45 protein-coding genes are annotated in these 45,448 nt (G+C 66.9%); 24 read left to right on the top strand and 21 right to left on the bottom strand.

Annotated features, from left to right (window positions below; all coding sequences use genetic code 11):
• Positions 1–240: 240 nt before the first annotated feature.
• Positions 241–1,494 (top strand): SGNH/GDSL hydrolase family protein, encoded by a 1,254-nt coding sequence (locus Aple_RS44885; protein WP_155350905.1) that lies wholly within the window; start codon positions 241–243, stop codon positions 1,492–1,494.
• Positions 1,495–1,514: 20 nt separating this feature from the next.
• Here Aple_RS44885 and Aple_RS44880 read toward each other — a convergent pair whose 3' ends face one another.
• Genes Aple_RS44880 through metX form a run of 3 tightly spaced genes read right to left on the bottom strand, consistent with a single transcriptional unit; the run spans position 1,515 to position 4,563 of the window.
• A complete protein-coding gene (locus tag Aple_RS44880; RefSeq protein ID WP_155350904.1) occupies positions 1,515–1,997 on the bottom strand; it encodes a CoA-binding protein in 483 nt (160 codons plus the stop codon).
• Positions 1,994–3,319, bottom strand: coding sequence for an O-acetylhomoserine aminocarboxypropyltransferase/cysteine synthase family protein (locus Aple_RS44875; RefSeq protein ID WP_155350903.1), 1,326 nt, complete (start codon positions 3,317–3,319; stop codon positions 1,994–1,996). The genes Aple_RS44880 and Aple_RS44875 overlap by 4 nt, the downstream gene beginning before the upstream one ends.
• A 32-nt stretch (positions 3,320–3,351) precedes the next feature.
• Positions 3,352–4,563 carry a homoserine O-acetyltransferase MetX gene (gene metX / locus Aple_RS44870; RefSeq protein ID WP_218038833.1) on the bottom strand — a complete coding sequence of 404 codons (1,212 nt, stop codon included), beginning with the start codon at positions 4,561–4,563 and terminating at the stop codon, positions 3,352–3,354.
• A 150-nt stretch (positions 4,564–4,713) separates the two neighbouring features.
• On the opposite strand from metX, the gene Aple_RS44865 reads away from it, so the two are divergent.
• The gene (locus Aple_RS44865; protein ID WP_155350901.1) at positions 4,714–5,262 is read left to right on the top strand and encodes an OsmC family protein; all 549 of its coding nucleotides are present in this window, start codon (positions 4,714–4,716) and stop codon (positions 5,260–5,262) included.
• A gap of 10 nt (positions 5,263–5,272) precedes the next feature.
• Positions 5,273–6,511, top strand: a complete 1,239-nt coding sequence (locus Aple_RS44860) for an NAD(P)-binding domain-containing protein (protein WP_155350900.1) — start codon at positions 5,273–5,275, stop codon at positions 6,509–6,511.
• Here Aple_RS44860 and Aple_RS44855 read toward each other — a convergent pair.
• From Aple_RS44855 to Aple_RS44820, 8 genes are all read right to left on the bottom strand, one after another.
• Positions 6,483–7,448: an alpha/beta hydrolase gene (locus Aple_RS44855; RefSeq protein WP_155350899.1), complete on the bottom strand. Its 966-nt coding sequence runs from the start codon at positions 7,446–7,448 to the stop codon at positions 6,483–6,485. The genes Aple_RS44860 and Aple_RS44855 overlap by 29 nt on opposite strands.
• An 18-nt stretch (positions 7,449–7,466) precedes the next feature.
• The gene (locus tag Aple_RS44850; RefSeq protein ID WP_170321981.1) at positions 7,467–8,702 is read right to left on the bottom strand and encodes an MFS transporter; all 1,236 of its coding nucleotides are present in this window, start codon (positions 8,700–8,702) and stop codon (positions 7,467–7,469) included.
• Positions 8,699–10,246: a sulfatase family protein gene (locus Aple_RS44845; protein ID WP_155350897.1), complete on the bottom strand. Its 1,548-nt coding sequence runs from the start codon at positions 10,244–10,246 to the stop codon at positions 8,699–8,701. Before Aple_RS44845 ends, Aple_RS44850 begins: the two co-directional genes overlap by 4 nt.
• 1 nt (position 10,247) lies before the next feature.
• Entirely contained in the window at positions 10,248–10,808 is a 561-nt protein-coding gene (locus Aple_RS44840) for a PadR family transcriptional regulator (protein WP_281361700.1), read from the bottom strand.
• Positions 10,809–10,859: 51 nt separating this feature from the next.
• Complete coding sequence (locus Aple_RS44835; protein ID WP_155350895.1) at positions 10,860–12,212, bottom strand: sulfatase family protein; 1,353 nt, start codon at positions 12,210–12,212, stop codon at positions 10,860–10,862.
• Positions 12,209–13,099 (bottom strand): formylglycine-generating enzyme family protein, encoded by an 891-nt coding sequence (locus tag Aple_RS44830; protein WP_246265284.1) that lies wholly within the window; start codon positions 13,097–13,099, stop codon positions 12,209–12,211. Before Aple_RS44830 ends, Aple_RS44835 begins: the two co-directional genes overlap by 4 nt.
• Positions 13,100–13,152: 53 nt before the next feature.
• Positions 13,153–14,346: a family 1 glycosylhydrolase gene (locus Aple_RS44825; RefSeq protein ID WP_155350893.1), complete on the bottom strand. Its 1,194-nt coding sequence runs from the start codon at positions 14,344–14,346 to the stop codon at positions 13,153–13,155.
• A 292-nt stretch (positions 14,347–14,638) separates the two neighbouring features.
• On the bottom strand, positions 14,639–16,303 hold the full coding sequence (locus Aple_RS44820) for a T3SS effector HopA1 family protein (RefSeq protein WP_155350892.1): 1,665 nt from the start codon (positions 16,301–16,303) through the stop codon (positions 14,639–14,641).
• A 179-nt stretch (positions 16,304–16,482) separates the two neighbouring features.
• On the opposite strand from Aple_RS44820, the gene Aple_RS44815 reads away from it, so the two are divergent.
• The 6 genes from Aple_RS44815 (at position 16,483) to Aple_RS44790 (ending at position 21,239) form a co-directional block, all read left to right on the top strand.
• A complete protein-coding gene (locus Aple_RS44815; RefSeq protein WP_155350891.1) occupies positions 16,483–17,685 on the top strand; it encodes a low temperature requirement protein A in 1,203 nt (400 codons plus the stop codon).
• Positions 17,686–17,721: 36 nt separating this feature from the next.
• A complete protein-coding gene (locus Aple_RS44810) occupies positions 17,722–18,117 on the top strand; it encodes an ArsR/SmtB family transcription factor (protein ID WP_155350890.1) in 396 nt (131 codons plus the stop codon).
• Positions 18,050–18,532 (top strand): SRPBCC family protein, encoded by a 483-nt coding sequence (locus Aple_RS44805; RefSeq protein ID WP_155350889.1) that lies wholly within the window; start codon positions 18,050–18,052, stop codon positions 18,530–18,532. The genes Aple_RS44810 and Aple_RS44805 overlap by 68 nt, the downstream gene beginning before the upstream one ends.
• Entirely contained in the window at positions 18,519–19,103 is a 585-nt protein-coding gene (locus Aple_RS44800; protein ID WP_155350888.1) for a TIGR03086 family metal-binding protein, read from the top strand. Before Aple_RS44805 ends, Aple_RS44800 begins: the two co-directional genes overlap by 14 nt.
• A gap of 142 nt (positions 19,104–19,245) precedes the next feature.
• Positions 19,246–19,695: a hypothetical protein gene (locus Aple_RS44795; protein WP_155350887.1), complete on the top strand. Its 450-nt coding sequence runs from the start codon at positions 19,246–19,248 to the stop codon at positions 19,693–19,695.
• On the top strand, positions 19,692–21,239 hold the full coding sequence (locus Aple_RS44790; protein WP_155350886.1) for a multicopper oxidase family protein: 1,548 nt from the start codon (positions 19,692–19,694) through the stop codon (positions 21,237–21,239). Before Aple_RS44795 ends, Aple_RS44790 begins: the two co-directional genes overlap by 4 nt.
• Here Aple_RS44790 and Aple_RS44785 read toward each other — a convergent pair.
• Together Aple_RS44785 and Aple_RS44780 are read right to left on the bottom strand one after the other, a co-directional pair.
• On the bottom strand, positions 21,228–21,866 hold the full coding sequence (locus Aple_RS44785; protein WP_155350885.1) for a TetR/AcrR family transcriptional regulator: 639 nt from the start codon (positions 21,864–21,866) through the stop codon (positions 21,228–21,230). The two genes, Aple_RS44790 and Aple_RS44785, sit on opposite strands and share 12 nt — an antisense overlap.
• A 341-nt stretch (positions 21,867–22,207) precedes the next feature.
• Positions 22,208–22,636 carry a hypothetical protein gene (locus Aple_RS44780; RefSeq protein ID WP_155350884.1) on the bottom strand — a complete coding sequence of 143 codons (429 nt, stop codon included), beginning with the start codon at positions 22,634–22,636 and terminating at the stop codon, positions 22,208–22,210.
• A 443-nt stretch (positions 22,637–23,079) separates the two neighbouring features.
• Here Aple_RS44780 and Aple_RS44775 point away from each other — a divergent pair, with 443 nt between their 5' ends.
• The 3 genes from Aple_RS44775 (at position 23,080) to Aple_RS44765 (ending at position 24,902) form a co-directional block, all read left to right on the top strand.
• Positions 23,080–23,508, top strand: coding sequence for a hypothetical protein (locus Aple_RS44775; protein WP_155350883.1), 429 nt, complete (start codon positions 23,080–23,082; stop codon positions 23,506–23,508).
• Positions 23,505–23,891, top strand: coding sequence for a hypothetical protein (locus tag Aple_RS44770; RefSeq protein WP_155350882.1), 387 nt, complete (start codon positions 23,505–23,507; stop codon positions 23,889–23,891). The genes Aple_RS44775 and Aple_RS44770 overlap by 4 nt, the downstream gene beginning before the upstream one ends.
• Positions 23,892–24,314: 423 nt before the next feature.
• Entirely contained in the window at positions 24,315–24,902 is a 588-nt protein-coding gene (locus Aple_RS44765) for a dihydrofolate reductase family protein (RefSeq protein ID WP_155350881.1), read from the top strand.
• A gap of 205 nt (positions 24,903–25,107) precedes the next feature.
• On the opposite strand, the gene Aple_RS44760 is transcribed toward Aple_RS44765, so the two are convergent.
• A complete protein-coding gene (locus Aple_RS44760) occupies positions 25,108–26,028 on the bottom strand; it encodes a hypothetical protein (RefSeq protein ID WP_155350880.1) in 921 nt (306 codons plus the stop codon).
• Positions 26,029–26,282: 254 nt separating this feature from the next.
• On the opposite strand from Aple_RS44760, the gene Aple_RS44755 reads away from it, so the two are divergent.
• The 8 genes from Aple_RS44755 (at position 26,283) to Aple_RS56550 (ending at position 32,287) form a co-directional block, all read left to right on the top strand.
• The gene (locus Aple_RS44755; RefSeq protein ID WP_155350879.1) at positions 26,283–26,954 is read left to right on the top strand and encodes a hypothetical protein; all 672 of its coding nucleotides are present in this window, start codon (positions 26,283–26,285) and stop codon (positions 26,952–26,954) included.
• A 157-nt stretch (positions 26,955–27,111) separates the two neighbouring features.
• Entirely contained in the window at positions 27,112–27,834 is a 723-nt protein-coding gene (locus Aple_RS44750) for a VOC family protein (RefSeq protein ID WP_155350878.1), read from the top strand.
• A 299-nt stretch (positions 27,835–28,133) separates the two neighbouring features.
• Positions 28,134–29,507, top strand: a complete 1,374-nt coding sequence (locus Aple_RS44745) for a hypothetical protein (protein WP_155350877.1) — start codon at positions 28,134–28,136, stop codon at positions 29,505–29,507.
• Positions 29,504–30,625 carry an ARPP-2 domain-containing protein gene (locus tag Aple_RS44740; RefSeq protein WP_155350876.1) on the top strand — a complete coding sequence of 374 codons (1,122 nt, stop codon included), beginning with the start codon at positions 29,504–29,506 and terminating at the stop codon, positions 30,623–30,625. The genes Aple_RS44745 and Aple_RS44740 overlap by 4 nt, the downstream gene beginning before the upstream one ends.
• Positions 30,626–30,649: 24 nt before the next feature.
• Entirely contained in the window at positions 30,650–30,835 is a 186-nt protein-coding gene (locus Aple_RS44735) for a hypothetical protein (protein ID WP_155350875.1), read from the top strand.
• A 99-nt stretch (positions 30,836–30,934) separates the two neighbouring features.
• Entirely contained in the window at positions 30,935–31,363 is a 429-nt protein-coding gene (locus tag Aple_RS44730) for a hypothetical protein (protein WP_218038832.1), read from the top strand.
• Positions 31,364–31,422: 59 nt separating this feature from the next.
• Complete coding sequence (locus tag Aple_RS44725) at positions 31,423–31,725, top strand: hypothetical protein (RefSeq protein WP_155350873.1); 303 nt, start codon at positions 31,423–31,425, stop codon at positions 31,723–31,725.
• A gap of 364 nt (positions 31,726–32,089) precedes the next feature.
• A complete protein-coding gene (locus Aple_RS56550) occupies positions 32,090–32,287 on the top strand; it encodes a DUF2637 domain-containing protein (protein ID WP_155350872.1) in 198 nt (65 codons plus the stop codon).
• A 48-nt stretch (positions 32,288–32,335) separates the two neighbouring features.
• Here Aple_RS56550 and Aple_RS44715 read toward each other — a convergent pair whose 3' ends face one another.
• Positions 32,336–32,737, bottom strand: coding sequence for a hypothetical protein (locus tag Aple_RS44715; protein WP_155350871.1), 402 nt, complete (start codon positions 32,735–32,737; stop codon positions 32,336–32,338).
• 617 nt (positions 32,738–33,354) lie between these two features.
• Here Aple_RS44715 and Aple_RS53900 point away from each other — a divergent pair.
• The 3 genes from Aple_RS53900 (at position 33,355) to Aple_RS53890 (ending at position 34,137) form a co-directional block, all read left to right on the top strand.
• The gene (locus Aple_RS53900) at positions 33,355–33,561 is read left to right on the top strand and encodes a hypothetical protein (protein ID WP_218038831.1); all 207 of its coding nucleotides are present in this window, start codon (positions 33,355–33,357) and stop codon (positions 33,559–33,561) included.
• 25 nt (positions 33,562–33,586) lie between these two features.
• Positions 33,587–33,760 carry a hypothetical protein gene (locus Aple_RS53895; protein ID WP_218038830.1) on the top strand — a complete coding sequence of 58 codons (174 nt, stop codon included), beginning with the start codon at positions 33,587–33,589 and terminating at the stop codon, positions 33,758–33,760.
• A gap of 194 nt (positions 33,761–33,954) precedes the next feature.
• Positions 33,955–34,137 (top strand): hypothetical protein, encoded by a 183-nt coding sequence (locus Aple_RS53890; RefSeq protein ID WP_218038829.1) that lies wholly within the window; start codon positions 33,955–33,957, stop codon positions 34,135–34,137.
• 139 nt (positions 34,138–34,276) lie between these two features.
• Here the strand turns inward: Aple_RS53890 and Aple_RS44705 are convergent, their stop codons facing one another.
• The 6 genes from Aple_RS44705 to Aple_RS44680 form a co-directional block, all read right to left on the bottom strand.
• The gene (locus tag Aple_RS44705; RefSeq protein WP_155350870.1) at positions 34,277–38,041 is read right to left on the bottom strand and encodes a hypothetical protein; all 3,765 of its coding nucleotides are present in this window, start codon (positions 38,039–38,041) and stop codon (positions 34,277–34,279) included.
• A 35-nt stretch (positions 38,042–38,076) separates the two neighbouring features.
• Positions 38,077–39,105, bottom strand: coding sequence for a protein kinase domain-containing protein (locus Aple_RS44700; protein WP_155350869.1), 1,029 nt, complete (start codon positions 39,103–39,105; stop codon positions 38,077–38,079).
• A complete protein-coding gene (locus Aple_RS44695; protein WP_155350868.1) occupies positions 39,102–40,127 on the bottom strand; it encodes a hypothetical protein in 1,026 nt (341 codons plus the stop codon). Before Aple_RS44695 ends, Aple_RS44700 begins: the two co-directional genes overlap by 4 nt.
• The gene (locus tag Aple_RS44690) at positions 40,124–41,566 is read right to left on the bottom strand and encodes a VWA domain-containing protein (RefSeq protein WP_155350867.1); all 1,443 of its coding nucleotides are present in this window, start codon (positions 41,564–41,566) and stop codon (positions 40,124–40,126) included. Before Aple_RS44690 ends, Aple_RS44695 begins: the two co-directional genes overlap by 4 nt.
• On the bottom strand, positions 41,563–43,236 hold the full coding sequence (locus Aple_RS44685) for a PP2C family protein-serine/threonine phosphatase (RefSeq protein ID WP_155350866.1): 1,674 nt from the start codon (positions 43,234–43,236) through the stop codon (positions 41,563–41,565). The genes Aple_RS44690 and Aple_RS44685 overlap by 4 nt, the downstream gene beginning before the upstream one ends.
• 65 nt (positions 43,237–43,301) lie before the next feature.
• A complete protein-coding gene (locus tag Aple_RS44680; protein WP_155350865.1) occupies positions 43,302–43,862 on the bottom strand; it encodes a hypothetical protein in 561 nt (186 codons plus the stop codon).
• A 410-nt stretch (positions 43,863–44,272) separates the two neighbouring features.
• On the opposite strand from Aple_RS44680, the gene Aple_RS44675 reads away from it, so the two are divergent.
• Positions 44,273–45,448: FHA domain-containing protein (locus Aple_RS44675; protein WP_155350864.1), on the top strand; the 1,176-nt coding region annotated here is incomplete at its 3' end.

Here is a 45,448-nt window from a genome sequence, read left to right as displayed (position 1 = left end):
GCAGGCGTGATCGAGTGTCCGCATGCGCTGGGCCAGGGGTCGCAGGGGGCCTGTCATGTTGGTGCGCCGGTCGCCGAACGTTTGGTCCTTAGCAAACAAACGCATGCTTGACGATCAGGCCGATACGCGATCTCTTAGGTGGAGCGGCTGGGCCTTGTGGCGATCTTGACGCCATCGGCGCGGCATGTTGTGATCCAGGCATTCGTTATTTCATACTTGTTTAGTAGGAAATGGGGAGTTGTGAGGGTTCTCCGCCGTGCGGCCGCGATGGTCGCGCTCATGCTGGGCGCGGTCGGCATGCAAGTCGTCCAGGGCGGAGCGGCGCAGGCGGCCCTGCCCACCGCCGCCGTCGTGCTCGGCGACAGCTTCGTCAGCGGCGAGGGGGCGGGGGACTACCAGCCCGTCGTCGACGCCTCCGGGACGGCGCAGGCCTTCCCGGGCTGGTCGGCGGCCAACAGCAACGCCTACTTCTGCCACCGGTCGGCGAATGCCTCGCTGTTCAAGGCTTCACTCCCCGGCATCCAGGACCGTTTCAACCTCGCGTGCTCCGGCGGCCAGCCAGCTGACATCGCCAATCCCTCCAGCGCCCGCGCCAAGGGCCGCTCCGTCGCCTCGCAACTCGACCAGTTACGCGCCGTCGCCCAGACCCACGACATCGACGTCGTCCTCATCGGCCTCGGCTCCAACAACACCCAGTTCACCTTCGGCGACGTGGCCGAGCTGTGCGCCAACCGTTTCATCGCCGACGCCTGGACGGGCTGGTGGGAGTTCTGGGCCTACCTGAACGGCGACGTGCCGCAGGAGCCCTGCACCGTCTCGGACCTGGCCACCGACCCCGAGGTCGTCACCGCCACCACCGAGACCACCGCCGCTCTGCGCCAGGTCCTCGACACCCTCGCCCAAATCGATGCCGACGGCGTTCACCAAGTAGTCCTGCAGACCTACACCAACCCGCTGCCGCTCGACGTCGCCACGCAGTACCGGGATGAGGACAGCCGTACCGACACCCGCGACAAGTTCCGCGCCCTCGGCGCCGAGCGGTACGCCGCCGGCTGCCCGATCCACCGCGCGAGCCTCGCCCCCGGGCACATGTTCTCCCAGAACCTCGGCACCCTGGTCAAGAACGCCTACACCACGCTGGCGGCCGAGCGTCCGGCGGCCGACCTGCGCGTGCTGGACGTCCAGAAGGCCTTCGACGGGGCCCGGCTCTGCGAGAACCCCGGCAGCCCGACAGGCGTACTCGCCACACCGGTACGGGTGCAGGACGGGCCGTCCGGCACGCCCATCACCAGCCTGTCCGGCTGGGACAAGATCGGCATCCAGCGGCTGGCGAACACCTGCGTCACCTACTTCCAGACCTGCCAGGAGTCGTGGCACCCCAACGCCGCGGGCCACACCGTCCTCGGCCAGTGCCTGACCGGCGCTCTCACCGCCGCGCCCCGCACGATCGTCACGTGCGCCCGCAACGCGAACGGCACGCTCACCATCTCCTGACGAGCAGAAGGCAGGCCGAGCTACTGGAGGCCGGCGCGGACGGACGTGATGCGCTGGGTGTTGAAGCCGAGCCAGTGCATCCGGCCCACGTAGCGCGCGTGCTCGACCTTGAGGCAGCGGTCCATGATCACTGTCACGCCGCCGTCCGCCGCGATCCGCGCGCCTTCCTCGTTGATTACGCCGAACTGGCACCAGAGCGCACTGGCGTTGATCGCCACAGTCTCCCGCGCGATCCCCGGCAGCGCGTCGGGCGCGCGGAAGACGTTCACGACGTCCACTGGCACGGGTACCTCCAGCAGGCTCGCGTAGCACGTCTCTCCGAGGATCTGCGTCTCGCGCGGATTCACCGGGATCACGCGGTAGCCGTGCCGCTTGAGGTAGTAGCCAACGAAATAGCTGGCTCGCAACTCGTTGTTCGACAGACCCACGATCGCGATGGTCCTAGCGCTGTGGAGCACGCGTTGGATCGTCAACGGGTCCTGGTAGTGCCCGAGATCGGTCATGCCCCCGCTACCCCTTTCCCGACGTGCGCGAAACTCTGCTCCAGGTCCCAGATCAGATCCTCGACGGACTCGGTGCCGACCGACAGCCGCACCGTCCCGGGTGCGATGCCGGCTGCCCGGAGCTCGTCGTCGCCCAGTTGGCGGTGCGTCGTGCTGGCAGGGTGGATGATCAGGCTCTTCGCGTCGCCGACGTTCGCCAGGTGGGACCAGAGCGTCACACCGCGGATGAGGTCCTGCCCGCCGGCTCGGCCACCGGCGCAGTCGAACGAGAACACCGCGCCGGCACCACGCGGCAGGTACTTCTCCACGAGCGGCCGGTACTTGCTCGCCGGCAGCCCGGGATAGGTGACATTCGCCGCCAACTCGTGCGACTCGAGGAACGCCGCTACCGCCCGCGCGTTCTCGACGTGGCGTTCCATCCGCAGCGACAGCGTCTCGAGCCCTTGCAGGAACAAGAACGCGTTGAACGGCGCGAGTGCCCCGCCGAGATCGCGCAGAGTCTCGGCCCGCAGCTTCATCAGATAGCCGTACGTCCCGAACGTCTCGTGGAACTGCAGGCCGTGGTAGGCCGGCGACGGATCCGCGACCACGGGGAACCGCCCGTTGGACCAGTCGAACGTGCCCGCCTCGACGACGACGCCGCCGATGCTCGTGCCGTGCCCGCCGATGAACTTGGTCGCCGAGTGGATCACAATGTCGGCGCCCCATTCGATCGGGCGGCACAGGTACGGCGTCGCGAACGTGTTGTCCACGATCAGCGGCAGCCCGTGCTCGTGCGCGATGGCTGCCACGATCTCGATGTCCAGCACGTTCCCGGCAGGATTGCCGATCGTCTCGCCGAAGAAAGCCTTCGTGTTCGCGCGGACCGCCTGCCGCCACGCGTCCGGATCGTCGGGATCGACCCACGTCAGCTCGACGCTCATCTTGCCCAGCAGGTGCTTGAGCTGGTTCACCGTCCCGCCGTACAGCGCCGAGGACGAGACGACGTGGTCGCCCGGCTGCAGCAGCGTGAAGAGCGCCGCCGCCTGCGCGGCGATCCCGCTGGCGAACGCCACCGCGCCGCAACCGCCCTCGAGGTTCGCCACTCGCTCCTCGAACACCGCGACGGTCGGGTTCATGATGCGCGAGTACGTGTTCCCGTACTCCTGCAGGTTGAAGTACGCCGCCGCCGACTCCGGGTCTTCGAACACGTAGCTGGTCGTCTGGAAGATCGGCACCGCACGCGCGCCCGTGTTCGGGTCGGGCCGCTGCCCGGCATGCAGCTGCCGTGTCTCGAATCCGAACGCGCGGGCTTCCTCGGCGCGGGGGAACTGATCGGTCACCAAAGCCTCTTCCTCGACGTCATCCGCCGACCCTACCTTTCGGCCAGGAAGCGGCGGATTATGGGCGTCTGACGCGCTTCCTCGAGCAGGAAGCAGTCGTGGCCGTACGGCGCGTCGATCACCTGGAACTCGACCGGCTTGCCGAGAGCGCGAAGCGCGTCTTCGATCTCCCTCGACGCGGACGGCGGGTACAGCCAGTCGGAGCTGAACGCGATCAGCAGCGTCCGCGCCGAGACGGGTTCGAGTGCCCGCGCGAGCGATCCGCCGCCGTGCTGCCGCGCGAGGTCGAAATAGGTCAGCGCCCGTGAGGTGAAGAGATAGGTGTTGGCGTCGAAGCGCTTGACGAACGAGTCGGCCTGGTGGCGCAGGTAACTTTCGACCTCGAACTCCGGTTCGGTGATCGTGTGGCGGATGTCGTCGGCGAACTGCAGCCGCCGGCCGAACCTGTCGTTCAGCGCCGGCGCGGACAGGTACGTGACGTGCCCGACCATCCGCGCCACGCCCATGCCGGCGTGGGGCGCACGGTCGGTGCCGTAGTAGTGGCCGCCCTGCCAGGCGGGGTCGCCCATGATGGCGTTACGCGCGATCGCGTTCCAGGCCACGCCCTGCGGGTGCAGGGCGTGCGTACTGGCGATCGCCACGATGGCATCGACCTGGTCAGGGAACAGGATCGCCCACTGCAACGCCTGCATCCCGCCGAGCGAGCCACCGGCCACCGCCGCGAGCCGCTCGACACCCAGGACGTCCAGGAATGCCCGCTCGGTGCGCACCATGTCCGCGACCGTGATGACGGGGAAGTCGGATCCGTACGGCCTGCCTGTCGCCGGGTCGATCGACGACGGCCCCGTCGTCCCGCTACAGCCGCCGAGCAGGTTCGTGGCGACGACGAAGTAGCGGTCGGTGTCGAACGCCTTGCCGGGGCCGATCATCCCGTCCCACCAGCCGAGCCCGCTACCGGCCGCACCGTCGCGGTCCGCGGCCCCGAACCCGTCACGCGTGCTGGTCTGGGCCGGAGTCTTCGCGAATCCTGCCGCGTGGGCGTCGCCGCTGAGCGCATGGCACACCAGGATGACGTTGTCACGCGCGGGGGAGAGGGTGCCGTAGGTCTCGTACGCCACGCGGACCGGGTGCAGCGCCTGCCCGCAGTCCAGCCGCACTGGTTCCGGCAGGTCGAGGTACTGCGTTTCGACGCTACCGACCGAGCCGGCGGGGAACGTCGACGCCGACACCATGGGCGGAATCATACCTAGCCATACTCCTCATGGCCAAGATATTGTCAAATATCCCGATGGGAAATGCAGGGAAATCCGGTGGAACGGGATGGAACGCCTTACTAGCTGAGGCCAATCTTCGACGGGAAACCACCCCGCATGACGGAAAGGACGCTACGCGACATGACCACGATCGACAACGGAGTCAACGTCAAGGCACTGCTCGACGCCCGCGAGGTGTTGAAGGGCGCACCTGAGGCAGCTCAGTTCACCTGGCGGGCCTCCGCCAAGTGGGAGAACGGCGTCCACAGCACCACGACGATCAAGAACTTCTTCGGCCTCGGGCAGGAGCAGAGCCACAAGAGCGAAACGGTGTTCACCGCCGACCACCCCGAGGTCTTCGCGGCGGAGGACAACGGCATCACGCCGATCGAGTACCTCCTCGTCGGCCTGGCGAGCTGCCTGACGGCAGGCGTGGCGTCCGTCGCCCAGAACCGCGGCATCCAGTTGCGCTCGGTCGAGTCGACGGTCGAAGGCAACCACGACATTCGCGGGATCCTCGGTGCCGACAGCGACGTGCGCAACGGCTTCAACGACGTCAAGGTGACGTTCACGATCGACGCGGACGCCTCGAAGGAGGACATCGAAGCGCTGGTGGCCCAGTCCCAGAAGCGCTCCGCCGTGTTCGACGCGCTCACGAACCCCACGAACGTCACCGTCGAAGTCGCCTGAGGGAGGAGCCATCGAACGCACCACCGCGGTCGTCATCGGTGCGGGGCACGCGGGCCTCGCCGCGAGCCACTTCCTCCGTTGCCGGTCGGTCGACCACGTCGTGCTCGAGCGCGGCGAGGTGGCGAACTCCTGGCGACGCGAACGCTGGGACTCCCTGCGGCTGCTTACTCCCAACTGGCAGAGCCGCCTGCCGGGCCATAGCTACGAAGGCCCGGACCCTGACGGCTACATGACGATGGGCGAAGTGGTCGAGTTCATCGAGCGCTTCGCCGCCGTCTCGCACGCTCCCGTCCGTACTGGTACGAACGTCACATCGGTGCGACGCACCGACGACGGATACCAGGTGACGACGAGCCGCGGCGAAATCAGCTGCCGGGCAGTGGTCATCGCGAGCGGCGCCTGCAACCAGCCGGCGGTGCCGCAGTTCGCCGACGCGGTCCCGGCGTCCGTCGTGCAACTGACGCCGTTCGACTACCGCGGCCCCAGCCGGCTCCCCGACGGCGGCGTACTCGTCGTGGGAGCGTCGGCGACCGGCGTACAACTGGCAGCCGAGCTGCGGCGGTCGGGGCGACCGGTGATCCTCTCGGTAGGGGAGCACGTGCGGTTGCCGCGCCTGTACCGCGGCCGCGATGTGCTGTGGTGGATGGATGCGTCGGGCGTCTGGGACCAGCGCCACGACGAGGTCGACGATCTGACGCGGGCCCGGCGGCTACCCTCGCCGCAGCTGGTCGGGACGCCCGAACGCAGGACGCTCGACCTCAACGCGCTCGCCACGATGGATGTCGAGCTGGTGGGCCGCTGGGCGGCCGTGCGTGACGGCCGTGCGCTGTTCTCCGGCGGCCTGCGAAACGTGTTCTCGCTCGCGGACCTCAAAATGCGGCGCCTGCTCGACACCTTCGACGAGTGGGCCCGAACTCACGGCCGCGACGCCGAGGTCGCCCCGCCCGAGCGCTTCGCGCCGACCCACGTGCCCGAGTCGGCCCGCTGGCAACTCGACCTGCGAAGCGGCGAGATCCGCACGATCGTGTGGGCAACGGGATATCGCCCCGACTACGGCTGGCTCAACGTGCCCGTGGTCGACCAGAAGGGCCACCTCCGCCACGAGGGCGGCGCGGTCGACAGCCCAGGACTGTACGCACTGGGCCTGCCCGTACTGCGCCGCCGCAAGTCCACATTCATCCACGGAATCGAGGACGACGCGCGTGAGGTGATCGACCACCTCACACGGCACCTGGCCGTACGTCGGTGAGGGACAGAGCGGAGAGGGCGCGGGCCGCCTCCGCGCGGAAGCGTCGTCCGACCGGCAGGATCCTGGTGAAGGCCTGCATTCCGTGTGCGAGTCCCGGGTAGACGGTCAGCGTGACCGGTACGGCCGCCTCCCGGAGCCGGTCCGCGTAGCGGACGGCGTGGTCGACCACCACGTCCAGCTCGTTGGCGAGGATGACGGTGGGAGGGAGGCCGTGCAGGCTCTCGGCCAGAAGCGGCGATACGAGAGGGTCCTCCGGTCGTGCTCCCGAGCCGGCGTACCGGTCGAAGGTTTGCCGCGCCTGGTCGATCATGACGTGATACCAGGGTGGTGCGTCCGCCGGCGCTTGTGGTGATGCGGTGATGTCCAGGACGGGGATCTCCAGCAGCTGCAGCGCGATCGCCGGGCCGTCCTCGTCTCGGGCGCGCAGGGCCACGGCGGCGGCGAGGTTGGCGCCTGAGCTGGTGCCGCCGACGGCGATCAGGGACGGATCGACGCCGAGGTCGCCGGCGTGCTCCGCCGCCCACCTGAATGCGGTGTAGCAGTCGCGCAGGTTGGCGGGGAACGGGTGCTCGGGGATCAGGCGGTAGGCCACGCTGATGACGACGGCGTCGGCGAGCTTGGCCAGGTGGGCGCAGTGCGAGTGGGATGTCTCGAGCGAACCTTGCCACCAGCCTCCGCCGTGGAAGTACACGAGCGCCGCCCGCGCCTTGTCCGGACCGGCGGGCCGGTACACGCGCGCTTCGATATTGCCGCCTTCGTCGGTGCGGGGAATGCGGAGGCTGGTGACGGCGACGTCGACCGGTGGTTTCTGAACCAGGCGTCCGTATGCGGCTTCCGCGGACTTGGCCGGTCGGTCGGTGGCCGACGGGTGCGACATTCTGGACAGGCGTCTGGTGACGGCCGGGATGAGAAGGCGGAGGACTGGGTGAAGTCTCATCGTTGACACGTCCTTGCGTTAGTCGATGGTCTTCATGGCCTGTACGGCTATGGCCGAGAGAACGGCGGCGACGGATGCCGCGACGAAGATGCCGGCGTAGCCGGTGGCGGTGACGATGAGCCCCGCGATGCCAGGGGCCAGAACATGCGGAAGGCTGTTGGCGACATTGAGCACGGCCAGATCCCTGGCGGTGTTGGCGCGTTCGGGAAGGATATCGGCCATCAGCGCCTGGTCGACGGCGAGGTAGGTGCCGAACGCTATGCCGGCGAGACCGAAGAACGCATAGAACGAGGGCAGCTGGTCGCTGAACGCGGGCGGCAGGACGGCGGCGGCGAGCAGGACGGACGAGCCGACGACGAGGGGTTTGCGGCGGCCCATGCGGTCCGACCAGCCACCGGAAAGCGCCACGCATACGGCGGCTCCCACGGCGAAGACCAGGGTGAGCGACGCGAAGACGCCTCCGGTGTGTTCGGTCGCGACGTGGAAGTAATCGGTGAGCACGTACAGGTGGTACGAAATGATCAGGTAGAAGGCGAGCAGGAAGAGGAACCGACCGGCGAAGGCACGCCAGAAGTCGGCGTCTTTCGGCAATTTGAAGGCCGCCCTGATCGAGGGAGCCCGAGCGGGCTGAACGCCGGGACGGCTGGCGGGCAGTTTGCTGACGGTGAGGACGGCGACGAGCGCGGTGAGCCACGGCAGGACGACCAGTCCCTGGGCGGGCAAGGTGAGGAACGACGCGGCGGCGAAGCCTCCGAGTGTCTGCCCGAGCAGCAGTCCGAGGCCGGCCAGACCTGAGGCGCGACCGTAGCGGGCCCGGTCCACAAGGTCGGGTACGAGGGCGAACAGTGCCCCGTGCATGGCGCTTTGCCCGAGGTGATAGAGGGCGTACAGCGCCAGGATGGCCGGCGTGTAGGTGACGAGACCGACCGCGCTCAGCGACGCGGCGGCGAGCAGCCCGCCACCGAGGATCCAGGGCTTGCGTTGGCCGAACCTGCTGTGGGTGCGGTCGGACAGGGTGCCGGAGACGATCATGCCGAGGCTCGCGCACGCGGCGCCGACAGTGGACAGCAGGCCGTAGAAGGCGATCTTCCGTGCGGGGTCGATGTCGGCGACCAGCGCCTGCAGCAGGGTCGCCCCGGCCACCGAGGGCACGGCCCAGCCGAGGTTCGCGATCAGGAGGAGGGCCCCGACGTTGCCCGCCGATGAGGCCGGTGCGGTGGCGACCCTGTCGTCAGGGTCTTCGACGCGTCTCACCGGCTGCGGTCCATGACGTGCCGCAGGACGAGTTCCTCGGTCCGCGGGGCGATCTGAGCGTGCCAGGAGACGGGGACCGTCGAGGCGGGCCTCCGCAGTCGCTGCTCGAGATGGTCGGCCAGATGGGCGCGGCCGGTGTCGCGCAGGTGGGCGATGTACCGCGTGGGGTCGTTGTAGTGCGTGGGCCCGACCTGCAAGGTCGTTTGCATGGGGTCTGGCAGGCTGCCGGGAGCGCCCGCGTAGGTATGCCACCATTCCTGCAGGTGGTTGCGCATCGCGGCGGCGAGGTCCGGCTCGTCGGCCAGGACGTCCTGGGTGAGATGCGGGTCCTTGGCGACATGGAAGAGCTGTTCCGGCTCAGCGCGGAAACATCCGGGGTGGTATGTGCGGATGTAGAGGTGGTCTCGCGTGCGGACCGCGCGCTGATAGGTGTGCGCGCCATGGCCGAGGACGAGGTAGGGGCGGGAGGGGTGTTCCGCACCGCGTATCGCGTCCGCGAAGGACGCGCCCTGCCAGCCGTCGGGCGTCGGGAGTGAGAGCAGTTCGCAGAGCGTCGGGGCCAGGTCGATGTTGTACAGCAGGGCATCGCAGCGGCGGCGCTCTTCCGGGAGGTCGTCGGTCACCCCGGGCCAGTAGATCACCAGCGGCAGGCGCTGGGTCGGCTCGTTGGCCAGTCCGTGCTCGGCGTAGGAGCCGTTCTCGCCGAGCGATTCTCCGTGATCGGCGCTGACGATGACGGCCGTCTCCTCGGCGATGCCGAGCTCGTCGAGCAGCGCCAGCAGCTGGCCGAAGTGATGGTCCCAATACATGATCGAGCCGTCGAAGCCGTTGACGAGGTGCTCGAAGTCGGCTCGGTCGCGGATCGCCTCCGGCATGTTGGCATTGGGACTGCCTTGCGGGAAGACGCTGTAGTGCAGGTCGAGGGCACTGCGCGGGCCGTAGATCTCGGCGTGGCCGGCGATGGTCTCCGCGTCGGGCCAGTGCGGGGCAGGACCGGAATCGGCGGCCTTCTGGGTCCATGCCGCTGGTTGCAGGTAGGGGGTGTGCGGCTCCCAGTACGTCACGTGCAGGTACCAGTTGTCCTCGTGCGCGTGGCGCCGGATCCAGTCCATGGTGGTGGCGTTGACGTCGTGCGCCTGCTCGTCGTTGAGCTCTCCGGTGGCCCGGATGGACTCACGGAAGTTGCCCAGGAAGTGATATGCGCGGTGCCGCTCCGCGAACATGGAGACGGCCGCCGTGTACACACCATGCCGCTGCAGGTGCTGCCCCAGCAGCGGACGGTCGGGCTCGGCGCCGTGGCCCGGATCGAGCCGGAAGCGGGCGGCCTCTCCGAAGTGGCCGATGACTCCGTTGGTGATGCCGAACTGGCCCGAGGTGAGCGCGGTACGTGAGGGCAGGCACGGCGAGTCGGAGCAGTAATACCGGTCGAAGACGACGCCGCGTTCGGCCAGCTGCTGCAGGTGCGGGGTGGTGGGCCGGTGATATCCGTAGGGTTGAGTGTGATCGGCACGTAGAGTGTCGACATCCACGTAGATGATTCGCATTTCAGCGGGGTCCTCGCGTTGGGGTGGTGCCGTCAGCGATCTCGAGGCGCGCCAGCGTGAGCTCGAGCCAGGCGATGTAGGCGGCCGTGGAGGCGTAGCCGCGCTCGTGCGCGGTCCAGTGCAGTTCCCGGACCCATGCCTCGTCCACCTCGGACACGGGCTCGAATGGGGTATGGGCGAAGTCCAGCCAGTTCTGGTTGGACGCCTGCGTTCGGCGGTAGTCGAGTTCGGTTCGCAGCAGTGCGATGGCGATGTCGCGGCCCAGGGCCCCGCCGATGACGAACCGCACCATGAAGTCGGGATCCATGGGCCGGGGCGACGGCTCGTACGGAGAACGCGCCCAGGCCACGAGCTCCTGCCGGCCGGTATCGGTCAGTCGATAGAGCTTGGCATCCGGCTTCCCCTCGCGGGAATCGACCTGGAACTCGATCCAGCCGCGGTCGACGAGTTTCGCGAGGGTCCGGTAGATCTGCGGCAGTTGGACGCCGTACCCCACGTACTGGCCTTTGCCTTCCATCCATTTCCGCATGTCGTAGCCGGAGAATGGACGGAGTCCGAGCAAACCGAGAATGACGTATTCGAGCAACTTTGCTGTCCCTTGCAGTACTGGAGGCTAGGTCGTGCGTCGTTCAGCCGCGAAGCGAGCGAAGGCGTCGGCGAGTGGATCGCCGTGGGACTGAAGATCCGCCAGGAGCAACGACCGTAGCTCGTCTCGTTCCTTGCGGTGACGCCCGGTGCCGGCCGTGTTGTCGAGAGCGTGGGGGTCGCCGGTGAGGTCGTAGAACTCCTCTGGGCAGCGGGTTCGGTAGAACTCGTTCCGGCGCGCCATTTCGGAATTCTCGGTGCCTTCCTTCAGCATGGCCGGCCAGGTGTGGCCGAACATGTTCTCCGCACGGTAAGAGCGGTCACCGTCGCTCCAGGCGTTCCAGACATAGAGCTGCTCGGCGGTCTGGATCGCGCGCATTTCGAAGCGTTCCCTGGCGGCGGTCTCATGGAAGACGGTGACCATGTGTTCCCGCCCTGCTTGCCGACCGCCGGTGAACAGTGAGGTGAGGCAGCGGCCGTCGAGGTCAGGCCCGGCGTCGACGCCCGCGGCCGTGCACAAGGTGGGAAACAGGTCGAGTGAGCTGACGAAGTGCGAGCCTTCCGTGCGACCTGCGGCGATGTGCCCGGGCCACCTGATGACCAGGGGCGTCCGCGTGCTCTGCACGTAGCAGTTGGCCTTGGCGAACGGGAACGGCATACCGTGGTCGGACAGGAAGATCACGAGCGTGTTGCCGGCTTGTCCGCTGGCATCGAGGACGTCCAGCACGGCGCCGACGACATCGTCGCAGCGGCGGGCCGAGCTGAGATACTCGGCGAACTCCTTCCGCACCAGCGCCAGGTCGGGGAGGAACCCTGGGGGATCGGCCTCTTCCGGGTCGAAGACCTTGGACGGCGGCGGCACGTCCGTCCTGGTCTCCTCGGGCCACCACGCGTGTTCGGTCTCGCTGTCGTGGAATGGGCGGTGCGGGTCGTGGGCATTGGCCAGCAGGAACCAGGGCCGCGCCGCGTCGGCGATGAATTCGGCGGCGGCCCGCGCGTACGCCTGTGGATCTCGTCCCGTGCCCAGCTGCTCCTCGGTGCGAACGGTGTCCCAGCCGAATCGTTCCTGCGGAGCGAGGTGACTGACTTTGCCGAGGATGCCGAAGCGGTAGCCGACCGGCCGGAGCAGATCCGGCAGGACGGGCACCTCGTCGAGGACCGGTTCGAAGCCCTGCGCGCCGTTGCGATGCGGGCGCCGGCCCGTCATCAGAGCCGAGCGGCTCGGCTGGCACACGGCGACGGGCACGTGGGCGCGCAGGAATCGCATACCCTCGGCGGCCAGGCGGTCAAGACGCGGTGTGGTGTTCGCGGTGCCGCCGAAGCATCCCGGAACGGTGGCGTCGAGATCGTCGGCGGTGATGAGCAGGATGTTCGGGGTCATCGTTGGTCCTTGCCTCGTGTCCGCACGACACGGAACCCGCAGTTGCCCGTGGAGGATTCGGGAGTGTTCCGTGAGCGCGCCGCCACCCGATACCGGTGGCAGTACGAGCGGTGACACAGGTAGGAGCCACCTCTGGTGACCCGCGCGCTGCCGGAGAGCGGGCCACGGGGATCATGGAGTGGAGAGCGCTGGTAATAGGAGGCGGAGAACCAGTCCGCGCACCACTCCCAGACGTTGCCGGTCATTTCGTACAGGCCGAAGTCGTTGGGGGGAAACGACCGGACCGGCGCGGTGGTGAGAAATCCATCGCTCAAGGTGTTGTGGGTGGGGAACTCGCCGTGCCAGATGTTGCAGAGGTCCGTTCCCCCGGGCGCGAGTTCCTGCCCCCACGGGAACCGGCGTCCCTGATGGCCGCCGCGCGCCGCGTATTCCCACTCGGCCTCCGTGGGCAGGCGCGCGCCGGCCCACTCGCAGTAGGCCACCGCGTCCCGCCAGGAGACGTGCACGACCGGGTGGTCGGGCACGTCGGTCCAGTGCGAGTTCCGGCCGGCGGGGTGCCGCCAGTCGGCGCGCCGTACGTTGAGCCACCAGGCGGCGCCCGCGGCCGCGCCCAGGACGTCGCGTGCCGGCGCGCGAAGCGCGGAGTGGAAGACGGCGGACGAGCCGTACCGCTCGGCTTCGGTTCGGTACCCGGTCGCCCCGGCGAAGACGGCGAACTCCTGGTTGCTCACCGTGGTCGAGCTGATCGTGAAGCCGCTGACCGTGACGCGGTGCACCGGCCGCTCCCCGTCGGACGGGTAGCCTTCCGCGAAGGCGTCGCCCATGGCGAAGTCGCCGCCCGGTAGATCGACGTAACCGGCCCTCGACCCGCTGTGACGCTCGGACAACGTACGCGGTGCCGGCGGTGTTTCGCCTTCCCGTTCTGGATTGCAGCAGCCGCTCATCGTTCTTCCAGGGATGGGATGAGCCCCGATGTGCCGACCCTGCCCAGCCACGCCAACGACGGTTTCGGTGACCTCACGAAGGTGCCGCGGTCGACAGAGACGAGGCCGAACGTCGGACCCCAGCTACCCCACTCGTAGTTGTCGAGCAGGCTCCAGTGGAAGTAGCCCCGAACGTCGATCCCGTCATCCAGCGCCGCCGCCAGCGCGGTCAACGCTCCGTGGGTATAAGCGATGCGTTGATCGTCGTCGCCGGTCGCCACGCCGTTCTCGGTGACGATGACAGGAACGGCTCCCACGACACGGGCCGCCTCCCGCACCGCTCCGCCCAAGGCCGCGGGATAGTACTCCCAGCCGGTTTGCGTGCGCTGCGCCGACGAAACGGGTGCGGCCGGCCGCGCGACATCTCCATCCAGGACAAGACGGACCCGTGTGTACGCCTGCACTCCGACCCAGTCGTCATCGCGCGACTCCAGGAGAAAGCGGGTCTGGCGCGGATACAAGTACGCGGCGGCTGCCGCGACTGCTGGGGGATCCGGCTGATAGTCCTGAACTGAAATGGACCAGCCGACCTGGACTTCGGGGAGTGCCGTCCGCAGCACGTGCCGGGCCTGGCGATGCGCGGAGACGAGCCCCTCCGCGATGGTCTCCTCCGGCTCGGGAAGGCCCTTGGCGAGCCCACCCGGCCCTTGGGCGAGGAGCCGGGGGAAGGCCGCTACCACGTTCGGTTCGTTGATCGTGGCCACGTGCTCGACGTCATCGAGGATCCCGGCCACCTGAGCTACGTAGCGGGCGAAGAGATCCGGCGCCGCCGGATCGGCCCAGCCTGCGAACCACGCGGGACAGGTGAAGTGGTGGAGGGTCACCAATGGACGCAGACCACGCTGGAGTGCTCCTTCGATCATGTGCCGGTAGTGCTTCAGAGCCTCACCCGAGAACACGCCCGGTTCTGGTTCGACGCGCGCCCACTCGATGCTGAAGCGGTAGTCGCGCAGGCCCGCATCGGCTGCCAGATCCATGTCCTCGGCCCACCGATGGAAGCTGTCCACGGCTTGCCCACTGGGTTCTTCGCAGAAGGAACCCGGCATGTTCTCCAGGGCCCACCAGTCGCTGTTCTCGTTGGCCCCCTCCGTCTGATGCGCCGACGTGGCGGCGCCCCACAGGAAGCCAGGCGGCAGCGGGATCCGATGCATCGTCACTCCTCGGTGTCACGTCCACGCGATCACCGGCCGACGTGGGTCCCTGAAGCTCAAGACCTGATCGGGGCGGGACCACGCCACGGTCCAACGCCGTGGCGTAGTTCGGTGATCGCGCTATCTCACGTCGCGCGGTGTCGGGTGTTCCCGCGCGAGTCATATGTGTGTAACACCATATGCATGTCAACGTCAACACATGGAGCGCCGTGTAATGGTGCTGTTAAGGACACATGCAATGGGCCCGGCTTCTTCGGTCACATGTGTGCGTAGGAATCTATGAGGTGGGACGTCACATGGTCGAGGGCTTGTGGCGGTGGGGCATGGCCGGGTGGATGCCGTGCACCATGAAGGCCATCTGGATGAGCTTCATCAAGTCCTCGGCGCTGCCGACCGTCTCGCCTGTCTTGTCCCACCTGTCGTCCGCGAATCGCATCGCCGTGGCGATGGCCAGGGCGCGGGACTGGGTGAAGCTGAGCCCCCTGAACTCGGGTGCGAAGTCCAGCGCGTCCTCGGCCCAGGAGACGGCGGGCATCAGCTCGGAGTAGAACGGTGTGATCGTCTCGTCGACGTCCCCCGGCTGGATCATGGCGTAGATCATGGTCGCGAGCTGGTCGCCGACGTAGTCGCTGCTGTCCTCCTGGACCGGGCCGACGTCGTAGTAGACGACGAGCTTGTCGTTCTTCACATCCTCCAGAGGCAGGGCCACGGTGGAGAGGAACACCTTGACCTCCTTGAAGTACCTTTCGACGGTCTTGTCGTTGAACAGCGGCAGGAGCCCCTGCATGATCTTGATACTCGCCTGCTGGTTGGCGACGTTCACGATGAGACGGCGTTGCCGTTGCTCCTGGGTAGCGCGGAAGCCCGGATACCGGGCATTCGAGAAGGAGACATAGTCCCCGATCTTCAGCGCCTCACGAATATCCGTGCCAGCCAACGCCATGAGCTGGTTGACGACGTTGTACGTCCCGGGCCCGGCGCCCGCGATGAGCTGGAAGACCTCCGCTTCCGTGATCGCCTTTTCCAGGTAGCCGAGTGCGCTGAAGCCCAGCCTCCGGTAGATGTCCTGCTGCACTGTCCTGGTGTCGGCGGCGAGTACGCCGTCGAGGAACAGGTCGTTGTAGAGAGACTGGACGAACGCCATGTCGCGGGCCGCATTCAAGCGGTAGCGGGTCTCGTCCTGCCGGTCCATGTCCTCCAGCCGGGTTCCGCGTCGCTTCGTCAAGGCCAGCGTCTGCGATCTCCCGCTGGGGGACCTCGTCCGCTGCGACGGGCCACCCTCCTCACGGGTCGTCAGCCTCGCCGGCCGCTCCGGCCCGCTGACGTCGGACTCCTCGAAACGCTGGACCTTCTCCCGCCGCATCTTGCGCTCTCGGGGGGCGGGGGAGGATTCGGTCGGCCCGATCCCCAGCCTGCTGGGATTGCTCAGAATCTGCGGCGCCGGCTTCTTCGGGGTGAGCGATGTGCTCGGCAGTTGGACCGGCTGTTTCTTCGGCGGCGTGAGTGAGGGCGTCGTGTTCAGCACCGGTTGCCGCGAACGCGGCTGGATGGATGGCGTCAGGGTGACCAGTGGCTCTTCGTCAGACGACGTGGTGGTGCTTTCCCCCGGATTTTGGAGGAGCGGCGCGTATCGCATCGGAAACTCGACAGGGCCGTCGGGGGTTTGCCGGAGCATGATGCGCGTCGGCCGCACCTTGGGCTCTCGACGGACGAGCTGAAGAGGTCGCGGAGTCGTACGCTGCGGATCGGGCTCCTGGATCTCCAGGGCAGGCCGAGAGAACTTCACCGGAGGCTCCGGCAGCGGCTTCGTCGTCGCGATGGTGGGCGTCTGGGCCAGCACGATCGGCGTGGGAAGGTCCTGACCTGGCGTACGGGCCGGAGCTATGGAACCTTGCTCCTCCTCCGACCCGGATGTGGAGCCGGCCTTCTTCTTGGGCTTGGTTCGCTGACGGTGCATGGCCGCCTCCTAGCGGGCGTGGTGCGAATGAACCCGGCGTTCACGAGAGTGCCGGGTCCCCCGAAGCGGCCGAATCATGATCGCCGATCGGGTGGAGGCAGGCCACCCACCGGAAGGGTGACATTGGCATCCCCTGGTACGAATTGGCGTGAACCGCCCATGCCAGTACCTTGCAGGTCATGGCTGAGCAGGAGGTTCCGGAGCGGCATGCCAGCTGGCTTGAGCTGTTCTTCGATCTGATCATCGTGGTCGCGGTCGCCCAGCTGGCGCACGTGCTCCACCCCAGCCCTGGCCACCCGATCGGACTCGCCGACGCGGGCCTGTTCATCGTGCTCTACTACGCGGTGTGGAGCGTCTGGACCAGCTTCACCCTCTACGCCAACGTGGCCGGGGAGCGCACCCGCCGCCAGTCCATGCTGATCGCCATGTTCGGCATCGCGGTGATGGCCGCCGCCATCCCGGAAGCCGCCGGGGACCGGGCGCGCGCGTTCGCCATCGCGTACGTGGCCTGCCGGGTGCTCGCCACCCGCACCTGGAGCCGGACCGGCACCTTCCTCGGCGCCTGGCCCGCCGCTCAGTACGGCACGGGCCTCCTACCCTGGCTGATCTCGATCTGGGTGCCGGCGCCCGGCCGATACTGGCTCTGGGGCCTCGGCACGGCGGCCGACATCCTCATCTCGTACCTGCAGAGCCGTCATCCCGAGCAGAGGCTGGCCGGTCTGCGCGACGAGGCCCACCGCCGGCGTGAGCGGGCCTACTTGCGCGGCCGGGTGCCTCGGCGGATCGTGCTCCCGGCCGGGGCCCGGCTCAACGTCCCGCACCTGGGCGAGCGGCTGGGGCTGTTCGTGATCATCGTGCTCGGCGAGGCGGTCATGCAGGTCGTGGTGGCGGCGGGCGAGATCAGCTGGACGCCCGCCTTCAGCGTCGCCGCGCTGGCCGGGTTCGGCCTGCTGGTCTGCCTGTGGTGGCTCACCCTGGAGTACGGCGCCGCCGCGGTGCCCGGGTTCGGCGGGTTGCGGGCCCGGATCACGCTGCCCGCCCACTTCGCGATGACCGCCGGAGTCGCGGCCACCGCCGCCGGGCTGGGCGCCCTGGCCGAGCACGCCGACGGCCACCTCGCCGCCGCCGTACGGTGGACCCTCTGCGGCGGGATGACCGCCTACTTCCTGACTTCCGCCGTGCTGGGCGCCGCCGCCCGGGCCCCGCTGCGCTGGCTGCTCGGCTGGGCCCTGCCCGCCGTCCTGGTTCCCGTGCTGCTGGCGGTCTTCGGGGGCGGGTTGGCGGCCTGGTGGATCGTGGTGGGGCTGCTCGCGGTGGCGTACTGGCAGGTGAGTTACCCCGCGGTGATGCGCAGGTTGACGGACGGGCGAGCTACGGCCTAGGGTTCTTTAAACTATTGAGTTGAAACTGGAGGGCGGATGACCGCGGACACGCTGTCCCGAGTCTTCGCCGCTCTCGCGGATCCGACCCGGCGCGACATGGTGGCCCGGCTCTCGGAGGGCGACGCGACCGTGAGCCAGCTGGCGGAGCCGTACAGGATGACGCTGCAGGCCGTCTACAAGCACTTGCGGGTGCTCGAGGACGCCGGGCTCGTCAGCCGGCCGCGAGGGCCGCAGCCCCGGTCGGTGCACCTGGAGGTGCAGGCCTTCGACCTGATGGACACCTGGATCGAGCGCTACCGGGGGCGCGCCGAGCAGCGTTACCGCCGCCTCGACGCCGTCCTGGCGGCGATGAAGGGAGACGAGCATGAACAGGATCACAGAGACAGCCATCGAAGCCGACCCGAAAGTGCCGGTCATCCGGATGACTCGTGACTTCGCGGCAACACCCGAGCACCTTTTCCGCGCCCACACCGATCCCGTGCTGTTCGCCCAGTGGGTGGGCCCCAACGCCATGGCCACCCGGATCGAGCACTGGGACGCGTCCACCGGCGGCAGCTGGCGGTACGTCTCGGTGCACGACGGCACGGAGTACGCGTTCCGCGGCTGCTTCCACGAGGTACGGCCGGACCGTATCGTGCAGACCTTCACATTCGAGGGCGATCCCGACGGAGTCGCGCTGGAGACGTTGTGGTTCGAGGACCTGGGCGACGGCCGTACGCGGCTACGAACGCAGTCGCTGGTCGACAGCTTCGAAGGCCGCGACGCGTGGCTGCGCAGCGGTATGGAAGTCGGTGTCAACGAGGGTTACGCGAAGCTGGAACGGATGATCATCGATGGCGCTGTCTGACCGCCCGGCCGAGCGGCACCGCCAGGTTGCCGGGCTGTTCACGGACCGGGTCCGCGGCACCCGATCCTGGGACGTGCCATCCCCGGTCGCCGACTGGGCCGCCCGCGACGTCGTACGACACCTGACCGACTGGTTCCCTGGGTTCCTTGCCTCCGGTGCCGGCATCGAACTGTCCCGCGGACCGTCAGTGGACGAGAACCCGGTCGCCGCGTGGCAGGTTCACTGCGACGGTGTGCAGGCGGTGCTGGACGATCCGGAGACGGCGCACCGGGAGCTCACCAACCCGCACATCGGCCGCGTGCCGCTGGCGACCGCGATCGACCAGTTCTACACCGCCGACGTGTTCATGCACACCTGGGATCTTTCCCGGGCCACCGGCCAGGACGACCGGCTGGACCCCGACTTCTGCGCTCAACTCCTCGGCGGGATGGAGCAGATGGAGCAGATTCTCCGTTCTTCCGGCCAGTACGGCGCCCGAGTCGACGTACCCGGCGATGCGGATACCCAGACCAAACTGCTGGGTTTCATCGGCCGGGACCCGTTCTGGAGGAACGCCGAGCCGGTGGAGTGATCTGCCTCACACATGTCACAACGATCGATCACGCGGTGTCTTGAGGTCGAACCCCTGGAAACGGAGGAGAGGCGCCGGCCACCGCTGAACGGCGATGGTAGGCTATTTCTACACCGTAGAAAAGGAGGCCAGGGCGTGTGCCATGCGCACCGGACTCCATGGCCGACCGGGCTGGGTGATGAACGTTGATGAGCAGACCCTGAGGCGGCGGCGTGACGTCCGCTGGTTTCTGTGGCCTTACCGGGTCATCGTCTCTTTGGTGGCGGCACTGTGTTATCTGCAGCCGATCCTCGCTGGCCAGTTTCTGTCCGGAACGTATTCATCGCTGTTGGCGCATCAGAACACTGCCGCGGTCATCGACATGCTGCTGATCCTGGCGATCCCGATAGCGCTGATCATCACGGTGTGGGGTCGCCGGTCGTGGTGGCCGGTGGTGTTCGTGGTCGGGCTGCTGGGCTTGACCTCGACTCAGAATTCGCTCGGTTTCGGACGGATCCTCACGCTGCACATTCCGCTGGGCGTGGCGATCATCATGGCCGCGACCGCGGTGGCGGTCTGGGCGTGGCGCGCGCCGCCGGGGGCTGACGCGTGAGCGGGCTGAGCCGCCACCGGTTGCTGGTGGGCGCGGCCTTGGGCGCCGGTGTCCTCGGATTGGGGATCCCGCTGACCGTCGGGGTCAGCGGATCGTCGTCCACCGGCACGCTGCTGCGGAGCCGCAGGGCATTGCCGGCGCCCTTCACCCGACGCCTCACGGTGCCACCGGTCCTGCGGCCGACGTCGGTCACCGATGGGGAGCGTTACGACGTGGTGCAGCGGGTCGGGCAGGCCGACATTCTCGACGGCGTGTCGACTCCTATCTGGGGATATAACGGCATCTTTCCGAGACCGACATTGCGCACTCGGCGGGGCAGGCCGGTCACGGTGACGCACCGCAACGAACTGCCGGTCCCGACGGTGGTGCATCTGCACGGGGGACACACCCCCGCCGCTCACGACGGGTACCCGACGGACTTCCTCCTGCCCGAGGCCATGCGTGACCACCGCGGTCATCACGCCGGGGCGGTGACGGTTAGGCACCGCCAGTACGAGTACCCGATGAACCAGCCTGCGGCCACGCTCTGGTATCACGATCACCGAATGGACTTCACCGGTCCTGGAGTGTGGCGTGGCCTCGCCGGTTTCCATCTGATCACTGACGATGAAGAGGAGGCGCTGCCGCTCCCCAGCGGACCTCGTGATCTCCCGCTGATGATCGCCGATCGGGCCTTCGACCGCGACGGTTCGCTGCTGTATCCCAGCGTGTCGGACGACTTGCTGGACACTCCCGGTGTCACCCCGCCCTACCAGGCCGGTGTCCTCGGCGACGTGATCCTGGTCAACGGGCAACCGTGGCCGGTCACCGATGTGGACGGCGCCCGCTACCGGCTTCGGCTGCTCAACGCGTCCAACGCCCGCCGGTACCGGCTGCGCCTCGATCCGCCGCCGCCCGGCGGCGGCACGCTGGTCCAGATCGCCTCGGATGGCGGCCTGCTGCCCGCCCCGATCACGCACGACCACATCGATCTCGCTCCGGCCGAACGGATGGACGTCATCGTCGACTTCTCTCGCTGGGCACCCGGTCAGCGTGTCACGCTGATCAACGAGTTCGGCGACGACCGCACCGGCTTGGTGATGCGGTTCCGCGTAGGCGACAGGGCATCCGACGACACGCGGATCCCCGAACGCCTCGCCGGTGACTATCCCACCCTGCTGCGCTCCGACGCGACGGTGACCCGCAGCATGGTGTTCCAATCGCAGGACGTCAACGGAACGCACCGCTGGCTCATCAACGGCGAGCCTTATCACCCAGATCACATCCATGCCCGCCCACGCCTGGGCTCCACCGAGATTTGGCAACTCGTCGGTGACCTGCACCATCCGGTACACCTGCACCTGAGCCATTTCCAGGTACTCGCCCGCGGCACCGGCGAACCGAGACCAACTGATCACGGCTGGAAAGACACCCTCGACCTGCTACCAGGAGAACTCGCCGAAATCATCATCCCGTTCGCCGACTATCCCGGCACATACGTCTTCCACTGCCACAACCTCGAACACGAGGACATGATGATGATGGGCAACTTCTCAGTGACCTGAACCGGCCGAGGCCACCCAGCCATCCACGAGCGCGCGCAACCCCAGATCGAACTGCCGATCCGGGTCGTAGCCCTGCGCCATGCCCGCCGCCAGCGCGGGATAGCCCGCCATGACGTCCCCCACCTCTCCCGCCTTCTCGATCGGCGGCCCGGCCGGCACACCGACCTCGATCAACAGATAGCCGATCGTGAAGGCCCGCACGCAAGCCAAAATGTTCAGGGCGGTCGCCGCGGTCAAACCGGTATCCACCAGCTGCCCGATCAACCGATCGCTGGCCGCCAGCATCTTCGGCGACAGCACGGGCCGAGTGCCGATCAACGGAACCGTGTGCGGGTGCCGCCGGAGCACCGTCCGCATCCGCTGCGACGCCTCCCACACCACCGACTGCCACGTCGCGTCCGGCCCAACCTCCAGCTCCCCCATCTCGTCGTGGACCGCCTCCACCACCGCATCGAACAACGCACCCTTGTCCGGCAAGTAGTAATAGACCGCCATCGGATCCACACCGAGCTCGGCCCCGAACTTGCGCATCGTCAACCCCGCGACCCCATCACGGTCGATCACCGCCAACGCCGTGCGCACAATGCGGTCACGATCAAGGTTCGGGCGGGGGTCACGAGTGCGCACACCATCATCGAATCACACCCACCTGCTTCGACGATGCGCGCGCATGGATCATCAGCGGCCCGGTACGCCGCGAAATTCTGACGCAGTGAGTCCATTCCCGGCACGCACAGGCTAGTGGTGGCCCGCCGACAGGTTTTGCGCTAGGCACTCGACGGCATCTGGGCGGACGGACCGGCTGGACGCTGTCGCCTCGCACTGCTGCATCTGAACTACTCCACCCACCACCAGCCGTTGCCCAGGTCTCGGACGGGTTTGCCGATGTCACCGGAAGCGGTCTGGACGATCGTCTCGGAGGTCGGCGGGTGCGGTAGATAGGCGATCCCCACGCCGGTCTCCGCACGTCAGGTGTCTTCGAACACCGGAAGGTGTCGTACCTGGCCGTCTAGCGACAGGTACTTCATCCACCATGGCACCGTGAGTGGTCGGCTGAGCTTGTTCTCCGCAGCCAGAGCGGCGAACTCATCCCGGTGGAACTTGAACTGACTGTCGATGTAGAGGGCCTGCCAGTCAATCCTGAAGATGACCACGCCTAGGAGCACTGCGATCACCAGCACGGCGAAGGATCGGACGTACGCCTTTAACGTCAGGTAGGTCATCACCGCGGTGAAGGACCATAGAGCGGCCGGTATCCAGGCCGCCGCAGTCATGAGCTTGCTGAACCACCAGATCGTCTGGAACATCGGCAGCGACAGGTAGGACACGATGGCCAGCCCAAGCCATCCGAGCAATGCCATGATGACGGCCCCCTTGGCCCAGCGGGGCGTCTTCATCGCGGGACGCATACGTGCAGTTTCGTGGCTGTAGGTGGGACACGACCAGATCTCCCGACGCACCTACACATCATTTGCACGACTTCTCCACACACCATGATCCGCGCCTCAGGCCGACGCGCTCAGCAAGCCCGCCGAGCACATCCTGAAGGACGAGAGGAAGCCAAGCCAGACACGCAGGATCCAGAGGGATCGGGCACGCGAGGGGCACGGAAGATCGAACTGAAGCCTAGAAACGATCAAAGCCAGGCCGGATATCAGTCCCTGGCCTGGCTTTTCGTACGTACCGAGAGCGGGTGACGAGAAATCGAACCCGCGCTGTTCGGCTTGAGAAGTGTAACGAGTACGGCAGGTGGGGCGGCTGAGCTGGGCGTTGGGCTGATTGTGAGTGATTGTGGCTGCTCCCTCGCCACCCTGCCCAATTGCACGGTGATCATGTCGCGATGTGGAGACGGGACACTGTCCTGGTGGGACCTTCCGAGTTTGCCGCCGTGAAGCAGCGGGTGATGGGCGAGTCGTCCCCCAGCGATGGGCATGACCTCGACGGCATGGCGATCGACTTCGATGTCTACCTCTGGCACTCGCCCATGATCACGGAGGTGGCGGTTCACCTTACCGGCGATACGGACAGTCTGATCATGACCACATGCCGGACTGCGCCTGGGTATCCAACCCTAGAGATCGCGGCCGAACTCGAACGGATCTGGTTGCGGGACCTCAGATATCGGCACTTGGAGGTTCATATGATCACTGCGAACAGACGGGCAGTCCGCCTCGATGCGGTGACGCAGATCGCTCCGGACGATTTCTACGTCACTGCTGCCATCGTCGCCGAGACGGCGCGGCCGGCTACGGGAGAGGCAACAGGGTGATCACTTTCGACGGGACCTTCTACTGCATCACGGATCCCGAGTTCGAGATGACCATTCCAGCCTGGGTAGGATACGAGCCGGACACCGCCGACCAGGCAGATGCGACGATCACCTTCCGCGATGGCTCACGCCGGTATGCGACCTTCATGACCCTGGATGTAGTCCAGCAGATCATGGACAAGAACGCGCGCACGGGTGAGTGTCTCGGCGGTCGGTACTTCTGGTGCTCAGATTTGATCGTCATCAGGGATGTCGGGTTCGAACGTATGGCGGCTGCGATCCGTGACCTGGTCTCCTCAGGAGGCATCGAAGGAGCCTGCGGTCTGCTCGACCCTCTTGATGACGACGGAGAGAAATCAACGCCTCGGGAGAGCCCGGAGTGAGCGGGTGACGGGGAAGAGGATCGTCAGGTGTTCGACTTCGGGGCATCCGGCCAGCAGGCTGGGGGCGGCGCGTACCTGAAGATCGCCGATGCGTAGGTGATTGCGTCGTTTCGGTGTCTAGGAACTGTCCCTTAGCCCAGGCCTGTACGGCAGTGATGCGATCGGTTTCACCCGAACCCCTATCAGCATCGCGATCAATCGGGGCATCGTTGTTCAGCGCACCCTTGGCGAACCACGGCGACCTCCACGGACCGACCGAGCCGGCGACGGCCAGGCGGATCTTGAGCGGAACATGGAGGGGTGGGCTGACCGCGCGGTCTCGCCGGGAGCAAGGGCCCGTTAACGGCCCGAAGGGGCGGCCGATGAGAATGCTGTCGTCGTTGGTCTACCGCAAAGGGTGAACCAGAGACCAAGGGGGTCGAAGTGGCTGCTTCAGTGCTCTACATGTCGATGTCGCTCGACGGGTACATCGCGGGACCGAACGACGGACCGGACAACCCCGGTGGCGACGGCTTCATCCGGCTGCACGAATGGGGCCTCACGCCCGATGGGGAGTGGCACCGGACGGATGGGACAGCCGGGCGGTTCACCGACGAATACAACGCGACCGGGGCGATCCTCGCGGGACGGCGTACTGTAGAGCAGGTTGATCACTGGGGCGGCGATCATCACGGACGCGGTGTGCCGATCTTCGTGCCCAGCCACCGGCCGCCCGGCCCGTCGGTCGCGAACTATCCGCTGGTGACCTACGTGACCGATGGAATCGAGAGCGCGATGGCACAGGCGAAGGCCGCCGCCGGGGACCGGGACGTGTTGGTGCACGGCGCGTACACAGCCCACCGGGCGCTGAAAGCCGGGGTGCTGGACGAGCTGCAGATCCACCAGATTCCGGTGCTGTTCGGTAGCGGCCGCCGGCTGTTCGACGTACTGCCGTCCCGCGTCGAGTTGGACATCGTGCGGGTCGTCGACACGCCTGAGGCGACCCACATCCGCTACCGAGTCCGCCGCTGAGGGGTCAGGCGGGCGGGCCGAGCGGAGACCTCCTGCGTTCTATGTGTCGATCACCTGGAACACGGTTGATCCGGCTCAGCCGATCGACTGGGCCGCGCAGGGTGGCCTGGCCTGGACCAATCGCGGGATTCCTGTCAGCTGGTTCGTACGGGCGTCGGTTCTTTCGGTCATACCGGCCAGAATTCACCGCCACGGGCACGTCGTGTCAGCCGTTCAAGGTTGGGCGGCAGACGAGGATGCGCCCGTCCAGGGTGCCGATGACGACAGTGTCGGGCGGGTGCGTGCCGAGGGACAGCGGGACGACGGGATGACCGGGATCGACGAAGATCTGGCAGCCCATGCCGTCGGTGGGCACCGACCACAACGGCCGGCCCGCGCCGGTCCAGCATTCGGCGGCCACCTGGTCGAGACACGCCAGGACCCGCCCGTCCGCGAGCACCACGACGGCCCACACGCGTCGTCGCACCGTGCGCCGTAGCCCCATCCCGGAGGCGATGGCGCGCAGGGTCGCCTCGGCGGTGGTCCTGTTGGTGTCGTCGACCCGTTCGACCGGCGTGGCCGGGAGGCCGCCGACGCGCACCGAACGCGCGCGGACGGCCGTCCAGTCGTCCAGCGTGATCGTGGTGGTCACCGCGGAGGTGCCGAGCTCTTCCAGCTCGTCGTCGTCACGTACCGACAGGGTCACCTCCAGCGTCTGCCCGTCTCGCCAGCTCAGCCCGGTGACCTCCCGGGACACATTGAGGATGGAGACGCCACGACCGGAGTCGAGGTCGAGGATGATCAGCTCGCCGTCGAACATGTAGCCGCCATCGTAGGAGCCCGAACCGACGGCCAGGATCGGTCGTTCGGGATGGAAGGCCAGAGCGTTGACGGGCCAGCGCAGCCGCAGCAACCACCTACACCGGAGCGTGTCGGCCGTGTAGACGCCGACGCGGTCCCAGGCCTCCGTGCCAGAGGTCTGGGCGACGTCGCGCCCGGCCCACTGCGGGTAACCTGGCGAGCCGCCGACGGCGATGTAGTCACCGGTGGTATCGGCCAGGACCACGCACGCCTCGCCAACCTCCGCGAACGGCCCGTCACCAAGCACATGCTGGACGGACACCACCGCGCCCTCTATGCCGGTCATGCCGCGCAGCCTACGACGCCAACGTTCTACCGTCCTCCGCTGCTATAGATGGGATGGAGCCGTGATCAGCGTGTAGTACGGCGTGCTCTGCCTCTACGGCACCGATGCGTCGAAGGTCCGCCACTACACCGCCACCCTCCGTGCTTCTGGTGAGGGGCGGTCGTAGGTTGAGGTGCGTGCATATAAGGACGGATCGATCTATCTCGCCTCGCCTCCGCCACTTCCTGGACGAGTTCGCACGTTGGTCGAACCCGATGCCCGTGGATTGGATCAACAGGAATGCCGGTGCCGTCGATCGGGTCGGCGTCGAGATCCAAGCTCCCGATGAAGCTGTCGAGGCGATGATCGCTTTTGAGCAGAGGTACGGCGGGCTCGGCGTAAACGGCATGGAATACGGACTTGATGGGGAGGCGACGGTCTACTGCACAGCCGAGGGGTGGGCCTTTCCTGGGATCTGGGACGGGGATTGGACCTGGGGCGTCGAGGTGCTGTTGGATGGCCGTGCCGGGATAACTCTCGCGGACAAGCCTCTCAGGATCCTCAATCGGAGCATTGATCAGCGGCTTGAGGCGCACGCGTTGCTTGCGGCCGTGCGGCACTGGCCGCATCTGCTTCTGGAGTTGGCTTCCCCACAGGGGATCGTTCCGGTCCTGGCAGGCGCCGACTTTCCGTCACCAGCCAACGAGGCCTCAGGCCCGGCGGACCTGTGGTGGTTCGACGGAGTGTCCGCTGTCCACCTTCGGCTCAACAACTGGTGGACACGTGATCACGATGTCTGGATCGCTCGTTGCTTCAGCAAGGAAGCCATCGGCCTGAGCCAGCTGAAAGAACTGCTGCTCACCCAGGTGATCGGATCGCTGGTGCCGGGCGAGGTTTGGTGTTCGCTGTGCTGTCGGTTCAGCGCCGTCGACAGGCCGTGTTCATAGATGGCGGCACAATCAAGGCCAAGCAGGGAAGCTCCCTGACCTGGCCCTTCACGCTAGAGCGAGTGACGGGAATCGAACCCGCGCTATTTTCTCTATGGGCGCGGAGGACGTGCCCTGTCTGTGGTTTTGAATCAGCAGATCGGAGGTGCGGAGCGGAATGACTTGTCAGCTTCTCGCGCTCTGCTTCGATGCGCGCGACCCGCTCCGGCTCGCGCGCTTCTGGGCCGGTGTCCTGGGCTGGGAGATGGCCGACGACCCCCAAGACGGCATTGCGCTCCTGCCGAGCGATGACACCGGGTTCCGGATCCGATTTCTTCCAACTCGGGAGCAGAAGGTCGGCCAGAACCAGATGCACTTCGATCTGACGAGTACGTCCATCGAGGACCAGCAGCAGACGGTGGCGAGGGCGCTCGGGCTCGGCGCCCGGCACATCGACATTGGTCAAGGTCCGGAGGATGCTCATGTTGTGCTCGCGGACCCTGAAGGCAACGAGTTCTGCGTCATCGAGCCGGGCAACAACTTCCTCGCCGACTGCGGATTCATCGGAGCGCTTGCGTGTGACGGTTCGCAGGAGGTCGGGTACTTCTGGAGCGAAGCGCTGGGCTGGCCGTTGGTTTGGGATCAGGACCAAGAGACCGCGATTCGCTCGCCGTACGGCGGGCCGAAGATCACTTGGGGCGGTCCGCCACTGATGCCGAAGACCGGGAAGAACCGGCTGCATTTCGACCTCGCTCCACCCGCCGACGGTGATCAGCAAGCGGAGGTTGACCGTCTCATCTCCCTCGGGGCAACGCGCATCGACATCGGTCAGGGCGAGGTCAGTTGGGTGGTCATGGCCGATCCCGATGGCCATGAGTTCTGTGTTTTGACCCCGCGGTAGAGCGAACAGATCCCGGGTAGCCGGCGATCCGCACTCTCCAGTCGTAGACGACCGTCAACGCCGGGTCGCGGGCGACGATGGCGGCGGACCTTCTTCATCGACAGTGCGGATGCGCTGCCGGTGGCTGAGCCTTTCCAGGGGAGGAGTTATTGTTTGGCGGGATTACCAAAAGCGCTGATATCGTCCAGGCTGACCGGTCGCGGGACTTCGGTGCGACTTCCGGAACCCGCCTCTGAAGCGATGCTTCGCAGTTCGTGCCCCCATTCCCCGGCCGGTCGTTCACAGCTGGGGGATGGCCGATGGAGACGTACGCCGACCTGATCGAGTGCGAGGACGTGCTGCTTTTCGCCAATGCGGCGATCACGTCCACGGGGCAGCGGGAGTTTTACGAGTCGGGGCGGGAACAGCGGTTCTCGCTGGAATTCCTGCACCAATATATCCACGGCAATTATCCGGACGTCTACGCGGCGATGCTGGCCCTGGACATCAACGACCACAACGCGGCGATGATCATTCGCAAGGTGCTGCGGGAGCCCGGGTCGGGGGACGGCGCGCTGATCGCGTGGCGGTTGGGGCGGATGAGTCCGGGACGGGTGTACCGGCTGTTCGGGGAGTTGCGGCGGGACGGGGTCAACAACCGGCGGACCCGGGCGATCGTGCGGGACTGGCTGAACGGGCGGCGGGATCTCGCCTTCGACGCGGTCAAGTACCGGTCGGGGGTGAAGGCGGCGGTGCGGCACGCGCATCTGCGGCTGGCGGGCGAGCTGGGGGATTTCCTGTTCGCGCCGCGCCGGCGGGTCCGGTTCGAGACGCCGATCCTGGAGGTGTGGCGGCGGGCCCACCACGAGAGCGCGGCGTTGTACGAGTTGCCGTACACGGTCGCGGAGGGGTTCGCGGCCCGGCGGGGGATCAGCCGGGCGGTTTTCCTGGAGCGGATCGCGCCCCGGCTGACCCGGCTGGAGCGGCTGCGGCTGACGGATTCCGCGCGGCGGGAGGGCGTGGACACGCGGGCCGAGCTGGCCTCCATGCCGTTGGTGCGGCTCGCCTCGTACGCGCTGGCGTTGCCGGAGGCCAAGCGGGGGCCCGAACTGGAGGCCGCGTTGCGGGCGTCGGCCGCGCGGGCGGCGGGGGCGTACGCGGGGACGTGGGGGAAGGTCGTCGCGGTGCTGGACGACAGTTTCTCCTCGTACGGGTCGCCGGTGAAGCGGCGCCGGCCGCTGGCGGTCGCGCTCGGTTGCCACTACCTGCTGAAGGAACTGGCGGATTCCTACCGGGGGCTGTGGCTGTCGGGGCGTTCGGACGCGCTGCGGGCGCGGCCGGTGGGGGCGACGGGGCTGGGGCGGCGGATCATCGACGCCCTGGAGCTGCGGCCGGAGCGGCTGATCATCGTCTCGGACGGGTGGGACAACGCGCCGCCGGGGCTGGCCGCGGAGGTGCTGCGGGTGTGGCGGCGCCGGCTCGACCCGGGGCGAAAGGTCAGCATCGTGCATCTGAACCCGGTTTTCGACGCCGAGGAGTTCGAGGTACGGCGGCTCTCGCCGATGGTGCCGACGGCGGGCATCAGAGACGCCGAGGACATGCCCGCGCTGGTGGAGCTGGCCGGGTTCGCGGAGGGACGCACTGGTCTGGCGGAACTGAAGGCGTATCTGGCGGAACGGGGGTCGAGCCGATGATCGACTTCGCGGGGCTGGAGACGCGGCCGGCGCAGACCTGGGGAGCGGTGCGGCTGGTGCCGCTCGTACGGCCTGAGCCCATCAGGGACCTGCGCCTGCACGCCAAGATCTACGGCGACGAGCCGTCACTGGTCGACCTGCCGGACAAGACGTCATATATCTCCTACATTCCGCACGCTTTCGTCGCCTCCTGGACCACGGACGGCACGCCGGCGGCGGCGTACGGGACCCAGCTGGGGCAGCCGCTGCGGCACATCGGCATCCGGGTCCGGCGGCGCATGGCGCGGCGGGTGGACCGGAACCGGCTGCGGTTCCTGCCGCTGCACCTGGCCATGGAGGGGTATCTCGCGCTGCACTTCGGCGGCCCCGAGATCGCATGGGAGGAGTGGACCCACCAGGCGGTCAACCACGGCCTCTCGCCCCGGATCGAGGACGCCTACACGGGGGCGCAGGTACGCGGGCTCGACGACGCGCTGCGCGTCTTCGAGTTCCATCCGGGCCAGTGCGGGCTCATGCTCTATGTCGGCGACACGCTGGCCAGCGCGTTCGTGGTGCCGCATCCGGAGGACTACCTGGCCCTGCACCCCACACTCATCCGCGACATGTACGGCGAGCTGATCTACGAGTACGCCATGTTCTACCCCGCCAGGGACTTCCGGGCGGTGATCGACGAAACCACGGTGTCGTCGCTGGCCGATCTGCGGGGCCAGGCCGTACTGCGGGAACAGGAGTGGGCGGAGTTCCACGATTCGGTCATGGCGGCGGGGGTCCTGGAGTCCGCGACGCGCGAGCAGGCGGTGCACCGGATCGGGCGGTACACGTTACGCCGGTTCCTCCCCTCGTTCGAACGACACCGGGAGAACCACCTCAGCGAGGCGATCACGGACGAAGACGGACGGCTGGCCTACCTGAAGACCTTCCGGCTGTCAGAGTCGCAGTCCCGGCGCGGGTACCTGCTCGACCGGCTGGCCAAGCACGACTGGCATCTGGCGCAGACGGCGGAGGCACTCGGCACCGACGTGGCCGACCTGGGGCTGCGCCTGGAGCGGGCCGGGTTCGGGCACCTACTGCGGAAGGACATCCTGGACGCTTACCGCAAGGCCGGACGTCATTTGTAGACGATCGGCTTGCCGGGGAAGACCATGATGAGCAGTCGCACCGCCCGGTTTGATCCTGGGCATGTGGCGTGGGTGGGCGGCGCACGCGTTCTCGTGCCTGACGATGTACGCGTCGTTCTCGTCCGAACGGCGGCGCTCCTCGGCGGTCTGGGCCTGGGTGACCGGCGGACAGAGGAACGTCAGCGCGTCCGCCAGGCCGCCGTCATCTGACATCATCGCCAAATTTTTGACTTCGGGGTCGCTGGCTACAGGCCGATGTGGCTGAGGGGGTGTTCGGCTGTCGCTGCCGCTCATGGTCGGAGACTGGCCATGCTGGAAGGCCGGAGGCTGACCCGTGCTCTGCTGGTGTGGGATCTCGATGAGGACGCGTGGTTCTCTGACGGGCTGGTCCTGCTGGACTTCGAGGGTGAGCAGGTCGAGATCGTTCACCACAGGTTCGATGAAATCTCGATCACGTGGAACACCGTTGATCCGGCTCAGCCGCTGGATTGGGCCGGAGAGGGATTCCGGCTGGTGTGGCGAGAGGGCGTGCCCGGCGAGTTGGCCGCGTTGGAGGGGCAGCGGCTGCAAGCCGTAGAACTTCTCGAATGGGCAGGTGAGGACATGGCGCAGGGGATGGTCGCTGTCGGCTTCGTCTTCCCGGAGGATCGGGTGGCGATCTACAACGCCCTCGACGAGAACGGCATGGAGTTTGGGCCTTCAGATCGCCGATACGTACGCCACAAGCTCGGCGTGTAGCGATCGATCGTATGGGACAGTCGGGGCACTGTTATCTACACGGTTTCGAAGCGGGAGCTATGGCGGCAGAGTTTCAGCTCGGTGATTACATCCTGGTGCAGGACGGCAGGACCCTGGAAATTTTCCTCCGGGGCCTGTCCGAGAGCAGCCGCTACCACGTGGCGTTTCTTGGGGTGGATGTCCAGCCGCACGGCGATGGGTTCAAGGTTCGGCTCGGCGCCAGGCGGGGTGATGACCAGGTTACGGGCGGGGTGAGACTGAAGATGGACCAGGAGGAGTTCGCACGTTTTCGTGATTTCATCGCCTTGGCTATCGCGGCACGCGACCGGGTGAGCCCTCTGAACGAGTCCACCTCGCCCTGAACCCGTCCAGGACTGACAGGGGCTTCGATTCACCCTGAGTTCGGAAGGGCTGCCCCCCTCATGGTGCCGGAGGTGATTCCGTCATGCCCGGGCCTTGAAGAAGGAGAGCGGGTGACGGGAATCGAACCGGACCGGTAATAGGGTTCTCACCTGCGGGTTTGTCTTTTCCGCTGGTCGCGGTAACCAGGTTGAGCCGGGTTCTGCGCGGTTCTCGCGGCTCTTGTCGACCCGGTGTGCCCACGTGGGCACACCGATGATCTTGGTTCATGGGAGTTCAAGTCCGTGGGGGGATACTCTCGATACCTATATGACCTTCGCGGCGTCCGCCCGGCTCGTTCTCCCTGTTCGGGGGCGGTGAGCGCGCATGGAGCCCTCTCGTCTGGCTGTGCGTCGAATCCAGCGGACCACCGTAGCGTCGGTTGCGATCCGACCAGCGATCGCTGCGGTCGTCTCGTATCGGCACATACACGAGCTGTGCCTGCGTCACGGTGAGGATCAGCTGGCGGCCGTGCTCATCCCGCTCGCTGTGGACGGAACTATCATGGAGCTCTTTTCATCCTGAAGTAGTAGCTCATGGTGGATGGGTGAGCTGGTGAAGAAGGGTTAATGATCAAGGCTGCCGCAGGTCGTCGTGATCGCCCGGCGAGGCTCCCCGCTGCCGCCAGTGGACCCCCCGCAGGTAGTCCTGGAGGCCAGCCTGCGTCCGCGGCATGTCCAGCCACTCCTGGGCCGCGCGCTTGAACTCGCGCAGGGCGAGGACCTTGCTGTCGGGCCCGTATTCGACGGGCCAGCCGTCGAGGATGTCGTCGATGTCCATCCAGATGCAGTAGATGCTGCTCGCACTCGACAGGTGCTCCAAGTAGGGCGATTTCATACAGTGGCGCGTCACGTCATCGACGAAGTCGCCCGCCTGTTTCACGTCGTCACTGGCGAGGATGCCGTACATGAGTGGGTCGAGCTCTGCCGTGAGTCCGGCGAGCAGGTCCAGGTCCACGTGCTCAAGGTCAGTCATGACTTCAGCATCACCGGCCGGTGCTGAACTGCTTGTGGTCAGCTCGGCCAGGACCCTGGTGATCGCTGGACTGCCCGGGTTCACCTGTCGTGACCTGCGGCTTCAGAATGAAAAGGGCTCAATGTTGCGTTGACAGGTAGCTAAACGGTTGAGGTTATCGACCTTCCTTTCCCTTCTTTTTCTTTCCGCGCAATCTATGTGTTGCTCTATGGGCGGACGGTGGTATTGCGTTACTCATTCGGTAGACATCAACAAGACCGATCTCTTTGCCAAGTTTGTCTGGCTCGGGATTGTCGGCGACGGGTGAGTTTATATACTGAATAGCGACAGAATTCGCATATTCATCCACAAGGAGGCCAAGAGCCCCTATCGGACCGGAGCTGATGTTTCTTGGCTGCCATGTACGTCGCCATGCGTTTTCGAGCTTCCTGGGTGGTCATGCCCTGAGGCTTTGTGTAGACGAAGAGCGATGGAAATCCCCACGATCCCGCATAGCCTTGGAGCATTGAGTGTGGAATGTGATCTGCTCTCGTTGCCTTAACGATCCGCTCGATACCGTGGGCTAGCCCCTGCTGTGCATCCCATGCCAGGTTGAGTAGATCAGAGGCGAACCTAAGATGTACATCGCGGCGCTGCGCATCAGCGACGACTTCGGCCTCGACGCCGTCGCCATCCAGTACCAGCAGGGATCGAAGGATCTCTCGCTGGCTTCCGACCTCGCCGAGGGCATCCTCAACAACGCCGACCGCCCGCCAGTGACCTCGCGCAACGGGGTCGCGGGTGCTGTGGGACGGGTAGGCCCTGCCCTATTCCGACGAGGCTGACGAGGGAGTCGCGGTCGACGCGCTCGTGACCAACCGCATCTGGACGGCCGTGGGCCCCGACCCGGTGACCACCCTCCACAACGTCCGCTGGGGCGATGACCAGGAGGACTACGAGGACCAGTTGGTCTGGGTCTTCGAAATCTCGGGATCGGTGCCGCCATCCCACTTCGCCGACGGATACGCGGGCGCTGTCGGCTGACACCAGGACCCCGTCTACTTCCCACTCGGCGGATCGACCATCAAGGGCGTCTGCAAGCCCGGCGAGATCGTCTGGAGCCGAGTCTTCGTCCAGGGCGGCGCACTCCACGTCGACCTGGGCCGCGCCTTGGCCACCTCGCTCCCGACGAGGAAACCGAAAGCCGCTCCCAAGCGACCACCCCCGCCTGGCCCATCATGCACGCGGTCTTCCACGCTGTGAGCCGCGACCAGTTCATGGCCCGCCACAAGGCGAACCACCTCAACGTCGCGTACGCCTCTGACGACGAGACGGCCGACAGGGCCCTCCTCGCGAAGGCCGCGCTCTTCGCCGAACTCGGCGTCAGCGTGCATCTATGTGGCGAGTCGCGCATAGCCTGATTCGATCTTCAGCACGCCTCACCGCTGGCTGTCCGGCCCTACGACTTCGGCCGCGCTTGCCGAAGTACCCGCCCACCCAGGTGGCTGAGTGGGCGGGGCACTCTCCTGAATGTCGACGATGTTCAGCGTTCACACCGCGTTAGGCCAGCAGCCGGGCGGCAGCCGAGTCCCAGAGCCGCAGGAGCACCTCATCGGGCGGCTTCCCCTCCTCCAGCCAGCGGTAGACCTGTCCCCAGCTTTCTCGGGGCAGACCGTAGTCGACGACCAACCGGTAGAGCCGGGGGGCCTGCGAAGGGCCAAGGTCGAGCAGCTCGGATAGGACGCGGACGTCGGCCACTGGCGGACGTGTCTCCGCAACTAGGTGGAGTAATCCCCGGCCGTGCCGTGCGAGCGCTGCCAAGCCGTCCACGCCAGCGTCGAGCAGCCACTGGGAGATCCATTCGCCGCCCTCGGGCCGATGCCTGGCGAGAAGCACCGCTACCGTGGCACCCTGTCGACCCGCAAGGACGGGCAGCCACCGGGTACCCCACCGCGACAGCAGCTGGACGGTCCCGGCCCGTTCGCACTCGAGCTGGGCGGCCTCCACGGCGAAGGCAGCCCCCTCGATCCGGGCCAGCGTCAGGAGCGTGGCGAGTTCCGCTGCGTCCATCTCCAGTGCGACCGGGCCGAGCGAACGCAGCAGTTCACGACGCGGCCGGTCGAGAGACAGGGTCCTGGCGAGGACGATCTGCTTGTAATCGAGCCCTTCGTCGAGGAGTTGACTCAGGGCCGCGTCGAGGTCGGGTTCGTCGAGAATTCCGGGCAGGGCGGCGGCCACCGCGGGATGCACCAGGCGACGCTCCGGATTCGCGGCGGCCAGGCGGAGCAGCCTCAGGCGCTGGCGGGGGAAGATGACACGCGCGCACAGATCCATGACGCCGGGTTCGCGCTCTAGATAACGCAGGAGTTCACGTCCCTCACGCGCATCGACGCCCAGATCCTGCGGGCGGGTGCCGAGTAGGTCGGTGAGGACCTTCAAGGACAGGTTCCGCCCTTCGATTGCCCACACGCGGAGCACCTGCGGATCGGTGACGAGCCGACGGATCACCTCATCGATCGTGTCGCCCGCCTGGATCCGGTAGGCGGACCAAGCGACGGCGGCTGGCCCGATGATCGTGTCGATCCGGTCGGCGTCGATGCCAGTCGATAGGAAGGCCTCGATCGCCTCGGCGGGAGATATCGCCGCCTTCGCGGCGAAGGTCAGGAGCTGGTCGAGCCGCCCGCGATCGAGTCCGCCCGCCGCGGCCGCTCGCAGCGCGTCGTAACCGACGCGCGGCACTATCAGCTCGGCGTCCGGGAACACCCGTAGCACTCCGGCGACGTCGAGGTCGCCGTAGCGGGCGAGCCAATTCCGCGCGAGCCCGGGGTTATCGACCACGCCTCGCCACGACTCCGTCGGCGTGTCGAGCAGCGCGCGGACGATGTGGCCCGGCTCACGTCCAGTCTCACCCGCCAGCCGGATGAGCATCCGGCCGTCCACCGTCAGGTCTTGGTCCCGTTCGACGACCAACGCCCAGCCCAACCCCAGCACGCCGAGCAACTCTGGCTGACGTAGTTCCTCAAGGAGCAATCGCCACGCTGTCGGGGTGTATCGGGTGAGCAGATCGAAATCGCCGCCCGTGATCAGGCCGCGCAGGGTCTCCAGCAACTCGGGCGAGCGCAGCCGGGCGACAAGGTACTGCAGGCTGGGCGCGGGGATGTCGGCGAGGGCGGTGACCAGGTCGTCTTCCAGAGCTGAGACGATCTCAGCCAGGGCCGCGTGCTTCTGGCCGGGCAGGGCCGTCACCAGCCGGCCGTAAAGCGCGAGTCGGCGCACCCCCGGCTCGTCGAAGAGGTTCTCGTCCATACCCCGGCCCCCGAGCAGCAGGCCGGGGTCGTAGGCGTCGGCCAGCTGGAGTGCCACCGGTAGGAGCCGCTGGGTGACGATTCGGTACAGGTCCTTGTAGGAGGTGCCGAGCAACGCGCTGGTCAGGTCACGCCGGAACTTGCCGCGAGCTGGCACGCTGCTGAGGACAGTGGCGGCCTGCTGCAGGTTCACGTCCAGCCGGTGGGGGTCGACGGATTGGTGTCCCGGTCGCCGGAGGAAGGTTCCGATCCGTACGAGCAGCTCGGTGTTGTCGGCGAAGAGAGCGGCGTGCCTCTTCAGCTTCTTGGCGAGGGCTGACCGGCTGGCATTGGTGATCTGCTCGGCGTCGGTGCTGACCCATTCGTGCGCCCATCCGGCGGGGAACGTCCTGCGACGGAACGAGCTGCCCGTCCTGTCCGGAAGCCGGCGCCCGAAGTCGTCGAGCTTAGAATCCATCACGTACGGCAGGGCCAGGGCAGGCCTGCCGGCGATCTGCGGAGGCGGAGCGGCGGAGTGCGGAAGCACTACCTCCGGTTTCACCCCTCTCAGCGCGGTGGCGACCTTTCCTGACGCTTCGCCGACGATGACGTAGCGCGCGGCGGGATTGGTTGCCACGAGCCGGGCGACCACGTCCGGAAGTTCCGAAGGGTCGACGAGCACCCAGCCTGCTCCGGATAGCAGTGCGGCGCCCACTCCCATCCGGCGGGTGCTGAACGCGGCCACCGCGATCACCCCTGGCCCGTGCTCATGCAGCAACCCCAGCCGCACCGACTCGGCGTTCAGATCAACTGAGGAGCGACGACGGGTACGCATCGGCGGCGCCGTACCCTGCGTGAGCCGGGCGTACACTCTGGGTCGCTGCCCGCCCGTGGTTGAGGGCAGCACCCGGGTGATCGCCACGGCTATCCGGTCGCCCTCCCGGTAATGATGGGTGAGGTCGACGTGCCCGTGGCTGCCGCGTAGCGCGGCGTGGTAAGTCTCCTGCCACGGCACGGTCACGATCACCGTCGCCTCGCCCAAAGTCTCGATGCGTGCCCGGACCGTGCTCTCCTCCACGTTGGTGACGACGGCGAGGACGGCCCGCCCGATGTGGTTGGAGAACCAGTCGTAGAGGGTCTCAGGGCCCTTCGAACACTGGTGATCATCATAGAGGACGACGGCGGGAGCGCTTTTCACCTGACGCTCAGCGGCCTGCTGTTCAGCTCGGTCGGCGGCCTCGGCGAGGTGCAGGGCGAGCTGTCCGGGGCGGATCCGGGGGACCTCGGTGAAGCCCGCGTAGGTGAGGTAGTGCTGCAGGTCGGTCCAGGAAGCGACGTGACCCCAGAGGGTTGGCGGTAGGCCGCAGACCATCCATCCCGCCAGCCGCAACAGGGCCCGGAGCTGGGCGTCCCGCCACACGGCGCTACTCGCGCCGGAGGCCGGATGGTCGTCGCCGAGCAGGAGCGTGGTTAACAGCGACATTCCGCTGACGTCGGGGATGTCGCCCAGGTCTGGCCGGTACAGGTGTCGGCCGATCCCGACCAGTTGGATGCTGCCGCTGTTGAAGATCACGTGGTCGGGGGACAACTCGATCGGGATGAAGCCCTGCCGTGCCATGACGTCCAGGGCCTGCCCGAGTGGTACGAGCGTGCGCAGCGCCTGCGCGGGTGTCCACTTGTGTCCCCGCTCCATCAAGTACGCGAGGTCGTCCACTTCGCTGAGACGGTCGAGCAGCACGTCGGATCCGCCCGCGACCCACGACGTGACGATGGACGGGGCGAGCGACGGATCGTCGATCACGTCGACGAGGACGGGTGTCACGGGAGCGCCCGCGGAGATCAGCGAGATGGCCGCAGCCCGCTGGCGCCGGTCGGCGAACCGTCGCAGCGCTCCGTAGGTGTTCTGGTCCTGGACCAGGTCCACGCGCCGTGACGGGTCGTACCGGCCGTCATGGACCGTGGGACGGATATGGCCGCCACGAAGGAGCAGCGATCGCACCGACCAGAGCCGACCGGACTTGCCGCGGATGCGCTTGTCCATCGGGCTCCTTTCTTCCCAGGTGAATGACGGCGACTTCAGGTGCCCATCAGGGCGCGGCGCAGTGCTGAGTTCTGCCGTACTCTGGACAATTCGTGCTGGACGGCCCCTACCTCTGCCAGCCGAAAGTCCGGGCTGGACAGGCAGGTGGCGACGATGCTGGTGAGGATGGGCCCGTAGCCCAGCTCGGACAGCTGTTTCTTGGCCTCCAGGTGGGCGTTCTTGTCGGTTCCGTAGAGGTCGGAGCGCGTGCCAGGGCTCAGTCGGCGCAATCCCGCCGCCTCGGCAAGGGTGGCACCGAGCATGTAGAGGTCGAAGCGCTGGTCGGCCTGCTCGCGTTCGAGTGGCCGGGGCGACTCCGGTGGCGCGTAGCCCTCTGTGGTCAGCCGGACGATACTCCCTTTCTCCACCGCGCCCTCATAATCAATGAGGACATAGCGCCAGGGCGGTCCGAGGACCAAGATGTTCTGCGGTTTGACGTCCGCGTGGATCCAGTACGTGGTCCTGTTCGCACGGTCCTGGCGACGAGTGGCGTGGAGCGCGGCGAGCGCGTTGCAGAGTTGGTCGGCTAGATCCAGCAGTTCGGCCTCGGTGAAGGGCCGTTTCTCGGCGGCTCTCTGCCTGAGGTGGTCGGCCAGCGTGGGTGCGGCGATCTCACCGTGCCCGATGAACTGCTGAACGATGAACAACTCATCGGGAGGATTGGCGACGCCCACGGCCAGCAGACTGGGGGACGGCTCAAGAAGTACCTCGACGATGGCGGGCGCCTGCTGGCTCAACTGCGTGGACTGCGTGGCCGCCCGGAGTCCCTGATACAGCTCGGCCACGTTTTCGTTCAGCTCGGTCTCGGCCCTCGCCGGCTCGGCCAGGGTCTGCTGATTCCACCACATTCCCTTGAGTACGGCCGCGTTGCCACCCCACATATCATCGACGCGGAGCACGTAGCCCTGGCCCTGTCCGGAGATCAGTCCACGCACCCGAAATCGGCCGTCACTGTAAGCCTGCGGGTAGTACGCGCATTTTCCAGGGTGGATGTCGCTGTCCAGCCGGGTGAAACCGCCCGTCATTCCGGAACCCCTCTAGGCACCGTGACGATCAAACGGACCGCACCCGGGCCTAGGTGGATCACGTCGTCCTCACTGACGAGGTACTCCGCTCGGTCGGCGAGGCGGTTGTCGCGCGGAAGCCCGTCGAGCCCGGGTTCGGGATTGAGGAAGGAGGCGTTGTTCGGGGAGAGGTGACGCACGATCGAATTGCCGTCATCGTCGAGGAACGCTTCCAGATGTTCCCGGCTGACCTGCACGGCTTCCTCTCTGGGCAGGCCAGCAGTGACGTCGTGGATGTGCGGGCGGCTGGACTGCCCTCGGCCGAGCACGAGCGCCTGCCTGCTCATGGTGACCTCGTGCTGGAAGAGCTGATGGTGCATGACCGCCAGCCTCGGCGGTCCCGTCTGTTCCGCCACGACCGCGTCGAGGTACTCCTCTTGAGCCGGATGCTGGCAGGCGACGCAGAAGAACCCGTCAGACTGCTCCCGTAGCAAGCCATGCTCCACGAGCCGACCCCCGTGGTCACACACTTCGGCCGGGGCCGTACACCTGAACACGCGGTCGCCCAGGTCGTCACGGATGCCTGCCTTGGCGCGCTTCTCCGCCTGAGCATAAGAGATCTCCCGTGCCGACGCCACCCGCAGGATTCGCGCCTGGATGAGGAGCGCGCCGTCGTTCCAGCTCGCCGAGAAGACCCGGTCACCGCACCCCTGCAGCCAGGGAAAGTCGTCGCGGGCGTAGTCGAACTTGTCGTTGCTCACGATCGCGGCGCTGTAGCGGTCGGCCAGGTCCAAGATCCGGTCGTCGGCATCTCCCGTTGCCGTCTCCAGCCAGCCATCCTCCTCTGCTCGCCGAGCGCGCGGCCTGTCGAGCATCCGGCGGTAGGCGGAGGCGTCGATCACGGCGCGGACCTCGCCGTGCGGTTGCCGTTCCAGCCAGGCGTCCCGTACCTCCTCCACCCGGCTGAACCGGAACCGTATTGGCCGCTGGTTACGGACACATGCGATGTTCGCCGCGTCGAGGACGACGGTTATCGCGCTCACCAAGCGTCTCCGTAGTCCGTCTTGGGCTGGTCACCGTCACCGGACCGGCCGTCCGGCGGGTCATCGGTCCATTCGTCTTCGGAGAAGACAGGGTTGAGGGAAGGAGGCCGCAACCGCTCGGAAGGGGGCAGCACCGGACGTTCCCGCAGCCCCATCACCGGAGAGGTGGCTCTCCGACTGGACGTAGCCCGCTGTTCGTTGCGGACGTCATTGGGCTCGAGCCCAGCCCCGAGCGCCTTGATGGCGTCAGAGTACTGGCCCGCGAGGCTGTATAGCCCGGCGGACGCGGCCTCGTCCTTGGCGGCACTGTAGATCTCCTGGTATCTCCCGTCGGGTGCGGTTCTGAGTCGCTCGGCGGTCTCGGCCTCCAAATCCACCGTCCGGATTTGGTCGAGCAACTCAGCGCTATACGGCGGCCGGGTTGCGCCCGCCGGCAGGGGACCGGGCAGGACGCTCACCTTCTGCTCCTGCCCGGAACAGGAAATTGCACCGCGCCGGGAGCGAAGTGTGGCGGACGCCCGCACCAGCGGCACCTCGGCGACTTTGCCGATCGCAGGCGCGCGGAGCTTCAGCGCGAAGAGCGGGCGCGAGAACTCGCCGGGCCCGATGGCGCCCACCTGGAGGGTGATCACACTCTCCCCTTCGTTCCCCTTGACGATCTGCGCGGGATAGGCCCTGCAGGCGGGACGGAGCTGGTACACACCGAGTACGGAGAAAAAGGGGCTCACCTCCAACCGCAGTTCACCGCCCGAGACGGCGACTTGCTGGCCGGTCTGCGCTAGCCTGCCCATCACCTCGATCATGACCTTGTCGGCCTCTTCGCGGGACGCGACGTGATCGCAAGGGCCGGTTCCGGAGAGCCGGAGCAGGAGGTCGACATTCGCCTCGGCGCCGAGGCCGATGGGATCGGTGTAGAGGTCTTTGGACATGGCCCGGCTCGCCAGCCCGGCCAGGTGGTCTGGAGACTGGTTGCCCGCCGTCGCATCGCCGTCGCTGAGGATGATCAGGCGCCGGGATATCGCCGTGGACCGCTCGAGGAGCTGGTAAGAATCCACCAGCGCGGCCTCGATGCTGGTCCCCGTGAAGTCCTCGGAAAGCTGTTCAGGAAGGAGTCGCGCCAGCTCGCGGGCCACGGTCCCTGCGGTACCCGCCGTGACGATCCGAGTGGTACCGGCGAACAAGAGGATGTGCACCTTGGTCGTGGCTTCCAGTAGACCCACGAGCCCGAGCGCGCCCTTGCGCGCCAAATCCCACCTGGTTGGCCCTCCGTCGCGACCTTTCTGCGCTGGCCAGGTCATCGAGGCGCTCGCGTCGAGGGCCAGGACGAACTCGCCGTCGGCCGCCCGATCCGGCGGCTGCGTCGGCGGCTTGACACCTACGGCGAAGTCGTCGCCGCCCACTACCTGCTTACGATCCACTGCCACGTCCAGCTCGTTCATCTGTGATCTTCCTCCGTGTCTGCCCGCACCGCGGCCTCCGGGCGGGCCCAGTCGGTCTCGATGACCAGAGCCGTCGCGTTATCCAGCCCGCCCAAGCGCTCCGCCCGTATCACCAGGTCCGCCGCGAGCCCCGGGCCGACCGGCCGCCCGGCCTGTATCCGCCCACCGGCGAGCTCGGTCAGGACGTTCCCGAACCACTGGCCCGGCTCCTCGCTTACCGCGGCCCCGTCGCTGACGAGCACGAGCAGATCACCGGGGGTCAGGCCGAACCGAAGGGTGAAAGGCCGGTGCGCGGCCCCGCCGAGATGGCGGGTGAGCGCGGATCTGCCCCTGGTGGCGTCGGGATCTACGCGGAGGTTCTCCGCGTACTCGGTGTGGACGGGGGTCAGGCGCCACGCCTGGTAGCGCTTGGGCCGTATCTGGTCGTCCGGCCGGAGCTGCCACGCGGCCGAGTCGCCGACCGAGGCGAGCTGCCCACGGCCGTCGTGGAGGAGATGCGCGAAGATCGCGGTAGCGCCTCCGTCGGAGGCCCGCGCGCACACCTCGCCGTCGGCGACTGCGATCGTCGCCGCAGGTTCCAGCTTTCCTGACTCCCAGGAGCTCCGGACCGCGGCCATCGCCGCGAGCACCGCCCTGCGTCCCGAGCCGTCGTGATCGCCGGTGATGCCGTCCATGAGCGCCAGGCATGTCTGCGCAGTTCCGGTGGACATCGACCAGGCCAGGTCCTCATTGTCCGCCACGCTGCCCGACGCTTTGCCGGAGCCGACCATAGTCTCGCGGAAACTCCGGAACTCCATCGGATTTCTGTCCGTCCTGGCCAGGACGCGGTGGAGTTCCAACAGGGCGTGTACGTCGCCCGGTTCGAGGGTTCTGCTCAGCAGCAGGTCGACCACAGCATCGAGCCCTGGTGCGATATCACCTGCCGTAGAGTCGACCAAGGCCATCGCGTCGATGGGGTTGGTCGGCCACCGTCCCACCGCCGCCCGGACGAGCGTGTCGGCGATCACTTGAAGGTCCTGAAGCCAGCCGGACCGCCGTAGGCGGACATCGAGGTCGTCCGGCTTGAGCACGGACCCCGTGAGGGAGTGGCGTGGCATGGGCAGGAGCTGCCAGCTTCCCGATCCCCACCGGACCGACTCACGAGTAAGGCAACCGAAGCCAACCTGGTGTACGGCGTCGGTGAGGATGTGCCAGAGCGCGGGCAATTCACGGACGATCCTGTCAGGTTCGATGCCGTCCGGCCCGCTCGATGCCATCGCCTCGGCCAGTTCTGGGGCGTACGGCTGCGGCCAGACCACCGTGATCTCCGGGACTAGGATCGGGACCGGCGTCGTACCCCAGTCCTCTACGCCTTCTGGCTCCTCCCTAAGGTCCTCGAAGGTGCCCCACGGACCGAATTCGAGGGCCTCGAAGTCCGCCTCGGCGTCGGCCGCCGCGGCGCGCGGCTCGTCGCCTTCACTTACTTCCGCATTGGCGGGAACGTGTAGCGGGATCTCATCATCCTCAGGCGCAGAGCTCTTCTCGGACACCGGATCTTCCGGGATGCGCTCGCTTTCGTCGGGGAGGTCGCCGTCCGGAGATCGGGGCGACGTATTGGGAGTGATCTCGTTCGGAAGTCGGGAGACCGTGTCGCTGGCCGTCGGGCTGGCCGTGTCGATCGGCTCGACCATTGCGCTCGCCTCCTCGGCGGAAGTCGTGAATCGGCTCCACAGCCGCGTCAAGGTCTGGGAAAGGTTCATGTACCGACTTCCCGGAAGATCAGAGCGAGGACCAGAAACACCACGACGAACAGGAGCGCGCCATTCAGCAAGCGAGCCCCGGCGTAGGAATCGCGGAGTCGCTGGACTTCGTTATTGATCTTCTTGACTCGTCTCTCGGCTTCGTCGCTCACCTTGTCGATATCGGCTTTCGTCTGAGTGACCTGCGCCCTCAGCTGTGTGAGCTGTTGCTCAGCTGCGGCTGTCCGCTCCTTCGCCTGCCGTTCTGCGATCTGGACACGCTCGTCTGCCGCGACCATCTGCTCCCTGGCCTGTCGCTCCGCGATCAGGACACGCTCCTGGACGGCTGTCTCCGCCGCCTTGATCCGGTCCGCGAGCATGGTCTGCAGATCGGGTCCCTGGCCGATCGGGAACGACCCCGCCCGGTCTGGTCGCGACGGCGTACCGAAGAGGGTTGGCCGGTAGAGCAGCGCTGGGTCGTCGCCCACGTCCTTCTTGGGGTCACACCACACGACCGGCACGACCCGAACGCGCAGCTGGGCGGAGGCGACGACTTCCACTCTCCGCCAGCCGGTCACCTGTTCTTTGGATCCCGCTTCGACCAGGAGCCGCTGTCCGGAACCGAGGCGAGCTGTACCGTGGTCGAACCGGGCCCAAACCACGTCGCCATCTCGCAACAGTGACGCAGAGGCCTCGGGAGGCGGCTGATAAATGTCGTCCGCAGTTGATGAGCTGGTGTCGCCAGGACGGTCCTGTGTGTTCTGCCGACCATCCAGGCTGCCCCAGCTGGAAGTCTTGGTCGGCCCAGCGGAGGTCCCTTGTCCCGGTGTTCCGGCGGATGTCCCGGTATTATCCGCTAAACCTTCCAGGGATCCCCATGTCGAGTTTTGCGGAGTATGGGCCGATTCGTCCGGTGGATCAAGTGTGCCCCACCCAGACATAGCACTCCATAGACCGTAGTGTTGGGATTTGCGCTCTCTTCTACGACTTGGGATGGTACCTAGATAAGGAGCTTTGGTGGGCCGCTTTAGGAGAAACGTTCATGCGTGATCACATTGTGCGGGATGTCTCCTTCGCCGACTTCCTCGTTGATTTATCGAATGTGATTCGGAGTCATGATTCTCGCCACCGAGCGGTCAGCGGCCTGATCCGTTTCGAGCGGCTTCTCGACGCGCTGGTCATCCGCGAGAATGATCCTGACGTACGTACGTATCTCGTCGTGGACCGGAGCCTGTTCGCTCCCGCCCTGCTGCCGGAGTCCGAGCGGCGTGTCCTGTCCGGTCTGCGGCGTGACGGGCTGCTGGAGGTCCTGGATGACGCGGACGAACGTCTTCTCGAACTAGCCCAGGCCACCGGCCTGCAGGTGATCTCCAGCGACCGCTTCCGTGGTCACCGTGTCGAACACCCCTGGCTACAGGGCAACACCCACCAGTTCCTGGAACCGCACGTGGAGAACGACGGCCGCATGGTCGTCCGGCCTGTCGACCTCGGCGTCGCGTCGAGTTGGGACATCTCACGCCACGCCGAGAAAGACCAACTGAAGAAGCAAGGCCTGCTGGCTGGCCCGCGACGCACTCCCAGGTATGACATCCTGGACCGCAGGTGGAGCTGTCCGGATTCCCGATGCACCCTCTATGACACGACACGAGGGACCCATGTCCTGCTTCCCCGTGTCCGGAAGGGGGTGCCGACGTGCGAGGTGCACGGTCTCGGACTTGCCGACGACGGGCCGCGCGCTCCCGTCGTCCAGCTGAAACTCATCGTCGACGGGGAGTGTGTGGAGCGCTTCACCTGTTCCGGCGACGGCGAGACACCCGTCGGACGCGCCCCCACCGAGGGGATTTCTATCGACCCGTGGCTCACCTCGACGGAAAGATCCCTGGTGAGCCGTCATCACTTCACCCTCATTCTGAGAAACGGCGGCCTCTGGGTCCGCGATCACAGCACTAACGGCACCAGGATCTCCACGAGAGGCAGGAACGGTGTGATGAGCGAACCGATCAAGCTATTTCCGGAACAGGAACATGCGGTCGGACCGTCCGACAAGATCTGGTTTACGGCACGTGTCACACTTTCCCGCAGCGGTCGTAAGTTCCCATCGGAGATCGCCCAGGATTATTCACATATCGCCAGTAATGCTGCCGCGAGTCGCACGTCACGCTCT

The sequence above is a fragment of the Acrocarpospora pleiomorpha genome, from assembly GCF_009687885.1.
GTDB lineage: Bacteria > Actinomycetota > Actinomycetes > Streptosporangiales > Streptosporangiaceae > Acrocarpospora > Acrocarpospora pleiomorpha.
The sequence above is the reverse complement of the archived record's forward strand: the minus strand, read 5'-3'. Positions and strand labels throughout refer to the sequence as shown.

Excerpts from the sequence above, each read along its gene's own strand:
- Aple_RS44740 (WP_155350876.1), top strand. The coding sequence starts at position 29,504 with ATGATCGACTTCGCGGGGCTGGAGACGCGGCCGGCGCAGACCTGGGGA.
- Aple_RS44855 (WP_155350899.1), bottom strand. The coding sequence starts at position 7,448 with ATGAGACTTCACCCAGTCCTCCGCCTTCTCATCCCGGCCGTCACCAGA.
- Aple_RS44735 (WP_155350875.1), top strand. The coding sequence starts at position 30,650 with ATGATGAGCAGTCGCACCGCCCGGTTTGATCCTGGGCATGTGGCGTGG.
- Aple_RS53900 (WP_218038831.1), top strand. The coding sequence starts at position 33,355 with ATGTACATCGCGGCGCTGCGCATCAGCGACGACTTCGGCCTCGACGCC.
- Aple_RS44865 (WP_155350901.1), top strand. The coding sequence starts at position 4,714 with ATGACCACGATCGACAACGGAGTCAACGTCAAGGCACTGCTCGACGCC.
- Aple_RS44820 (WP_155350892.1), bottom strand. The coding sequence starts at position 16,303 with ATGCACCGTCAGCGAACCAAGCCCAAGAAGAAGGCCGGCTCCACATCC.
- Aple_RS44745 (WP_155350877.1), top strand. The coding sequence starts at position 28,134 with ATGGAGACGTACGCCGACCTGATCGAGTGCGAGGACGTGCTGCTTTTC.
- Aple_RS44780 (WP_155350884.1), bottom strand. The coding sequence starts at position 22,636 with ATGAAGACGCCCCGCTGGGCCAAGGGGGCCGTCATCATGGCATTGCTC.
- Aple_RS44725 (WP_155350873.1), top strand. The coding sequence starts at position 31,423 with ATGGCGGCAGAGTTTCAGCTCGGTGATTACATCCTGGTGCAGGACGGC.
- Aple_RS44775 (WP_155350883.1), top strand. The coding sequence starts at position 23,080 with ATGTGGAGACGGGACACTGTCCTGGTGGGACCTTCCGAGTTTGCCGCC.
- Aple_RS44800 (WP_155350888.1), top strand. The coding sequence starts at position 18,519 with ATGGCGCTGTCTGACCGCCCGGCCGAGCGGCACCGCCAGGTTGCCGGG.
- Aple_RS56550 (WP_155350872.1), top strand. The coding sequence starts at position 32,090 with ATGGAGCCCTCTCGTCTGGCTGTGCGTCGAATCCAGCGGACCACCGTA.
- metX (WP_218038833.1), bottom strand. The coding sequence starts at position 4,563 with ATGATTCCGCCCATGGTGTCGGCGTCGACGTTCCCCGCCGGCTCGGTC.
- Aple_RS44815 (WP_155350891.1), top strand. The coding sequence starts at position 16,483 with ATGGCTGAGCAGGAGGTTCCGGAGCGGCATGCCAGCTGGCTTGAGCTG.
- Aple_RS44835 (WP_155350895.1), bottom strand. The coding sequence starts at position 12,212 with ATGACCCCGAACATCCTGCTCATCACCGCCGACGATCTCGACGCCACC.
- Aple_RS53890 (WP_218038829.1), top strand. The coding sequence starts at position 33,955 with ATGCACGCGGTCTTCCACGCTGTGAGCCGCGACCAGTTCATGGCCCGC.
- Aple_RS44750 (WP_155350878.1), top strand. The coding sequence starts at position 27,112 with ATGACTTGTCAGCTTCTCGCGCTCTGCTTCGATGCGCGCGACCCGCTC.
- Aple_RS44760 (WP_155350880.1), bottom strand. The coding sequence starts at position 26,028 with ATGACCGGCATAGAGGGCGCGGTGGTGTCCGTCCAGCATGTGCTTGGT.
- Aple_RS44715 (WP_155350871.1), bottom strand. The coding sequence starts at position 32,737 with ATGACTGACCTTGAGCACGTGGACCTGGACCTGCTCGCCGGACTCACG.
- Aple_RS44810 (WP_155350890.1), top strand. The coding sequence starts at position 17,722 with ATGACCGCGGACACGCTGTCCCGAGTCTTCGCCGCTCTCGCGGATCCG.
- Aple_RS44755 (WP_155350879.1), top strand. The coding sequence starts at position 26,283 with ATGCCCGTGGATTGGATCAACAGGAATGCCGGTGCCGTCGATCGGGTC.
- Aple_RS44880 (WP_155350904.1), bottom strand. The coding sequence starts at position 1,997 with ATGACCGATCTCGGGCACTACCAGGACCCGTTGACGATCCAACGCGTG.
- Aple_RS44730 (WP_218038832.1), top strand. The coding sequence starts at position 30,935 with ATGCTGGAAGGCCGGAGGCTGACCCGTGCTCTGCTGGTGTGGGATCTC.
- Aple_RS44805 (WP_155350889.1), top strand. The coding sequence starts at position 18,050 with ATGAACAGGATCACAGAGACAGCCATCGAAGCCGACCCGAAAGTGCCG.
- Aple_RS44700 (WP_155350869.1), bottom strand. The coding sequence starts at position 39,105 with ATGACGGGCGGTTTCACCCGGCTGGACAGCGACATCCACCCTGGAAAA.
- Aple_RS44845 (WP_155350897.1), bottom strand. The coding sequence starts at position 10,246 with ATGCGAATCATCTACGTGGATGTCGACACTCTACGTGCCGATCACACT.
- Aple_RS44690 (WP_155350867.1), bottom strand. The coding sequence starts at position 41,566 with ATGAACGAGCTGGACGTGGCAGTGGATCGTAAGCAGGTAGTGGGCGGC.
- Aple_RS44825 (WP_155350893.1), bottom strand. The coding sequence starts at position 14,346 with ATGCATCGGATCCCGCTGCCGCCTGGCTTCCTGTGGGGCGCCGCCACG.
- Aple_RS44795 (WP_155350887.1), top strand. The coding sequence starts at position 19,246 with ATGCGCACCGGACTCCATGGCCGACCGGGCTGGGTGATGAACGTTGAT.
- Aple_RS44705 (WP_155350870.1), bottom strand. The coding sequence starts at position 38,041 with ATGGACAAGCGCATCCGCGGCAAGTCCGGTCGGCTCTGGTCGGTGCGA.
- Aple_RS44685 (WP_155350866.1), bottom strand. The coding sequence starts at position 43,236 with ATGGTCGAGCCGATCGACACGGCCAGCCCGACGGCCAGCGACACGGTC.